This window comes from Ensifer sp. GW101-20A05 (assembly GCF_059424735.1).
This window is the reverse complement of record NZ_JBWKZT010000019.1, coordinates 1-57,047: the sequence shown is the minus strand read 5'-3', so window position 1 is coordinate 57,047 and position 57,047 is coordinate 1. Positions and strand designations below refer to the sequence as shown.

Annotated in this window: 54 protein-coding genes and 1 pseudogene (1 of these 55 running past the window's edge); 36 read left to right on the top strand and 19 right to left on the bottom strand. The window is 60.7% G+C overall.

Going from position 1 to position 57,047, the window contains the following annotated elements; translation table 11 throughout:
* The 6 genes from argE to AC070A_RS30080 all read left to right on the top strand — a co-directional run.
* Positions 1-1,104: the 3' portion of an acetylornithine deacetylase gene (argE, locus tag AC070A_RS30105; protein WP_057249996.1), read on the top strand. The gene continues 21 nt to the left of window position 1, outside the view; the window shows 1,104 of its 1,125 coding nt (coding positions 22-1,125); its start codon lies beyond the left edge, outside the window; its stop codon occupies positions 1,102-1,104.
* A 22-nt stretch (positions 1,105-1,126) separates the two neighbouring features.
* Entirely contained in the window at positions 1,127-2,050 is a 924-nt protein-coding gene (locus AC070A_RS30100) for a 2-hydroxyacid dehydrogenase (protein WP_113737895.1), read from the top strand.
* A 26-nt stretch (positions 2,051-2,076) separates the two neighbouring features.
* Positions 2,077-2,430: a cupin domain-containing protein gene (locus AC070A_RS30095; protein ID WP_057249992.1), complete on the top strand. Its 354-nt coding sequence runs from the start codon at positions 2,077-2,079 to the stop codon at positions 2,428-2,430.
* Positions 2,431-2,741: 311 nt separating this feature from the next.
* On the top strand, positions 2,742-4,205 hold the full coding sequence (locus tag AC070A_RS30090) for an aldehyde dehydrogenase family protein (RefSeq protein ID WP_113737894.1): 1,464 nt from the start codon (positions 2,742-2,744) through the stop codon (positions 4,203-4,205).
* A 10-nt stretch (positions 4,206-4,215) separates the two neighbouring features.
* The gene (locus AC070A_RS30085) at positions 4,216-5,259 is read left to right on the top strand and encodes a tartrate dehydrogenase (RefSeq protein WP_113737893.1); all 1,044 of its coding nucleotides are present in this window, start codon (positions 4,216-4,218) and stop codon (positions 5,257-5,259) included.
* Between the two features lie 19 nt (positions 5,260-5,278).
* Positions 5,279-6,733 (top strand): NAD-dependent succinate-semialdehyde dehydrogenase, encoded by a 1,455-nt coding sequence (locus AC070A_RS30080; RefSeq protein ID WP_057249986.1) that lies wholly within the window; start codon positions 5,279-5,281, stop codon positions 6,731-6,733.
* A 339-nt stretch (positions 6,734-7,072) separates the two neighbouring features.
* Here AC070A_RS30080 and AC070A_RS30075 read toward each other — a convergent pair whose 3' ends face one another.
* Both AC070A_RS30075 and AC070A_RS30070 read right to left on the bottom strand, forming a co-directional pair.
* Positions 7,073-8,347, bottom strand: coding sequence for an NAD(P)/FAD-dependent oxidoreductase (locus AC070A_RS30075; RefSeq protein WP_113737892.1), 1,275 nt, complete (start codon positions 8,345-8,347; stop codon positions 7,073-7,075).
* 15 nt (positions 8,348-8,362) lie between these two features.
* A complete protein-coding gene (locus tag AC070A_RS30070) occupies positions 8,363-9,031 on the bottom strand; it encodes a haloacid dehalogenase type II (protein WP_057249982.1) in 669 nt (222 codons plus the stop codon).
* 317 nt (positions 9,032-9,348) lie between these two features.
* Between AC070A_RS30070 and AC070A_RS30065 the strand changes: the two genes are divergently transcribed.
* The 7 genes from AC070A_RS30065 to AC070A_RS30035 all read left to right on the top strand — a co-directional run bounded on the left by AC070A_RS30065 (position 9,349) and on the right by AC070A_RS30035 (position 17,762).
* Positions 9,349-10,185: a GNAT family N-acetyltransferase gene (locus AC070A_RS30065; protein ID WP_113737891.1), complete on the top strand. Its 837-nt coding sequence runs from the start codon at positions 9,349-9,351 to the stop codon at positions 10,183-10,185.
* A 13-nt stretch (positions 10,186-10,198) separates the two neighbouring features.
* Complete coding sequence (locus AC070A_RS30060; protein ID WP_113737890.1) at positions 10,199-11,575, top strand: aspartate aminotransferase family protein; 1,377 nt, start codon at positions 10,199-10,201, stop codon at positions 11,573-11,575.
* Between the two features lie 242 nt (positions 11,576-11,817).
* Positions 11,818-12,531, top strand: a complete 714-nt coding sequence (locus AC070A_RS30055; RefSeq protein WP_112995788.1) for an HAD-IA family hydrolase — start codon at positions 11,818-11,820, stop codon at positions 12,529-12,531.
* A gap of 69 nt (positions 12,532-12,600) precedes the next feature.
* Positions 12,601-14,211 (top strand): ABC transporter substrate-binding protein, encoded by a 1,611-nt coding sequence (locus tag AC070A_RS30050; protein ID WP_057249976.1) that lies wholly within the window; start codon positions 12,601-12,603, stop codon positions 14,209-14,211.
* A gap of 85 nt (positions 14,212-14,296) precedes the next feature.
* Complete coding sequence (locus AC070A_RS30045; RefSeq protein WP_057249974.1) at positions 14,297-15,247, top strand: ABC transporter permease; 951 nt, start codon at positions 14,297-14,299, stop codon at positions 15,245-15,247.
* Complete coding sequence (locus tag AC070A_RS30040; RefSeq protein WP_057249972.1) at positions 15,244-16,107, top strand: ABC transporter permease; 864 nt, start codon at positions 15,244-15,246, stop codon at positions 16,105-16,107. Before AC070A_RS30045 ends, AC070A_RS30040 begins: the two co-directional genes overlap by 4 nt.
* Positions 16,107-17,762: an ABC transporter ATP-binding protein gene (locus AC070A_RS30035; RefSeq protein ID WP_218374221.1), complete on the top strand. Its 1,656-nt coding sequence runs from the start codon at positions 16,107-16,109 to the stop codon at positions 17,760-17,762. The genes AC070A_RS30040 and AC070A_RS30035 overlap by 1 nt, the downstream gene beginning before the upstream one ends.
* Positions 17,763-17,918: 156 nt before the next feature.
* On the opposite strand, the gene AC070A_RS30030 is transcribed toward AC070A_RS30035, so the two are convergent.
* A complete protein-coding gene (locus tag AC070A_RS30030) occupies positions 17,919-18,395 on the bottom strand; it encodes an Lrp/AsnC family transcriptional regulator (RefSeq protein ID WP_057249969.1) in 477 nt (158 codons plus the stop codon).
* A 233-nt stretch (positions 18,396-18,628) separates the two neighbouring features.
* Between AC070A_RS30030 and AC070A_RS30025 the strand changes: the two genes are divergently transcribed.
* A complete protein-coding gene (locus tag AC070A_RS30025) occupies positions 18,629-19,954 on the top strand; it encodes an NAD(P)/FAD-dependent oxidoreductase (RefSeq protein ID WP_113737888.1) in 1,326 nt (441 codons plus the stop codon).
* Positions 19,955-20,747: 793 nt separating this feature from the next.
* Here AC070A_RS30025 and AC070A_RS30020 read toward each other — a convergent pair.
* On the bottom strand, positions 20,748-21,476 hold the full coding sequence (locus AC070A_RS30020; protein ID WP_494773619.1) for a GSU2403 family nucleotidyltransferase fold protein: 729 nt from the start codon (positions 21,474-21,476) through the stop codon (positions 20,748-20,750).
* A 352-nt stretch (positions 21,477-21,828) separates the two neighbouring features.
* Here AC070A_RS30020 and rpsU point away from each other — a divergent pair, with 352 nt between their 5' ends.
* Positions 21,829-22,059: a 30S ribosomal protein S21 gene (gene rpsU / locus AC070A_RS30015; protein WP_057249963.1), complete on the top strand. Its 231-nt coding sequence runs from the start codon at positions 21,829-21,831 to the stop codon at positions 22,057-22,059.
* A gap of 169 nt (positions 22,060-22,228) precedes the next feature.
* On the opposite strand, the pseudogene AC070A_RS30010 reads toward rpsU, so the two are convergent.
* Positions 22,229-22,556: pseudogene (locus AC070A_RS30010) on the bottom strand (LysR substrate-binding domain-containing protein); the annotation flags it as partial.
* Between the two features lie 368 nt (positions 22,557-22,924).
* Between AC070A_RS30010 and AC070A_RS30005 the strand changes: the two are divergent.
* Complete coding sequence (locus AC070A_RS30005; RefSeq protein WP_113738003.1) at positions 22,925-23,398, top strand: YbhB/YbcL family Raf kinase inhibitor-like protein; 474 nt, start codon at positions 22,925-22,927, stop codon at positions 23,396-23,398.
* A 364-nt stretch (positions 23,399-23,762) separates the two neighbouring features.
* Here the strand turns inward: AC070A_RS30005 and AC070A_RS30000 are convergent, their stop codons facing one another.
* A complete protein-coding gene (locus AC070A_RS30000) occupies positions 23,763-25,469 on the bottom strand; it encodes an adenylate/guanylate cyclase domain-containing protein (protein ID WP_057249959.1) in 1,707 nt (568 codons plus the stop codon).
* Between the two features lie 61 nt (positions 25,470-25,530).
* Between AC070A_RS30000 and AC070A_RS29995 the strand changes: the two genes are divergently transcribed.
* Positions 25,531-25,752, top strand: coding sequence for a hypothetical protein (locus tag AC070A_RS29995; protein ID WP_057249957.1), 222 nt, complete (start codon positions 25,531-25,533; stop codon positions 25,750-25,752).
* A gap of 230 nt (positions 25,753-25,982) precedes the next feature.
* Here AC070A_RS29995 and AC070A_RS29990 read toward each other — a convergent pair whose 3' ends face one another.
* Positions 25,983-26,921 carry a LysR family transcriptional regulator gene (locus AC070A_RS29990; RefSeq protein ID WP_057250148.1) on the bottom strand — a complete coding sequence of 313 codons (939 nt, stop codon included), beginning with the start codon at positions 26,919-26,921 and terminating at the stop codon, positions 25,983-25,985.
* A 124-nt stretch (positions 26,922-27,045) separates the two neighbouring features.
* Here AC070A_RS29990 and AC070A_RS29985 point away from each other — a divergent pair, with 124 nt between their 5' ends.
* From AC070A_RS29985 to AC070A_RS29940, 10 genes are all read left to right on the top strand, one after another.
* The gene (locus tag AC070A_RS29985; protein WP_057249954.1) at positions 27,046-28,092 is read left to right on the top strand and encodes an aromatic ring-hydroxylating dioxygenase subunit alpha; all 1,047 of its coding nucleotides are present in this window, start codon (positions 27,046-27,048) and stop codon (positions 28,090-28,092) included.
* Positions 28,093-28,104: 12 nt separating this feature from the next.
* The gene (locus AC070A_RS29980; protein WP_113738002.1) at positions 28,105-29,205 is read left to right on the top strand and encodes an FAD-binding oxidoreductase; all 1,101 of its coding nucleotides are present in this window, start codon (positions 28,105-28,107) and stop codon (positions 29,203-29,205) included.
* A gap of 58 nt (positions 29,206-29,263) precedes the next feature.
* Entirely contained in the window at positions 29,264-30,373 is a 1,110-nt protein-coding gene (gene hisC / locus AC070A_RS29975; RefSeq protein WP_309140550.1) for a histidinol-phosphate transaminase, read from the top strand.
* 117 nt (positions 30,374-30,490) lie between these two features.
* Positions 30,491-32,455, top strand: coding sequence for a DUF2817 domain-containing protein (locus tag AC070A_RS29970; protein ID WP_113738001.1), 1,965 nt, complete (start codon positions 30,491-30,493; stop codon positions 32,453-32,455).
* Positions 32,456-32,534: 79 nt separating this feature from the next.
* Entirely contained in the window at positions 32,535-33,332 is a 798-nt protein-coding gene (locus AC070A_RS29965) for a transporter substrate-binding domain-containing protein (RefSeq protein ID WP_057250142.1), read from the top strand.
* A 98-nt stretch (positions 33,333-33,430) separates the two neighbouring features.
* A complete protein-coding gene (locus AC070A_RS29960; protein ID WP_057249949.1) occupies positions 33,431-34,138 on the top strand; it encodes an ABC transporter permease in 708 nt (235 codons plus the stop codon).
* Positions 34,139-34,141: 3 nt separating this feature from the next.
* Complete coding sequence (locus AC070A_RS29955; protein ID WP_113738000.1) at positions 34,142-34,828, top strand: ABC transporter permease subunit; 687 nt, start codon at positions 34,142-34,144, stop codon at positions 34,826-34,828.
* Positions 34,829-34,877: 49 nt separating this feature from the next.
* Complete coding sequence (locus AC070A_RS29950; protein ID WP_492383678.1) at positions 34,878-36,005, top strand: S-(hydroxymethyl)glutathione dehydrogenase/class III alcohol dehydrogenase; 1,128 nt, start codon at positions 34,878-34,880, stop codon at positions 36,003-36,005.
* 110 nt (positions 36,006-36,115) lie between these two features.
* Complete coding sequence (gfa, locus tag AC070A_RS29945; protein WP_057252223.1) at positions 36,116-36,691, top strand: S-(hydroxymethyl)glutathione synthase; 576 nt, start codon at positions 36,116-36,118, stop codon at positions 36,689-36,691.
* Between the two features lie 56 nt (positions 36,692-36,747).
* Positions 36,748-38,196 carry an FAD-binding oxidoreductase gene (locus AC070A_RS29940; protein ID WP_057252222.1) on the top strand — a complete coding sequence of 483 codons (1,449 nt, stop codon included), beginning with the start codon at positions 36,748-36,750 and terminating at the stop codon, positions 38,194-38,196.
* Between the two features lie 32 nt (positions 38,197-38,228).
* On the opposite strand, the gene AC070A_RS29935 is transcribed toward AC070A_RS29940, so the two are convergent.
* On the bottom strand, positions 38,229-39,122 hold the full coding sequence (locus AC070A_RS29935) for a LysR substrate-binding domain-containing protein (RefSeq protein WP_112997285.1): 894 nt from the start codon (positions 39,120-39,122) through the stop codon (positions 38,229-38,231).
* Positions 39,123-39,264: 142 nt separating this feature from the next.
* On the opposite strand from AC070A_RS29935, the gene AC070A_RS29930 reads away from it, so the two are divergent.
* Complete coding sequence (locus AC070A_RS29930) at positions 39,265-40,608, top strand: NAD(P)/FAD-dependent oxidoreductase (RefSeq protein ID WP_112997286.1); 1,344 nt, start codon at positions 39,265-39,267, stop codon at positions 40,606-40,608.
* A gap of 240 nt (positions 40,609-40,848) precedes the next feature.
* Positions 40,849-41,151: a type 2 periplasmic-binding domain-containing protein gene (locus AC070A_RS29925; protein WP_200964192.1), complete on the top strand. Its 303-nt coding sequence runs from the start codon at positions 40,849-40,851 to the stop codon at positions 41,149-41,151.
* A 306-nt stretch (positions 41,152-41,457) separates the two neighbouring features.
* On the opposite strand, the gene AC070A_RS29920 is transcribed toward AC070A_RS29925, so the two are convergent.
* From AC070A_RS29920 to AC070A_RS29910, 3 genes are all read right to left on the bottom strand, one after another.
* Positions 41,458-41,967: an Hsp20/alpha crystallin family protein gene (locus tag AC070A_RS29920; RefSeq protein WP_057252218.1), complete on the bottom strand. Its 510-nt coding sequence runs from the start codon at positions 41,965-41,967 to the stop codon at positions 41,458-41,460.
* Between the two features lie 99 nt (positions 41,968-42,066).
* Positions 42,067-42,528 (bottom strand): Hsp20 family protein, encoded by a 462-nt coding sequence (locus AC070A_RS29915; protein ID WP_057252217.1) that lies wholly within the window; start codon positions 42,526-42,528, stop codon positions 42,067-42,069.
* Between the two features lie 198 nt (positions 42,529-42,726).
* Positions 42,727-42,909, bottom strand: a complete 183-nt coding sequence (locus tag AC070A_RS29910; protein ID WP_162770959.1) for a hypothetical protein — start codon at positions 42,907-42,909, stop codon at positions 42,727-42,729.
* Between AC070A_RS29910 and AC070A_RS29905 the strand changes: the two genes are divergently transcribed.
* The 5 genes from AC070A_RS29905 to AC070A_RS29885 all read left to right on the top strand — a co-directional run bounded on the left by AC070A_RS29905 (position 42,889) and on the right by AC070A_RS29885 (position 46,788).
* Positions 42,889-43,203 (top strand): co-chaperone GroES, encoded by a 315-nt coding sequence (locus tag AC070A_RS29905; RefSeq protein WP_057252225.1) that lies wholly within the window; start codon positions 42,889-42,891, stop codon positions 43,201-43,203. The two genes, AC070A_RS29910 and AC070A_RS29905, sit on opposite strands and share 21 nt — an antisense overlap.
* A gap of 55 nt (positions 43,204-43,258) precedes the next feature.
* Positions 43,259-44,887: a chaperonin GroEL gene (groL, locus tag AC070A_RS29900; RefSeq protein WP_113737300.1), complete on the top strand. Its 1,629-nt coding sequence runs from the start codon at positions 43,259-43,261 to the stop codon at positions 44,885-44,887.
* A 328-nt stretch (positions 44,888-45,215) separates the two neighbouring features.
* Entirely contained in the window at positions 45,216-45,422 is a 207-nt protein-coding gene (locus AC070A_RS29895; RefSeq protein ID WP_375374156.1) for a hypothetical protein, read from the top strand.
* 165 nt (positions 45,423-45,587) lie between these two features.
* On the top strand, positions 45,588-46,151 hold the full coding sequence (gene petA, locus AC070A_RS29890; RefSeq protein ID WP_162770960.1) for a ubiquinol-cytochrome c reductase iron-sulfur subunit: 564 nt from the start codon (positions 45,588-45,590) through the stop codon (positions 46,149-46,151).
* A gap of 391 nt (positions 46,152-46,542) precedes the next feature.
* Entirely contained in the window at positions 46,543-46,788 is a 246-nt protein-coding gene (locus tag AC070A_RS29885) for a hypothetical protein (RefSeq protein WP_113737298.1), read from the top strand.
* Positions 46,789-47,190: 402 nt separating this feature from the next.
* Here the strand turns inward: AC070A_RS29885 and AC070A_RS29880 are convergent, their stop codons facing one another.
* Positions 47,191-47,349: a hypothetical protein gene (locus tag AC070A_RS29880; protein ID WP_492383584.1), complete on the bottom strand. Its 159-nt coding sequence runs from the start codon at positions 47,347-47,349 to the stop codon at positions 47,191-47,193.
* A 515-nt stretch (positions 47,350-47,864) separates the two neighbouring features.
* On the opposite strand from AC070A_RS29880, the gene AC070A_RS29875 reads away from it, so the two are divergent.
* On the top strand, positions 47,865-48,086 hold the full coding sequence (locus AC070A_RS29875; RefSeq protein ID WP_057252211.1) for a hypothetical protein: 222 nt from the start codon (positions 47,865-47,867) through the stop codon (positions 48,084-48,086).
* A gap of 508 nt (positions 48,087-48,594) precedes the next feature.
* Here AC070A_RS29875 and AC070A_RS29870 read toward each other — a convergent pair.
* The 7 genes from AC070A_RS29870 to AC070A_RS29840 form a co-directional block, all read right to left on the bottom strand.
* Entirely contained in the window at positions 48,595-48,834 is a 240-nt protein-coding gene (locus tag AC070A_RS29870) for a hypothetical protein (RefSeq protein ID WP_309239089.1), read from the bottom strand.
* Between the two features lie 422 nt (positions 48,835-49,256).
* Positions 49,257-50,483 (bottom strand): hypothetical protein, encoded by a 1,227-nt coding sequence (locus tag AC070A_RS29865; protein ID WP_492383585.1) that lies wholly within the window; start codon positions 50,481-50,483, stop codon positions 49,257-49,259.
* 398 nt (positions 50,484-50,881) lie between these two features.
* The gene (locus AC070A_RS29860) at positions 50,882-51,943 is read right to left on the bottom strand and encodes a DUF1254 domain-containing protein (RefSeq protein ID WP_255571592.1); all 1,062 of its coding nucleotides are present in this window, start codon (positions 51,941-51,943) and stop codon (positions 50,882-50,884) included.
* 420 nt (positions 51,944-52,363) lie between these two features.
* Positions 52,364-53,155, bottom strand: coding sequence for a transporter (locus tag AC070A_RS29855; protein ID WP_113737301.1), 792 nt, complete (start codon positions 53,153-53,155; stop codon positions 52,364-52,366).
* 193 nt (positions 53,156-53,348) lie between these two features.
* Positions 53,349-54,140 carry a hypothetical protein gene (locus AC070A_RS29850; protein ID WP_113737295.1) on the bottom strand — a complete coding sequence of 264 codons (792 nt, stop codon included), beginning with the start codon at positions 54,138-54,140 and terminating at the stop codon, positions 53,349-53,351.
* Positions 54,141-54,182: 42 nt separating this feature from the next.
* Complete coding sequence (locus AC070A_RS29845) at positions 54,183-54,539, bottom strand: YcgJ family protein (RefSeq protein WP_492383586.1); 357 nt, start codon at positions 54,537-54,539, stop codon at positions 54,183-54,185.
* Positions 54,540-54,586: 47 nt separating this feature from the next.
* Positions 54,587-55,405, bottom strand: a complete 819-nt coding sequence (locus AC070A_RS29840) for an acid phosphatase (protein WP_113737293.1) — start codon at positions 55,403-55,405, stop codon at positions 54,587-54,589.
* A 328-nt stretch (positions 55,406-55,733) separates the two neighbouring features.
* Here AC070A_RS29840 and AC070A_RS29835 point away from each other — a divergent pair, with 328 nt between their 5' ends.
* A complete protein-coding gene (locus AC070A_RS29835; protein WP_255571594.1) occupies positions 55,734-56,360 on the top strand; it encodes a Crp/Fnr family transcriptional regulator in 627 nt (208 codons plus the stop codon).
* Positions 56,361-57,047 lie beyond the last annotated feature (687 nt).

Below are 57,047 nucleotides of genomic sequence, written 5' to 3'. Positions count from 1 at the left end.
GAAAAGCTCGTCGGCTTCCCCTCCGTCGTCAGCACCCCCAATAGTGACATCGTTGCCTGGATCCGCGGCTATCTGCAAAACCACGGCATCGCCGTCACCCTGCTTCCCGGCCCGGAGGGCGATCGGTCTAACCTGTTCGCCACGATCGGTCCGAAAGAGGTGCCGGGCTATATACTTTCGGGTCACATGGACGTCGTTCCGGCGGCCGAAAGCGGCTGGACGGGCGATCCCTTCCGTCTGCGTCAAGAGGCGGGCCGACTCTATGGGCGGGGCGCCACCGACATGAAGGGTTTCTTGGCCGCCGCCCTCGCCGTCGCGCCAAAGCTCGCCGAGATGCACCTGCGCCGGCCGCTGCACCTCGCCTTCTCCTATGACGAGGAGGCGGGCTGCCGCGGCGTGCCACACATGATCGCGCGCCTGCCGGAACTCTGCGCGGCGCCGCTAGGCGCAATCATCGGCGAGCCGAGCAGCTTACACGCGATCCGCGCCCACAAGGGCAAGGCCGCCGCCAGACTTACGGTCAAGGGTCGTTCCGGCCATTCGTCGAGGCCCGACATGGGACTGAATGCTATCCATGCCATTGCGAGCGTCTTAGCCCGGGCGGTCGCCGAAGCCGACCGACTGGCCCGGGGTCCTTTCGAGTATGTTTTCGAGCCGCCCTACTCCTCTCTGCAGATCGGCACGGTGAAGGGCGGCCAGGCGGTCAACATCATCCCGGACACCTGCGAGGCCGAGTTCGAGGCACGGGCGATTTCCGGCGTCGATCCGGCGGAACTGCTCGCGCCGATGCGAGACGCGGCCGAGGCGCTGTCGGAACGCGGCTTCGAAGTGGAATGGCAGGAACTGAGCTCCTATCCGGCACTTTCGCTCGGCCCCGATGCGCCGCTTGCGCGGCTGCTGGAAGAATTGACCGGTCTCGAGTCTCTCCCGGCCGTCAGCTACGGCACCGAGGCGGGACTTTTCCAACGGGCTGGCATCGACGCGATCATCTGCGGCCCCGGCGAGATCGGCCGCGCCCACAAGCCCGACGAATTCATCCTCGTCGATGAGCTCCTGGCCTGCCAGGCGATGATCGAGCGGCTCGGCGAATGTTGCCGCGCCTGAGGCATGAAGAAGGAGACGCGTGATGACCTTCCTCTTCAATTCCGACGCAAAACGCGGTGCGATTTTCGCCGAAGCCTTTTCGCGTGAGCTTGCGGACGTTCCTTTCGCCAAGGATGCGGCGGCGGTCGATCCGGATGCGGTGCGCTACCTGATCACCTGGACGGTTCCCGAAGATCTCTCGCGCTATCGCAACCTTGAAATCCTCTTCTCGATTGGCGCCGGCGTCGACCAGTTCCGCATCGAGGCCGTGCCGCCGCATGTGAAGGTCGTGCGCATGATCGAGGACGGCATCGTCCGGATGATGCAGGAATATGTGACACTTGCCGTGCTCGCGCTTCATCGCAACCTGCCGGCCTATCTGGACCAGCAGCGCAGCGAACATTGGCGGGCCATTTCACCGGTTCAAGCGTCGGAACGCCGCATCGGCGTACTCGGCCTCGGCATGCTCGGCACCGCGGTGCTCGAACGATTGCAGCCCTTCGGCTTTCCGCTATCCGGCTGGAGCCGCAGCGCGCGCCAACTCGAGGGTGTCAGATGCCTGCACGGTACTGACGGTCTCAACCATCTGTTGGGCTATACCGACATCCTCATCTGTCTACTGCCTTTAACCGACGAGACGCGCGGCTTTCTCAATGCCGCCCTCTTCACCAAGCTCCCGACCGGTGCGGCGCTCGTTCATGTCGGCCGCGGTCCGCAGCTCGATCACCAGGCACTTCTCGAGGCAATCGACACCGGCCATCTCTCCGCCGCCGTCATCGACGTCACCGACCCCGAACCGCTGCCAACGGGTCATCCCCTCTGGAGCCACCCGAAAATCCTGCTGACGCCGCACATAGCAAGCGTCACCCAACCAGAAACAGCCGCCGAGGCCGTGATCGAGAACATCAAGCGTCATCGGGCCGGACTTGATCCCATCGGGCTCATCGATCGCCGCCGCGGCTATTAAGCTCTCAATCCTAGGAAAGGAAACCCATGTCCCTCTTGAAGAACATCGACACCAATCCCTCTTTCCCGCCGCGCGAGTCCGGTCCACTTCCGGAACGCCTGATCTCCGGCAGTCCCTCCTTCAAGACCTGGGCTCAAGACGTGGCACGGGGAGAGATGATCCATACAGGCGTCTGGGAGGCAACCCCCGGAGAGACGCGCTCGATTAAGGGCGAGACATTCGAATTCTGCCATATCCTCTCCGGTGTCGTCGAACTCACGCCGGAAGGCGGCAGGCCGGTCGTCTACAAAGCCGGTGACAGCTTCGTCATGAAGCCGGGGTTTGTCGGTGTCTGGAAGACGATCGAGACCGTACGTAAGATCTACGTAACGGTCATGTAGTGCCCGCAGCGCGATCCGATCGAGGGCCCCTTGATACAGGCCTATCTCCCTCAACCGGCATCCTCGCCCACCACGGCACGCTCGCGGCTTTCTGGCGTGTCGTCGCTGCTCGAGCCCGGCAATCGCTTTCTCGTGCCCCTCGGATTGCTCCAGCGCATCGCCGATACGTCACCGACCGGCCATCTCATCCTCCGAAGATTTCGCTGTCTCGTCACCGAAAACGTAATTTTCCGCCGTCGCCGCATCGCCACTCGATGCATGCTGCTCGCGTTCTTCCGGTAGCCTCGCATGAGCTTATCCGAGGACCCGCTATGACTCTCAGCTTTGACCCCGACACTCTTCCCCTGCCCGTAGGGCACTTCATCGGCGACCGGCTGATCCCTGCCGAGGGCGCTATCGACATGCATCGCCCGTCCGACGGCAGGGCCTATGCGGGCTGCCCGCTCGCGGGTGAGGCACTCGTCGACCGCGCCGTCGAAACCGCCAAGAATGCGCTGAAGACGAGCAACTGGGGCGGCGTGCGTCCGCGCGAACGCACAGTCGTGCTGCAGCGCTGGGCCGACCTGATCGAAAGCGAGGCGCAAACCCTCGCCAAGCTCGAGGCGCTTTCCTCGACCCGACCGGTCCGACACCTGATCGCCGGCGATATCGCCGTCAGCGCCGAGCAGATCCGCTTTTTCGCGGAATTCGCCGACAAGGAAGGCAGCGACCTCGTGCCGACTGATGACAACAATCTCGGCATGGTGATGACCGAGCCCTATGGTGTCGTAGGCGCCATCACTCCGTGGAATTTCCCCGTTTCGATGGCCGCCTGGAAGCTCGGCCCCGCGCTTGCCGCGGGCAATGCCGTCGTCTTGAAGCCCTCCGAAATGACGCCATTTTCGACCGTCTATCTTGCCGAGCTTGCAATCCGCTCCGGCCTGCCGGCCGGTCTCGTTAATATCGTGCTGGGCGACGGTCCGGTGACCGGCACTGCCCTCACCGGCCATCCGGACATCGCCAAGGTCAGCTTCACCGGCTCGACCGGCGCCGGCTCGGCCATCATGGCCAATATCGCCCGCACCGGGGTCAAGCCCATGACGCTTGAACTCGGCGGGAAGAGTCCTCAACTCGTATTCGCCGACGCGGACCTCGACAAGGCTGCCGCCGCGATCGCCCAGAGCATGCTTTCGAATGCCGGCCAGGCCTGTGTTGCCGGCTCCCGTCTGATCGTGGAGGAAAGCGTTGCTGCGCCGCTCGCCGAGGCGATCGTCACGCACATGAAGGCGGCGAAGCCGGGTCCGACCTGGGATGAGGCGAGCGAGTACTCGCCGATCATCTCGAAGCGCCAGTTGAACCGCATCCACGGCATCGTTGAGGCTGCCGTTGCGGCGGGCGGCGAATGCCTGTTCGGGGGCGCCCCAATGGATGCGCCAGGCTATTTCTATCAGCCGACGTTGATGGCCGTGCGCGACAGCTCCTCGCCAGCGATTACCGAAGAAATCTTCGGTCCTGTCCTGACCATGCAGACCTTCGCCGACGAAGAGGAGGCACTGGCACTCGCCGATCACCCGACCTACGGCCTGGCCGCCGGCCTCTTCACACGCGACCTGTCGCGCGCGCTGCGGCTGACGCGGCGACTCCAGGCAGGCACCGTCTGGATCAACCGTTACAATCGTTCACGCGACCACATCCTGCCGACCGGCGGCTATAAGCGCTCCGGCATCGGCAAAGATCTCGGACGCGAGGCCTATCACGCCAACCGCAAGAGCAAGAGCGTGCTCATCAGCCTATAGGGAGGCCTCCATGAAATCCTATTCGATCGCACTCATCCCCGGCGACGGCATTGGCCAGGACGTAACGGATGCGGCCTGGCAGGTCCTTTCGACCGTCGCCAGGCACTCCGGCTTCTCGCTCACCGGCACGCCCTTTCCCTGGTCCTGCGCCTTTTACAAGGAAACCGGCGCGATGATCCCGACGGACGGCATAGAGATCTTGCGCCGCTTCGATGCGATCCTGCTCGGCGCCGTCGGTTGGCCCGCGGAAGTGCCAGATTCCGTCTCACTGCACGGCTTGCTCCTGCCGATCCGCAAGGCCTTCGTGCAATATGCCAATATCCGCCCGCACCGGCTGCTGCCGGGCGTCCAAGGTCCGTTAAAGGCGGACAATTTCGACATCCTCTGCATCCGCGAGAACACCGAAGGCGAATATTCCGGCGCCGGCGGCCGCGTGCATCAGGGAACGGGCGATGAGGTCGCGGTCGAGACCTCGATTTTCACGCGCACGGGCGTCGAACGGATCCTGCGCTTCGGCTTCGAGCAGGCGCGACAACGCCGGGGCAAGCTCGCTTCGGTGACCAAATCCAACGCCCAGAAATACTCCATGGTGTTCTGGGACGAGATTACGCGAGAGCTCGCCGCCGAATACGCGGATGTCGAGGTGACGAGTTACCACATCGATGCGATGGCCGCCCGCATGGTCATGGCGCCCGAGAGCCTCGATGTCGTGGTCGCCTCGAACCTCTTCGGCGACATCCTGACTGATCTCGGTGCCGCCATACAGGGCGGGCTCGGCTTTGCGGCTTCCGCCAACATCAACCCCGATCGAAGCGCCCCGTCGATGTTCGAGCCGGTACACGGCTCCGCACCCGATATCGTCCATCTCGGGATCGCCAACCCCATCGCCGCCATATGGTCCGGCGCGATGATGCTGGACCACCTCGGAGAAAGTGAAGCCGCGCGCATTGTCATGACCGCGCTCGAAAGAACGACCGCCGGCGGGATCGGCACCGTGCCGGGCAAAGACAAAACCGAAACGATTAAGGCGGCGGTGCTTGCCGCGCTCAACTGATCTTTAGAGGAGAGAAATCATGAAGTTGAACGACAGGGAACTTTTCCGGCAAGAGGGCCTCATCGACGGAGCCTGGCTGGCCGCAGCCTCGGGTAAGATCGTCGACGTTTTCGACCCCGCTAGCCGGACGCGCCTCGGCACCATTCCGGACATGAGCGAAGAGGAAACGCGCTCCGCCATCGAAGCCGCCAATGCCGCCTTCGGACCGTGGAAGAAGAAGACGCATGCCGAACGGGCCGCATTACTTGAGCGCTGGTATGCGCTGATGATCGAAAACCTCGAGGATTTGGCTCTGCTCTTGACGATGGAACAGGGCAAGCCGCTCGACGAGGCGCGCGTCGAGATCCGTTACGGCGCTTCGTTCGTCAAATGGTTCGCCGAGGAGGCTCGTCGCATCGGCGGCCACACCATTCCCTCTCCGACGGCCGATCGGCGCATCGTCGTTCTGAAAGAGGCGGTCGGCGTCTGCGCGATCGTGACGCCGTGGAATTTCCCGAACGCAATGATTACCCGCAAAGTGGCACCTGCCTTGGCGGCCGGCTGCACGGTGGTGATCAAGCCCTCGGAGTTCACGCCCTTTTCAGCGCTCGCCCTCGGAGTTCTGGCAGAGCGCGCCGGCATTCCCGCAGGCGTGATCAACATCGTCACCGGCATGCCGACCGCAATCGGCAACGAGTTCATGGCGAACGAAACAGTACGCAAGATCTCCTTTACGGGCTCGACGCGCGTCGGCTCTCTCTTGATGAGAGGCGCGGCCGACAGCGTCAAGCGCCTCTCGCTCGAACTCGGCGGGAATGCCCCCTTCATCGTCTTCGACGACGCCGACCTTGATCTGGCGGTCGAAGGCGCGATCGCGTCCAAGTTCCGCAATGGCGGCCAGACCTGCGTCTGTGCAAACCGCATCCTGGTGCAGGCCGGCGTCTATGACGCCTTTGCAGAGAAGCTCGGCGCACGCGTTAACGCAATGAAGGTCGGCCCCGGTACGGAACCCGGCATCGCGATCGGACCGATGATCAATGACGCGGCGATCGACAAGATCGACCGCCACGTCGAGGACGCGCTTGCCAAGGGCGCGAAGCTTGCGGCGCGCGGCAGGTCGGTGCCGGAGGGGAGACAATATAAGGCCCCGATCGTGCTCACGGGCGCCACCACCGAGATGCTGCTTGCCAGCGAAGAGACCTTCGGTCCAGTCGCACCGCTCTTCCGCTTCGAGACAGAGGAGGAGGCAATCGCCATCGCCAACGGCACGCCCTTCGGCTTGGCTGCCTATTTCTACACTGAGAGCCTGAAACGCTCGTGGCGTGTGGCGGAAGCACTCGAATTCGGCATGGTCGGCCTCAACACCGGCGCCATCTCCACCGAAGTCGCCCCCTTCGGCGGCGTCAAGCAATCCGGCCTGGGCCGCGAGGGCGCCCAGGTCGGCATCGAGGAATATCTCGAGATGAAGAGCTTCCACATCGGCGGACTGGATTAATGCATGTTGCCCAAAAGTGTGCCGCGGCTTTTGGGACAACGGCAGGCACAAACAAGGGATCTACGGCGCGTCGCGTGATTCGATTGAACGCGACGCGCCGTAGGTCACGACGATCTTGGGTCGAATCGAAGCCTAAAACGTGATCGGCTCTGGGAGTAGAGCGCGATGCGCGCGAAAAGCCGCCCGTGTTTCTTCATCCCGCTCTCAAGCGCGCGCGAGGCGCTTCAGCTCTATTGCAAGACCGTTGCACACTTGACGCGGCACGCCAGGCTAGATCATCCAAACAAAGAAGGGCGCGGACCTGTCCGGTCCGCGCCCTTCTTCCTACCCCCGCGTTGTCTACTGGATCCTGTCCAGCATCTTGTAATACATGCCGACGAGCGGCAGGAACCAAGGCTTGCCGAAATGCCCGGGCACGGCCGGCCATTCGAGACCCTTCAGCGGGTTGCGGTCCGGCCGGTCGAGGATCGCATCCGCGATAATCATGCCGAGATGCGTCGAAAGCTGCGCCCCGTGGCCGGAATAGCCCATGGCGTACCAAACGCCGTCTTGATAACCGGCGCGGGGGAATCGGTCCTTGGTCATATCGACGAGGCCGCCCCAGCAGTAGTCGATCTCGACATTGGCGAGTTGCGGAAAGATCGCGGTAAGGCTCGCCTTGAGGATCGCGCCGCTTTTTTCGTCCGAACGCTGGTCGGATGTCGCCGAGAAGCGCGCGCGGCCGCCGAAGATCAGACGGTTGTCGGGCGAGAGCCTGAAATAGTTACCGATGTTCATCGACGTGACACAGGTGCGGCTACCCGGCATTGTCGCCCCGATCTCCGCCGCTGTCAGCGGTCGGGTGGCGATGATGAAGCTGCCGACGGCGATGATGCGGCGGCGGAAATAACCGAAGATCGAAGGCGTGTAGGCGCCGGTGGCGACAAGAACCGCATCCGCGGTGACGCTGCCGCGGGGGGTCTTCAATGTGTGCCGGCCGCCCGCCTGCCGATGCTCGGTGACGGCCGCGCTCTCGAAAACCATGGCGCCATGGCGCGTAGCCGCTTCGGCGAGGCCGACGACATACCGCCCCATATGCATCATCGCGCTCTTCTTCGAGAGCATTGCCCCGAAGAAGGGCGAGCCGACCTCCTGCTTCAGATCCTCGGCGCTGAGAAGCGCCGTATCGGGATCGACCTCCGCGTTGACCGCCTCGAAGTTGCGGGCGATCGCCTCGAAATGCTGGGGCTTCGAGGCAAGCTTCACTTTGCCGGCGCGGCGGAAGTTGCAGTCGATACCTTCTTCGGTGATCAGTGCCTCGATCGTGTCTACTGAATCGTCGAACGCCTTGTAGAGCGCAATCGCCCGCTCCCTGCCGAGTTCCGCCTTGGCCGCAAGATAGCTATGGGCGAGCCCGTTATTCAAGTGTCCGCCATTGCGGCCGGAGGCGCCCCAGCCGATCTTCTCGGCCTCCAGCACGACGACCTTCGCCCCGGCCCTGGCAAGCTGCCGGGCCGCACTGAGGCCGGTGAAGCCGCCGCCAACCACGGCGACGTCGTAATGGCCATCGACCGGGCCTTGCGCAGCTCCGGCAAAGGCCGGGGCCGTATCATGCCAGTAGGACAGGAACTTCATGGCGCACCGCCTTTTCTAAAGACCGACGACGCCCGGCAGGCCGGAGATGTCGGCTATCTCGACATAGCCGTAGTAGGGATTGGCGGGCTCATGACCGCGATTGACCCAGACTTTGTTCTTGATGCCGAGGTCGTGCGCCGACATTAGGTCGTAGCGGAAGGAGGACGAGCAGTGAAGAATGTCCTGCGGATCACAGCCGAGCATATCCAGCATGTATTCGAAGCCCTTAAAGCGCGGTTTGTAGGACTGCGCCTGCTCGGCGGTGTAGACCGCATGGAAGGGTGCGCCAAGCTTTTCGACATTCGACATGATCTGCGAATTCATTGCATTCGACAGGATCACCAGTGGGATCTCCTTGGCGACCTTGGCAAGCCCCGCCGGCACGTCCGCATGCGGCCCCCATGTCGGCACGCGCTCATAGACCATCTTCGCAGCTTCATCGCGGAATTTAATGCCGTTGCGCTTGCAGGTCCGTTCCAGCGAATTGTGCACCACCTCGGCATAGGGCTTCCAGGCGCCCAGGACCTCGTCCAAGCGGTAGGCCGCGAAATTCTTGATGAATTCAGCCATGCGCGCCTCGTCGAGCTGCTCCTGATAGAGGTCGCGGGCCGCTTCCGCCATCTGGAAGTTCGTCAGCGTGCCGTAGCAGTCGAAGGTGATGTATTTCGGACGGAACGTCGTCATGTGCGTATCCTTGAAAGAACGTGACCAGGTATTCTGTGAGGATCATAGGCGCTGCGACTCCCATCGCCTCGCCTGATTTGGCGGCGTTCGAAGCAGAATCTATCGTATCGAGCGCCGGCTTTGGCAGAAGGTTGTGTGGCCTGCCGGTGGTCAACGGCGTCTTCCGCCCCGGCGCCCTCCCAGCGCTCTTCCCCGCCAGCATAAGATGCGGCGACCGGCAGGTGCAAAGCTATAAGATACCGCGCAAGCCAAAGCCTTCAGACGATCTGCCGGCCGGCACTCCTTCAGACTTGCGGGCAGAAATTGAAGGAAATGCCATGCAGACAAGTCAGATCGATATTGCCGCCTTCGGACCTGAGCATCTGGAAGCCGCCGTCAAGCTATCCCGGCAGGCCGGCTGGCCACATCGCCTTGAAGATTGGCAGATGGCGCTGACCCTGAGCCAAGGCGTCGTCGCGATTGAGGGCGACCGGGTCGTCGGCACTGTACTCGTCACCCCTTACAAGTCCGACTGTGCAACGATCAACATGGTCATCGTCGACGAGGCCATGCGCGGCCGCGGCCTCGGTCGCAAGCTAATGGACGCCGCGTTGCGGCTAGCGGCCGATCGTCCGCTCAGACTCGTGGCAACGACTGAGGGCCTGCCGCTATACGAAAGGCTCGGCTTCCGCGAGACGGGTCGCGTGTTGCAGCATCAGGGCATCGTCGGAGCAATCGCCGAGCCTGGGCAAGCGGAACAGGCGGCCGCGGCCGACATCGAAGCGATCGTCGCGCTCGACCGCCTCGCCTTCGGCGCCGACCGTGAAGGGATGATTGCCTATCTCGGGAAGGTCGGCAACTTTGCGGTGATCCGCCGGGACGGGCGCGTTTGCGGGTTCGGCGGCATCCGCCCCTTCGGCCGCGGCGAGGCCATTGGGCCCGTCGTCGCTAAAGGTCTCGAAGACGCCAAGGCGCTCGTGGCCCACTTCATGTCCACGCGAACCGGCCGGTTCATCAGGCTCGATACCACTGCCGAGACCGGCCTTTCTCTCTGGCTTGCCGAGCAAGGACTCGCCCATGTCGGCGGGGGTATCGCCATGATGAAGCCCCCGATCCACCGCGCCGCCGACCCGGCCGCTACCACCTTCGCCCTCGCCAATCAGGCGCTCGGCTGATCCGGAGATCATCATGTACAGCAATTCCCTCATCGAACTCGATCGCGCCCACCTCATCCATCCGGTCGCCTCCTATCGCGGCCATGAAAAACTCGGCGTGCGCGTACTCGCCTCGGCAAAAGGCGCGACGGTCACCGACGCTTCGGGCAAGCAACTGATCGACGGCTTTGCCGGCCTTTGGTGCGTCAATGCCGGCTATGGCCACGAAGCGATCGTCGAAGCGGCCGCCCGGCAGATGCGCGAGCTTCCCTATGCGACGGCCTATTTCGGGCTCGGCTCCGAGCCCGCGATCCGCCTCGCCTCGGAACTCGCCGAGCGCGCGCCGGGCGATCTCAACCACGTCTATTTCACGCTCGGCGGCTCCGACGCCGTCGACAGCACGATCCGCTTCATCCGCTATTATTGGATTGCCCGCGGCCAGCCGCAACGCGATCAGTTCATTTCGGTCGAGCAAGGCTATCACGGCTCATCGACGGTCGGCGCCGGGCTGACGGCGCTGCCGGCCTTCCACGCCGGCTTCGGCATTCCCTTCGACTGGCAACACAAAATTCCGTCTCACTATGCCTACCGCAATCCGGTGGGAGAGAGCCCGCAGGCGATCATCGAGGCGTCGCTGGCCGCTCTCCGGCGCAAGGTCGGGGAAATTGGCCCCGAGCGTGTCGCTGCCTTCTATGCAGAGCCGATCCAGGGCTCGGGCGGCGTGCTGGTGCCACCCAAGGGCTGGATGAAGGCGATGCGCGAACTCTGCCGCGAGCTCGGCATCCTCTTCGTTGCAGACGAGGTGATCACCGGCTTCGGTCGCACCGGACCGCTCTTTGCCTCTACCGAGGACGAGATCGTGCCGGACTTCATAACCACGGCCAAAGGTCTCACGTCCGGCTATGTGCCGATGGGGGCCGTGTTCATGGCCGACCACGTCTATCAGACGATTGCCGACGGCGCCGGCGCTTCCGCCGTCGGCCACGGTTACACCTATTCGGCACATCCGGTCAGCGCCGCTGTCGGCCTCGAGGTGCTGAGGCTCTACGAGAACGGCCTTTTGGAAAACGGCGTCACGGCCGGTGCACGGCTGATGGAAGGTCTCGAAAGCCTGAGGGACCATCCCCTTGTCGGCGATGTGCGCGGCCGCGGCATGCTGGCCGCCGTCGAGCTCGTCGTCGACAAGTCGAGGAGGACCCCTTTGCCGGCGGCCGCGGAGCCGGCGCGCCGCATCTTCGACCGGGCCTGGGAAAACGGCCTCGTCATCCGCGCCTTCGCCAATGGCGTGCTCGGCTATGCGCCGCCGCTCTGCTGCACCGCCGCGGAGATCGACGCGATTGTCGAGCGCACCCGCCAAACATTGGACGAGACCTTGGAAGACCCGGATGTTCGCCAGGCTTTGAGGGCCTGATGGACGACTGACGCGATATATCGCGGAATCGCCATATTCGAAATTTTGTGCCGCGCCACGGCGCCCTTTCGGAGACTCCGGCGCGGCGCAACTGCCAAACTCAAATCAAGGAAGCGGCCGGATCCCAGCATATGCGGCCTTTCCAGCAAGAGCGGGGAAAACATCCCGCCGACGGGAACAGAATATTCTTCTTCATGAAGTCGGCGTTCCGACCTGGGACGCGAAAAAACTGGGGAATCGATGTGCACAAGAGCCTGCCCGAATTCAAATACATGACCTTCGACGTCGTCGGCACGCTGATCGACTTCGAGGGCGGCCTCAAGGATTGCCTCGCCGGCATCGCCGCCGAGGCCAGTGTCGCCATCGATGGTGAAAGGGCGCTCAGCCTCTATCGCGCGGCGCGCTACTCCAAGGACGCCGACCTCTTCCCGGACGATCTGGTGCGCGTCTATCTCGAAATCGCGCCGAAGCTCGGCCTTCCGACTGAGCGGAAATATGGCGAGCGTCTCAGGGACTCCGCCGGGAACTGGAGGGCCTTCGAAGACAGCGCCGAAGCGCTGGAGCGCCTTGCGAAGAATTACCGGCTTGTCGCTATGACCAATGCGCGCCGCTGGGCATTCGATTTCTTCGCCAAGGAACTGGGCGATCCCTTCTACGCCGCCTTCACCGCCGACGATACCGGTACCGAAAAACCTGACCCCGCCTTCTTTCAGAAGGTTTTCGACTTCGTCGGCTCGGAAGGCAATTCGAAGGACGACGTCCTGCATGTCGCCCAGAGCCAGTACCACGACATCGGCATTTCGCGGAAGCTTGGGCTGACCAACTGCTGGATCGAGCGGCGCCACGGGCAGAAAGGTTACGGCGGCACCATAGAGCCGGCCGAGTTCACCGAACCCGACTACCACTTCACCTCCATGACCGGCCTTGCCGATGCCGCGGCCGTCGCACGTAGCTGACCAGTTCACCGGATGGGTCTAAGCCCACGGAAGACGGGCAGCCCACCAACAGACGAAAAGGGGAATGACATGAACGACAAAATCATTAATTGGACCAGATCCGACGACGCCATGGTCGAAAACGCCATCCGCCGCGGAGCAACGCGCCGTGAACTGCTGCAGATGATGCTCGCCGGTGGCGTTGCCCTCTCCGCCGGCAGTCTAGTGCTCGGCCGCGCCTCCAACGCGGTTGCCGCAACGCCGGTCTCCGGCGGCGCGCTCAAAGCGGCCGGCTGGTCGTCCTCGACCGCCGACACGCTCGACCCGGCCAAGGCATCGCTCTCCACCGACTATGTCCGGTGCTGCTCCTTCTACAACCGTCTCACCTTCCTCGATAAGAGCGGCACCCCGCAGATGGAGCTCGCCGAAGCGATCGAGTCCAAGGATGCGAAGACCTGGACGGTCAAACTGAGGAGCGGCGTCGCTTTCCACGACGGCAAGCCGTTGACCGCCGAGGACGTGGTCTTCTCGTTGAAACGCCATCTCGATCCATCCGTCGGTTCGAAGGTCGCGAAGATCGCCGCGCAGATGACGGGCTTCAAGGCTGTGGACAAGCAGACGGTCGAGATCACGCTCGCAAATCCGAACGCCGACCTGCCGACCATCCTGTCGATGCACCACTTCATGATCGTCGCCGATGGCACGACGGATTTTTCCAAGGGCAACGGCACCGGCGCATTCGTGAGAGAAGTCTTCGAGCCCGGCGTGCGCTCGGTCGGCATCAAGAACAAGAACTATTGGAAGTCCGGCCCGAACGTCGACTCCTTCGAGTACTTCGCGATCAGCGACGATAGCTCGCGCGTCAACGCACTGCTCTCGGGCGATATCCATCTCGCCGCTACGATCAATCCGCGCTCGATGCGCCTGGTCGAGGCCCAAGGCGACGGCTTCGTACTCTCGAAAACCACCTCCGGCAACTACACCAATCTCAACATACGCATGGACTTGGAGCCCGGCAGCAAACGGGACTTCGTCGAGGGAATGAAGTACCTCGTCAACCGCGAGCAGATCGTCAAGTCGGCGCTCCGCGGCCTCGGAGAAGTCGGCAACGACCAGCCGGTTTCCCCGGCAAACTTCTACCACAATGCCGACCTGAAGCCGCGGGCGTTCGATCCGGAAAAGGCGAAATTCCATTTCGAGAAGGCCGGCATTCTCGGTCAGTCGATCCCGGTGATCGCATCCGAGGCGGCGAACTCGTCGATCGATATGGCCATGATCATCCAGGCTTCCGCTGCCGAGATCGGACTGAAGCTCGACGTTCAGCGCGTACCGGCCGACGGCTATTGGGACAACTATTGGCTCAAGGCGCCGATCCATTTCGGCAACATCAACCCGCGCCCGACACCGGACATCCTGTTCTCGCTGCTTTACACTACGGAAGCGCCTTGGAACGAAAGCCAGTACAAGTCGGAGAAATTCGATAAGATGCTGATCGAGGCGCGCGGCTCGCTCGACCAGGAGAAGCGCAAGGCGATCTACAACGAGATGCAGGTGATGGTCGCAAGCGAAGCCGGCACCATCATTCCGGCCTATATCTCCAACGTCGACGCGATCACCGCCAAGCTCAAGGGCTTGGAAGCCAACCCGCTTGGCGGCCAGATGGGTTATGCTTTCGCGGAATATGTCTGGCTCGAAGCCTGATGAGGCGAACGGTCGGGGCTGCAGCCCCTCGGTTGCAGCTCTGACCCTTTTGGTTTGAAATCTCGAATGCCGAAAGGGAACGCGCGTGAACAACCGTGTCCTATCACTCGTGCTGAGCAGATTGCTCATCGCCTTGATCACGCTGGTGATCGTCTCCTTCGCCGTGTTCTTCGCCACGACGCTCCTGCCGGGAGACACAGCGACGATCCTGCTTGGCCAGGCCGCCACGCCGGAGGCAGTCGAAGGTCTGCGCAAGGCCATGCATCTCGACGACCCGGCGATCTTCCGTTTCCTGCGCTGGATCGTTGGTTTGCTGCAGGGCGACCTCGGCACCTCCTATGCCAATGAGATGCCGGTCGCGGATCTGATCGGGGGGCGTTTCATCAATACGCTACAGCTCGCGGGCGTCACCGCGCTCTTTTCGGTGCCGATCGCGCTGACGCTCGGCATCACCGCGGCGATGCTACGTGGCTCGCTGTACGACCGTGCCGTCACCGTGTTGACGATCGGCGTCATCTCAGTGCCGGAATTCATGATAGCGACCTCCGCGGTGTTAATCTTCGCCGTCTACCTGAAATGGCTACCGGCGCTCTCCTTCGCGAACGAAGTCACCTCGCTGACAGACCTCCTGCGCATCTATGCCATGCCGGTGATCACCCTTACCTTCGTCATCTCGGCGCAAATGATCCGCATGACCCGGGCAGCGGTGATCGAGACGCTCAACACGCCCTATGTGGAGATGGCGTTGCTCAAGGGCGCCTCGCGGCCGCGCATCGTGTTTCGGCATGCGCTGCCGAACGCTCTGGGCCCGATTGTCAACGCGGTCGCGCTTTCGCTCTCATACCTGCTCGGCGGCGTCATCATTGTCGAGACCATCTTCAACTATCCAGGTATTGCCAAGCTGATGGTCGACGCCGTCGCCACTCGCGACCTGCCGCTGATCCAGAGTTGCGCGATGATCTTCTGCCTCGGCTACCTGCTCCTGATCACGGCCGCCGATATCATAGCCATTCTTTCCAATCCGAGGCTCCGATGACAATGACCAGTTCTGAGACCAAGTCTGACCGGATTTCCGGAACCCGGCTCGGCTATCGCTTCAACATCATCGGCATGGTCGGTCTCTCGGTCATCCTTTTATGGGTGTTGATCGCGATCTTCGCGCCGCTGATCATCCCCTACCCTGTCGGCGAAATTGTCGACCTCGATTACTTCGGCCCGATGAGCCGCGACTTCTGGCTCGGCTCCGATTATCTCGGCCGCGACATGCTCTCGCGAATCCTGATGGGCGCCCGCTACACGGTCGGCATCTCGCTTGCGGCAGTTACGATCGCCTGCTTCAGCGGCGTGATGCTCGGCATGATCGCAGCGGTCGCCGGCGGCTGGCTCGACACGGTCCTGAGCCGCTTCCTCGACGCCCTCAGCTCGATCCCGAGCAAGCTGTTCGGCCTTGTGATCGTCGCTGCCGTCGGCTCCTCCATTCCCGTGCTGATCCTGACGCTGTCGGTGATCTATATCCCCGGCGCGTACCGTTTCGCCCGCGCGCTTGCCGTCAACATCAACGCGATGGATTTCATCACCGTCGCCCGCATCCGAGGCGAAAGTACCCTTTATCTGATCCGCTCGGAAATCCTGCCGAACATCGTCGGACCGGTACTTGCCGACCTCGGCATCCGCTTCGTCTTCATCGTTCTCCTGCTCTCCGGCCTCTCCTTCCTCGGCCTTGGCGTCCAGCCGCCCTATGCCGACTGGGGGGCTCTTGTGCGCGAAAACATCGGCGGCCTGCCCTTTGGCGCACCGGCGGTGATGGCTCCCTCCTTTGCGATCGCCAGCCTCACCATCAGCGTCAACCTGCTGATCGACAACCTGCCAAAGAAGATCCGCGATCGGAGCGAATGATGGTCAATCTCGTAGAAATCCGTGACCTGAAGGTCGAAGCCACCACCGATTCCGGCCGACGCGTCGAGATCATCAACGGCGTCAGCTTCGACATTGCCGAGGGCGAGATCGTGGCGCTGATCGGCGAAAGCGGCTCCGGCAAGACGACGATCGCGCTCACGCTGATGGGCCACGCCCGCCCCGGCTGTCGCATCTCCGGCGGCAGCGTCTCCGTCGCCGGAAAGGACATGGTGACGCTGAGCGAAAAGCAGCGCGCCAGGGTGCGCGGCACCGAGGTCACCTATGTTCCGCAATCAGCCGCCGCCGCATTCAACCCGGCCGCCACGATCATGGACCAGGTAATCGAGGTCACCCGAATTCATGGGCTTATGTCCGCCGACGAGGCCCGCCTCCGTGCCGTCGAGCTTTTCAGGGCGTTGTCGCTGCCTGAGCCCGAAACGATTGGCACCCGCTATCCGCACCAGGTCTCCGGCGGCCAGTTGCAGCGGCTTTCTGCGGCCATGGCGCTGATCGGCGACCCGAAGCTCGTCATCTTCGACGAGCCGACGACGGCGCTCGACGTGACGACGCAGATCGAGGTGCTGCGCGCCTTCAAGTCGGTCATGAAGAAAGGCGGCATCGCCGGCGTTTACGTCTCGCACGACCTCGCCGTGGTCGCCCAGATCGCCGACCGCATCGTCGTCTTGAAAGGCGGAGAGACTAAGGAGATCGGCACCACCAAAGAGATCCTCGACGGCGCGAAGCACCCCTACACGCGGGAGCTGCTCGCCGCCTTCGAGCCGAAACCCCGTGGCGCTGCGGGCGCGGCAGAAAGTGGTCCGGCCCCGCTGCTCGAAATCGAAAATCTGGTCGCAGGCTACGGCCAGGCCCAGGCCGACGGCCTGCCCCTCGTGCGCGCCGTCGAGCATGTCAGTCTCAAGGTGGAGAAGGGGCGCAACCTCGGTATCATCGGCGAGTCCGGCTGCGGCAAGTCGACGCTCGCGCGCACCATCGCCGGCATATTGCCGGCCGCTGTCGGCACGATCGTCTTCGACGGCAAGGAACTCGGCCGCAGCGCCCACGCGCGCTCGCGCGATGAACTGCGCGAAATGCAGATCGTCTTCCAATATGCCGATACGGCGCTTAATCCGGCGAAATCCGTCGAGGAAATCTTAGCCCGGCCGCTTGCCTTCTATCACGGCATGAATGCCAAGGCGCGCAGCGCACGCATCGACGAGCTGCTCGACATGGTGCGCCTGCCGCGCAACCTGCGTCATCGCCGCCCGGGGGAGCTCTCGGGCGGCCAGAAGCAGCGTGTCAACTTCGCCCGCGCCCTCGCCGCCGAGCCGAAGCTGATCCTGTGCGACGAGATCACCTCTGCACTGGACACCGTGGTCGCGGCCGCCGTCATCGATCTCCTCAAGGAATTGCAGCGCGAGCTCGGTCTTTCCTACATCTTCATCAGCCATGACCTCTCCGTGGTGGAGGCGATCTGCGACGAGATCGTCGTGATGTATGGTGGCAGAAAGGTAGAGGAAATCACGCCGGCGAAAGTCAAGACACCGCAACACCCCTATTCGCAACTGCTCTTCTCGTCGGTGCCGAGGCTCGATCCCACGTGGCTCGATGGGCTCGAACAGGATCCGGAGCTCGTGCGAGCCTATTGCCGGCGCTGAGGCGCCGGCTCATCCCAACCTGCTGTCATCGCCTCAGCCCGAAGGCGGACAGAAGGAGACGCGGACGACATCATGCTTTGTCGGGTGAGGCACCGGAGGAGCGGGCCAAATCGCAAGCGTCGGCCGCGCAAGCCGGCGCAAACCGATCCCAAGATCCTACATCCGAAACAGGCTGGTCAGAGGCATGTGCACCTTGACTATCGGCGACTTCAAGACGACGAAACTGAAATACTTGTCGATGCCGACGTCCATGTCGGTGAGGCGCTCCATGATCGTCTGGTATTCGCCGATCCCGGCCGTGACGAATTTTAGAAGGTAGTCGTAGCCTCCTGACACTAGATGGCATTCCATAACGTTGTCGACCTTGTCTATCGCCGCCAGGAACCGGGCAAAGTCGATCTGCCGGTGGTTCTTCAGCGTGATTTCGGTGAATACTGTCAGGGTCTGCCCGAGCTTGCTGACGTTGATCTGCGCCGAATAGCCCTCAATGTAACCCTCCGACTGCAGCTTCTTGACTCGCATCAGACAGGGGCTCGGCGACAGGTTGACCAATTCGGCGAGTTCCACATTGGTGATGCGGCCATTCTTCTGCAGTTCGTACAGAATCTTGATGTCGATCCGGTCGAGTTTCATGGCGCGCCTTCCCCCTTGCTAAGTGGCCAACGGAACAGCAGATTGTGCTGCGACGTTCCCAGCTATGACCTTAACACACTGGAGAGTCGTGTCGATTTCGTTTGGCATTATAGGCCAAAGCAGAAAGGGCGGCATTGCTCCCGCAATACGGAATCTTGTGCTGCGCGCAGTCGTAGTCCGGCAACGCCGTTGCGCCAAAGCCGCTAGACTGTGGTCGTAACGGAGGTCACGCCATGCCCGCACCGCTGAAACTCATCGACACAACGCCGCAGTTGCCCGAAGACGCCGATGCCGTGGTAATCGGCGGCGGCATTGTCGGTGTGTTTGCGGCCTACTATCTTGCACGCCGCGGATTAAAGGTAGCCGTCGTGGAGAAGGGCCGGATCGGCGCGGAGCAGTCGAGCCGCAACTGGGGCTGGTGCCGCCAGCAGAACCGGGACGCCCGCGAATTGCCGATGGCGACGAAGAGCCTCGATCTTTGGGAGCGTTTCGCCGCCGAGAGCGGCGAGGATACCGGCTTCCGACGCTGCGGGTTGTTCTACCTCAGCAACAGCGAAGAGGAACTGGCCGGCTGGGCCCGCTGGCGCGACTTTGCCCGTTCGCTCGGCGTCACAACGTATATGCTCGACAGAGCCGAGGCGACCGAACGCGGCCGCGCCACCGGAAAGCCGTGGAAGGGGGGCGTCTTTTCGCCGACCGACGGCACCGCCGATCCGGCAAGTGCGGCACCCGCGGTCGCACGTGCGATCCTCAAGCTCGGCGGCACCGTGCATCAGTCCTGCGCCGCCCGCGGCATAGAGACAGAAGGCGGTCGCCTTTCTGGTGTCGTTACCGAGCATGGCACCATCCGCACGAAGACGGCGATCCTTGCCGGCGGCGCCTGGGCCTCCTCCTTCTGCCGTCAGCTCGGCATCCGCTTTCCCCAAGCCGCGATCCGATCATCAATCCTGGCCGTCTCGCCAGGCGCCATCCGCCTTCCGGATGCGCTGCATACGGCCGCCGTTTCGGTGACGCGCCGCGGGGACGGCGGCTACACGCTCGCCATCAGTGGCCGCGGCCGTGTCGATCCGACGCCGCAGCAATTGCGTTTCGCGCCGCAGTTTCTGCCGATGTTCGCCCGGCGCTGGCGCAGCCTTGCACCCGGCGGCACCGAAGGCTTCCGTTCCGGTCACGAGAGCCTGACTCGCTGGCGCCTCGATGCCCCGACGCCAATGGAGCGCATGCGTATCCTTGATCCTGCAGTCGATAAAGACACTATTCGCCTCACCCATTCGCGCGCGCTCGACCTCCTGCCCGACCTTAAGAACACCAGCATCACCGCCGCATGGGCGGGTTATATCGACAGCACGCCGGACGGTGTGCCTGGCATCGGCGAAATCGCCGCCATACCGGGGTTCATCCTCGCCGCCGGCTTCAGCGGGCACGGCTTCGGCATTGGTCCCGGCGCCGGTCACCTGATCGCCGACATCGTCACTGGTGACGAGCCAATCGTCGACCCACGCGCGTACCATCCGGACCGCTTCCGAAAATCTGCCTGGGGTAAGGTCGCCGATTTCTAGGGAGGCGGGACCCGAGGTGCTGTGGCGAATTCGCTGAAGTCGGTTCCGACTGCGACGATCCAGTCCTGGCGGCAGGCAACACCGTCGCCAGCGCAGCCGTTTATGATCCTAGCCAGACCGATCAAGGTCGCCGCAAATCTGTCGTTTCGGATTTCCTGCGGCTTCTCGGCGGTCGCCACAAGCCCACTCGCGACTGACGTTATCAAATCCGAGCGTTCGCGCAGCGTCATCGCGTCTGGGATCTTTGCTAGTGGGAATTGGTCGCGCGCGACCAGTCCGCCGGGCGGACGTCTACCATCTTGGTTATTGATTATTGACTCCGGGTAGCAACTTCCGACCTCCCAGAGCGGGATTCGGCACGGCTAGCGCAACGAATGGCTACTACGCGGTTAGTGCATGAGTCATAACCGCAACGGCGACGGTCCATTGTCCGGTTTTTGTCGCAGTGCCGCTGTCAGGCACCGTGGTAACTAGTGCCCGCTCTCCACGAGAGGCGCTTGCCCAAGCGACACGGCGGCAAGCCGACTGCGAGTCCCTCGCCTTGATGGGAATCGAACCCGCGATCCCACCCCGATGTGTACGGAGACATAGGAGAACTCTTCGGCGCCATCACCTACGGAGGGTGCCGATGGTAGGCTTGGCAACGATCACGTTGAGATCAAACCGATCACGCCATTCAAATCCAAGGACGAGGTTTCCGTGAAGGTATCAGGCAACTCGGCAAAGTACTCGTCGTGAAGATCAACGCCGACTTTGAAGTCTCTTCCCGGATAAATCTGTGAAATAGCCGCCCCTACCTATCTTCCTTGAATGGATCGACGGCGAGCTCCTTGAACAACGCTTCCGTCTTCGCCCGATCAGCGCGGCTCATGTAGCCGATCCCGGTCTTGATCGCGTAGCGCCAGGCCTCTCCCTTCTCCCATGCCTCATGCAGTGGGTCCGACAGCTCATTGAGCCGATTGGCGACATCGAGTGCTTCGAACAGGAGAACGGCCTGCCTCAAGTCCTTGTCTCGTTCCGCGGAACCAAGCGTGTCAACGACGCGGCGGCTGGCGACGATCAGCTTGTGGATCGCGTAGCGCTCCGGAGCTGGTACGATCACGCTGATGCCTGACTTGTGCAGCATGACGGCTCTGATCGGCTCATAGATCAGGAAGTCCAGGAATCTCAGCGGTTCGGCCGAGGCTCCATCAAGGGCGGGCATGTCGGCCGGTTTGTCCATGTGGTCATCCGATCCCCTGTTTCCGGTCAAGAACTCGACCTTGTAGCCGCTGCGATTGATGAAGCTGGTCACACGCAGTGACCCCGAGCGATGCATGATCGGCCGGAATGTCGGATCGAGGCTCTTCAGGATTTCGAGAATAGGTGGAAGGCTGTCCTCTACTTCGGCCGAGTTCGCATAGTCCTGGGCGAAGTCGGCATCTCCGGTCTGGAATGACGCAGCAGGCAGACGGACGCCAAGATGTCCCGCATAGGTCGAGAAGGCGACCGATCCGACGAGAAAAGCCTCGCGGGGGCTCAGTCTGAGGGCGTAGTCGATGCAAGGAATGGCGTCCGCCGCGCGGGGGTCGGTTTTCGGGACATCGAACCCACTGGCGCGCTGAGCAGCTCCTCGATCCGGGCATCGATCTCACCCAGTTTCGCTTTCAATTCGTCTACGACTTCGACCATACGCAACACTCTCGAGGCACCCTCAGGAGATAGCATCGGCCTTCATCGGAATCTTGTGGCACTTGCTCCATAATTTCGCACCTGACCCGGTTTCAGCGTCGCCTCGCTTTACATCTTAGAAAGCTCGAATTCCTGCGAACTGTGATAGGAATCAGCTCGAAAACTTGTAAGTTGAGCGACCTTTTCCAACCTACGAGCGGCCAATGCAGGTTCTAGTACGTGATAACAATGTCGATCAGGCGCTCCGCGTTCTGAAGAAGAAACTCCAGCGCGAGGGCATTTTTCGTGAAATGCGGATGCGCGAGGCTTTTGAAAAGCCCTCGGTTAAGAGAGCGCGCGAGAAAGCCGAGGCGGTGAGCCGCCAGCGCAAGAATGCCCGCAAGCAAATGCAACGCGAAGGCCTGCTCCCGTCGAAGCCGAAAAAGAGCAGATAGCTTGATGAACGCTCAAGGCCGCCGCTGTGACGGTGGGGTAGAGCGCGCCCCTCAATTTACGAACGCGCACCTTGGTTGAGTCTCCACCCCCTGCGGAGGCTCAACCATTTTAAGCCGCACGATGATAGTGTTTTGGCTTCCACCAGCGCTCGAATATCAGGCGCCGCCCTCACCTGCCCGGGCGCGTCAGCGACCGGGCAATGTCGATGATGTCGTCCGGTCTTCCTTGTTCCAGGCAACCCCAAGCCCGATCTTCAGATCGACGCCACGCACGGGCCCGAGCTCGAAGTTGCGGTTCGGAAGATCCTTCGTCCATTCCGGTGCAAAGCCGATGCCAAGGCCTGCCGAGACGAGCGACACCAGCGAGAAGGTGTCGTCGCAGAGGCGATGTTGCCGGTCAGACCATGGGTCTCGAACATCTCGGAGAAATAGCGTTCGCTGTAGGAGAGGTTCTGACGGGAAAAGGCGATGATCTTTTCCGAGCGTAGATCCTCGATGTCATCTGAATGAACCATTGACAAAAATCCTGATGTGAAGGGATTCGAACCGTAAACCCGCAACTGCAAGGAGCTATTTGCGCTCCCACCATATGTGGGGCGTTGGCATCATCGTCCATCCGATATCCTATGATAACGTCCTTTATCATCGACAGACGTTCGCGCTAATTTTGCTGACACTCGCAGGCAGCGTGTAGATATGGGTCGCTATAGAATTATGCTGAAACTGGTTGCGGGTCGACATCCTGGACATCGTGCGCCAATAGGCCGATGCTGTCGTTGGTCTGGAGGCGCCCACAGATTGCGTGGGTACGGGTATATCGTGCGTGCGGCAACGAAACGGTTTCTTGAACTCGCCGAGGCTCCATATGGCGTTCACTATCGCATCGCCCGCCTTTAACAATGGCGGAACCATTCCCAGGCTTTACACCTGCGAAGGGCAAGGTATTTCCCCGCCTCTCGAATGGACAGACATCCCGACCGGAACCAAAAGCCTTGTATTGATCGTCGACGACCCGGACGCGCCGGATCCGGCCCATCCGAAAATGACCTGGATACACTGGATTGTTTTCAATCTGCCCCCCGATCTGAAGGGGCTTGTGGAAGGGATTTCGCAACTGCCATCAGGCGCTCAGACAGCGAGGAATGGGTGGAACAGCAATGCGTATGGCGGCCCTTGTCCTCCGATCGGTGTGCACCGCTACTTCTTCAAGCTCTATGCACTCGATGACCGGCTCACCCTATCGGCGGCGGCTAGCAAGGACCAAATCGAAGCGCAAATGCGCGATCACATCATTGCCGGAACCGAGCTAGTCGGCACCTATGGCAAAACAGGGAAGTGACCGATATGCGGACCGATGTACTCGAACAAACCTTGTCGCCGATTGATCAAGATGGAGTGGGGTAGTGCGGACTACGATCTGACCGACGTCAGAACTGCGAACCTCAGCGATAACGTTGATGCTTTGATGCGGGGCCCTCCGCGAATGCTTACATTGCTGTCGTTCAAGATCGCATAGCCAAGATTGAGCAGTCAATTTTGGGATTTTGGCTCGTGAGCTGGCACCCGCCTTGCATCATGGTGGAGATGACCCCGTAGCAATGAAGACAGGATGCTTTGCGAAACTGCGATCCAGACCGCCGTTCTCGCGCAGCGCATATCCGTTGATCAAGTCCTCGAACGCGTCGGGATTGCCCCCACCGCTATCACATCTCCGGCAGGCCAGCCTTTCGGAAGCCGTCGACAAAGTGGTCTCGTACAGATGCATCGCGCAGCGGCTGGGAGCTGAGCCAATGGCTGATCGTGAAATGAGGGTGGGTGATCAGGAACAATTCTGCTTCTCGCCGCGCCTCCTCACGGTGGCCCAACTGCGCAAGCGAAGCAGCCAGGAATTTGCGTGAGTTGGTACGATACGTGTCTTTCCTGCGGAGTGTAGCGGTTGCCGCCTCATAGTCACGCGCGGCGTATTGCGCCTGCCCAAGATGACAAAGATACCAGCAGGTTGGATAGGGATTGAGCCGCAGAGCTTTTTCGATCTGCGCTAGTCCGTCGGCAACCCTGCCGTCCAGCACGGACATGTCCGACATGGCGGCCCAGGTGTCGGCGTGGTTGGGGTCCAGCTCCAGGGCCTTGGCGAAGGCGGCCTCCGATTCCTCCCATCGCCGCTCATAAGCCAAAATGGTCCCCAGAACGTAACGGCAGCCGGCATCGTTGGGATCTAGGTCGACCGCCTTCTGCGCGAACATCGCCGCCATCCGACGGTTCGGATCTTCGGGCTCGCCGAAATGAGTCCAGGCAAGCCAACGGTTATAGGCGAGCAGACCGAGCGCCTCGGCATATGATGGCTCGAGCTCAACCGCGCGTTGGAGCAGCATATAGGCCTCACGCTCAGTTTGCGGCGACTCTTCCGTCAGGAGGCGGGCGCGCACGCACAGATCGTACGCCTCAAAGTTCTTCGGCCGATTGCGCTGCGTCGGGATGCTCAGCCGGCCGACGAGGGCTTCAACGATCTTCGCGTTAACTTCATCCTGTAATTCGAAAACATCTTCCACCGTCCTGTCAAACCGGTCGGCCCACAAGTGCTGGCCGCCAAGCGCGTCGATCAATTGGGCATTGATGCGGACACGGCCCATTGCGCGTCTGGCGCTCCCCTCGAGGACGTAGCGGACGCCGAGCTCCTGGGCGACCAGCCGTACGTCGACCGGCTTGCCCTTGTAGCCGTACACGGAATTGCGCGCGATGACGAACAGGCCAGCCGTACGGGAAAGGTCGGTGATCAGGTCTTCGGTCAAGCCGTCGACGAAAGGCGCGTCCGCTTCATCCCCACTCATATTCGTGAACGGCAATACAGCGATCGAGGGACATTCGGGCAGCGGCAATATGCTCTGCAGCGCATCCGGCCAATGCCACACGTGGACCGGGCGAGTCAGGTTCTTTAGGTAGCGTTCGCCTGCATCAAAGAACCGCTCGCCGATCTTGCCGACGATCTCGCCGTGAACTTTGGCTGAAATGCAGATACCTCCCGGTGCGGCCTGCGTCTCCAGGCGCGCCGCGACATTGACGCCGTCGCCGAGGACGTCTGAACCGTCGTCAATGACATCTCCCAGATTGACGCCTACACGCAAAAGCAGGCGCCGGTCTCCGGAAGCCTCAACAGCAGTGGTGGCGCGTTGCATTTCCAACGCTGCTGTGACCGCGTCCACCGCGCTAACGAATTCGATTAAGAATCCGTCGCCCATGAGCTTGAAGATGCGACCGTTGTGGCGCATCACAGCCGGCTCGATAACGCCAGAACGGAGTTCCCTGAGGTTCGCCAGCGTTGCGACTTCATCAGCCTCCATCAGGCGTGAATATCCCACCACATCGGCAACGACGATGGCGGCAAGGCGACGCTGAAGAGACTGATCCGTCATGTGAGGACAAGCCTAACGACCGAGTTCGTAAGTTATTGTTCGACCGCGGGTGAGTCAACAAATGGTCAGAGGTAATGTCCAGGCGATCTCCACCTCCATCGAGCCGTCATCCTTCTTTGTGACCGACGGCGTCGAAGTGGACAACACGGAAATGAGTATCCACGGAAAGCGGACGGTTCTTGAACGCCTGGTGACGGGCGGAGAGCGGGGGCTTTCGGCGGAAGTGCCCAGTTCTGTTCGCGAAATTGCGTTCCGGGGGAGACCCGAACTGCAACTGCGCTAAGTCGGCATTTCTGACCAACTCTCCAGATGCGGCCAGTCTCCTTCCGGCCCAATTGAGACGCTCGGGTCGCACTGACCAAGTATCAGCTCCTGACGCTCCTCGGGCGTTCAGATCACTCGACGAGCGGAAGCCGGCAGCACGGATGTCTCCTATCCCTCTCCTTGAACGCAATCGAACCGCCCACCACGCCCCAGCCGAGGGCAGACAAGACTCTTATTGAGACTAAATTCTCATGTTAGCCGGTTCGAACGAGGGCCTGGATCTGACATTTGGTCTTGCTGTCTAGCAACCCCAAGCAACCATTTGTGAAACTTCTGTCCAAACGGCTTTTCGAGGGCGGCCCGATCCCAGGCGAGATAATAGCTTTCGGGCAGTTTCATACGAATGTCGAAGGGCACAACCAGAGATCCAGAGGCGATCTCATCCTTGATCATGGAGACTTGCGCAAGAACGAACCCCCTGCCGTTCACGGCCGCGTCGATCGCACTGCTCGACAAGGTGAAGGAGAGGCCGGAGAACTTCTTGGCCCCATCGGCGTGCACCAGGGTTGCCCAGTCGTTCCATTGCGGAGAAGCCTTGTAGTCCGCCTCCCATTCCACATGTAGGAGCGGAAACGTCAGGATGTCGCGCGGCGTTTCAAGGCTGCGTCCGGCGAGCAGCGTCGGCGAGCAGGCAGGGACCATCCAGTCCGTGAACAACGTGGCTACGTGCTCATGCACATAGGAGCGCCGGCCGTAGGTAATACGGAAATCCACTTGATCGGCACCGATGCGAGGCTCCTGTTCCTGCCCGAGAATGCGGACGCTCGATTCCGGACAGAGCGTTTGCCAGTCGAAGATCTTGCGATTGACCCACTTGTTGGCGACCGACGTCAGCGCGCTCAGAACGATCCCGGTCTCGTTGCGCGCGCGGGTGAGAACATTGGCAGCATGGGAGAGCTGCTGGAAGCCTTTGGCGACTTCCCGATAGTACAACCGGCCCCAGGAAGAAAGCTCAACGCGGCGTCCGCGCCTTTCCAATAGCGTCAGGCCAAGACAGTGCTCCAGGTTTCGCACCAACTGGCTCACGGCGCCCGGCGAGACGCCGAGGTCCTCCGCCGCAGCTGTGACAGTGCCACATCGTCCGATCGCCTCAAAGGCCTGCAAGCCGCGCAAGGACGGGTTCGGCATCGTAAAGCACTCCTTCAGCCATTCGCTCCAATTTAGAAAATCTAAAAAAGAACGCAGGCGCTGGCAACTTGTTGGCACGTAAAAAACGTCGAACATTCGCTTAACAAAACGCAAGGAGAGCGAAATGTTTCTCAAGAACGCCTGGTATGTCGCAGCCTGGGATCACGAGGTCGACCGCGAGTTGAAGCCCGTCACGATGCTCGGCGAAAACATCGTCCTCTACCGAAAGCAGGACGGTAAGGCCGCCGCGCTCGAGGATGCCTGTCCCCATCGCAAGCTGCCGCTCTCCATGGGGCGCATCAAGGGCGACGACGTCGAATGCGGCTACCATGGCCTCACCTTCGACTGTTCGGGCATCTGCACACGCGTGCCGGGGGCCGAGCGGATCCCGCATGTCGCCAAGGTGCGTTCCTACCCGATCCATGAGCGATACGGCCTGCTTTGGGTCTGGATGGGAGATGCCGACAAGGCGGATCCGAAGGATATCTTTGAGGTCGAGCATTTCGGCGACCCCGCCTGGGGCATCAATCGCGGCGAGTCGATGACGCTGAACTGCAATTATCTCTACATGACGGACAACCTACTCGATCCGTCCCATGTCGCCTGGGTCCACCAGTCGTCCTTCGCCAGCTCCGCCTGCGAGGAAACGCCGCTTGAGACGACCGTGAAAGATGACGGCGTCACCGTCTGGCGCTGGATGATCGATTCCGAACCGGCCCCGTTCTATGCGCCCTTCCTGCTGTTCAAGGGCAACACTGACCGCAAGCAGCACTATGAGGTGCGCTATCCGAGCAACGCGATCATCAAGGCTATCTTCGCCCCCGCCCACACCGGCGGCGAAGGCCGCGCGCTGCCGGAAAATACATTCCTGATGGACAGCTACAACTTCATGACGCCGGTCGATCAAAACCGGACCAAGTACTACTGGTTCCAGATGCGCAACTTTGCGCCTGATGACGTCAAGGTTTCCGAGAGTTTTGCTAAGTCCGTGCGCGGCGCTTTCGAAGAGGACCGCGTCGTTCTGGAAGCGGTTCATCACGGAATGGCGAACCAGCAGACACCGAATCTCGACCTGAAAATCGACGTCGGCCCGATGCGCTTCCGGCGCAAGCTGGCTCAGTTGATCGCCGCCGAGACGAAAACCGATCCCTCCAGCGTCGCAGCCGAGTAGGGAGCGGTCCGGATGCTCGATGCAGCCGCCTCGCGCTTCCGTCCCTTCGAAGTCATCTCGAAGGTACGCGAAAGCGCCACCATCACCTCTTTCCGCCTTGCCCCACTCGAACACCAGCACTGGCGGTCGTTCGAGGCGGGACAGTTCCTGACGATGCGTGTTCCCGATCGCAAGGGCGGGCATGTCCTGCGCAACTACACCGTCTCGTCTTCCCCACGCGAGGAGGGAACCTACCGGATCACCGTGAAGCGTGAGGCCGCACCGGCACAGGATTTGCCTGATGGTCTGAGCTCCTGCTGGCTGCACGACCAGATCGAGCCGGGTGCGGTCGTCGAGATCGACCCGCCGCGCGGCGCCTTCAAGCTCGACAGCGCGAGCGCCCGGCCCGTCGTCCTTCTCTCTGGTGGCGTCGGGCTGACGCCGACAGTTTCGATGCTCGATGTGCTGGCGAGGGACACCAACCGCCCGGTCTGGTTCATCCATGCCTGCGACAGTGCAGCCGTCCACGCACTGCGGGACGAGGTCGAACATCTCGCCGCTCTCAGGCCCGGTATCACCGTGCACTACTGCTACCGTTTCGCCGAAGGCGCCGATCTCACGGTTGCCCGCTGCCATTCAACGGGCTTCCTGACGCGCGGCACGCTTCAGAGCCTTTTGCCGCTCGACGACTACGACATCTACATGTGCGGGCCGCCACCTTTCATGCAGGCGCTCTACAGCATTCTGACCGGCCTCGGGGTGCCTAAGGAGCGCATCGCCTACGAGTTCTTCGGGCCGGCGAGCCTGTTGACGGAGACCGCTCAGACCGCGCAGCGATCGAAAATGGCTTCCACCCCCAAGCCAGTGATCGACGGTGAAGCCCCCTGCGTCGTCCTTCACAAATTGGGCCTCAGCCTTACCTGGGACAGCGCAAGCGACTCCATCCTCGCGTTCCTGGAAGCGCAGGGGATCGAGCCGGAATTCTCCTGCCGGGCGGGCGTCTGCGGCACCTGCGAGCAGGGCCTCGTCTCAGGTGAAGTCGACTACTTCGAGGAGCCTCTCGATCAGGTGCCGGACGGCCGGGTGCTGCTCTGCTGCACCAGGCCAAAGTCCTCGATCGTGCTCGATCTCTGACTGCACTGTCCGAATGGCCGTGGCGCCATCCAGATGTCCAAGCTTTGAAGGAAGATCCGTGACGAAACCGCTTCATACCGAGCTCCCGCTCAATCCGCATGTGGCCGGCCTTCCGCCCTACAACGCGGGCATGAACATCGCTGCGGCGCGGCGGCAGAGCGGTCGGCAAGACATCGCAGCACTTGCCAGCAACGAGAACCCGGACGGCTGTTCACCGCGTGTCACAGCCGCGCTCGCAAACCTTGAGCCCTCCCGCTACTCCGACCCCGCCTGTACGGCGCTGCGGGCGGTGCTCAGCCAAAAGCTCGGCGTTTCCCCCGACCGGATCGTCGCCGGGAACGGCTCGGAGGAGATGATCGCCGCAATCTGTCGCGCCGTGCTGCGTCCCGGTGCATTCGTGGCAACGGTCTGTCCCGGCTTTGGGCTGCACGAGATCGAGGCGCTTGCCAATGGCGCAAGCGTCGAGAAGGTCGGTATACGGCCGGATCTCGATTTCGACATACCGGCGATCATCGCCATGCTCGAGCGCGGGCCGGCGATTTTCTTCCTCTCGTCCCCGTCCAATCCGGTCGGTCCGGCGCTCGATCACGAGGGGCTGACGCGCATTCTCGCGGCAGTCAGGCATGAAACGCTTCTCGTGCTCGACGAGGCGTATTTCGAGTTCACGGACGAAGACACGCCCGACGGCCTTGCCGCGCTCTCGGCGACGAACCTCTCCTGGGTGGTGCTCAGGACTTTTTCCAAGGCCTATGGGCTTGCAGGCCTGCGGGTCGGTTATGCCGTGACATCCGATGTCCGGCTCGCCCGGGCGGTGAGCGCCGCCAAGACGCCGTTCAACGTCAATGCCGCCGCGCAGGTCGCAGCCGTCGCAGCGCTTGCCGACGAAGCATGGATGCGGTCTTCGGTCGCGAGGTTGAAACACGAGAGGGCGCGCGTCGCCGACGCTGTGGCCGCCATGGGGCTTTCGACGGCCAGGTCGCAGACGAACTTCCTGTTCATCGATGTCGGGCGGGAAAGCCCGATCGCGTTCGATCACTTCCTGTCAAAGGGGATCATCGTCAAGCCATGGAAGGAGGAAGGTTACGACACCTTCATCCGTGTGACGATCGGCACTCCCTTGGAAAACGACCGCTTTCTGGATGCGCTTCGCAGCCTCGCCAGGCCGTGACGGCTGCCGCGCGCGCTTCAAGCCAAAACACAAAAAGGGGGTCTGGCACGGCCTCAAGGGAACGAACAAATGAGCGGAAACGCAAGCCTGTCCAGAGCAAACCGGGAGCCCCATCGCATGTCCCCTTCAGCGCCATCCGGCCTTTTCACCGGTGACTTTTCCGCCTTGCGCGCTCGATTTCTCGCCGCCGCGCGCACCGCTGGCGCTAGCCTGGTCGAATATTTACACCCGTTGCACGGTCCGAAGGGAGAGCGCCTAGCGACTGACGTTGCCTATCTCGGGCGCAACGATGCTGAAAAGCTGATGGTACTGATCTCCGGGACGCATGGCGTTGAAGGTCCCTTCGGCTCGGCCTGCCAGAGCGCGTGGCTTTCGCAGAACTCTCCCTGGAAACTTCCTGACGATACCGCCGTTCTGGCGATCCACCTCATCAACCCCTGGGGCACGGCATGGGCGCGCCGTGTCAACGAAGACAATGTCGATCTCAATCGCAACTTCATCGACTGGCGAAAGGCGCCGCCGAAGAACGAACGCTACGCCGCATTGCACAGGGCCCTGGTCTGTCGCGCCTGGGACGGCCCGGAGCGTGACGCAGCAATCGAAGCATACGAAGACGCCAAGCGGAGGCTCGGTGGCTACGCCGGCATCGCTCCGATTGTGGAAGCGGGACAATACGACTTTCCGGACGGCCTGTTCTATGGCGGCGACGGTCCGGTCTGGTCGAACCGAACCCTGATCGAGATCCTGTCGACATTCGCACAGAAGGCGGCCGAGGTTGTCATCTTCGACCTGCACACAGGCGCAGGGCCTTACGGCTACCCCGCCCTCCTCTCGGTCGCCGAGAGCGAGCACGCCGGTCTGGAATGGGGCCGACGCATCTTCGGTCCCGCGCTCTCGGTCGTCGTTACCGGGGAGGATGCGACGACCGATACCGGCATCGCCGCGACAGCCACAGGCTACGTCTCGGCCGCCGTGTGCGGTGCGCTGCCGAAGGCGCGCGTCCTGCCGCTGGTCGTCGAATGCGGCACCCTCGACGGCGCCACAGTCTCGGATGCGGTCCAGGCGGACAATTGGCTCCACCTATTCGGCAAGATCGACACGCCGCTCGGCGACCGGATCAAGAAGGACCTGTGCGCCGCCTTCATTCCCGAAGACGCCGACTGGCAGCGCGCCTGTCTTGAGGCATCCTTGCGCCACTTCGACCGAGCCTTTGCCGATCTCAAGGCATTAGGCGGTGCGCGACCGGAAAAATCCGTGCCCACCACAGCCGCAGTCATCGTCGTCGCCCATCCGGAGTCCGGCGGCCCAAGGCTTGGCGAAAGACCGGCGATCGAGGTGCACGACATCCACAAACGCTTCGGCCCCCTCTCCGTGCTCAACGGCGTCAGCGTCTCTGCACAGCCGGGTGAGGTCGTGTCGATGATCGGCTCTTCCGGCTCGGGGAAAAGCACCTTCCTGCGCTGCATCAATCTGCTCGAGCAACCGAACGACGGGCGCATCGTCATCGACGGCGAAGAAATCCGCATGAAGAAGACGCCGGACGGCGGTGCTGCGCCAGCCGACATCCGCCAGGTCGAGCGCATCCGCTCGCGCGTCGGCATGGTATTCCAGAACTTCAATCTCTGGCCGCACATGACGGTCCTCGAAAACATCGTCGAGGCGCCGATGCACGTCCTGAAGGAGGGACGACAAGCGGCCGTCGATCACGCCCACGCCCTGCTGAAGAAAGTCGGCCTTTCCGACAAACATGCCCAATACCCCGGGCAGCTATCCGGTGGCCAGCAGCAGCGTGCCGCCATCGCCCGCACGCTCGCCATGCGCCCGAAGCTCATTCTCCTCGACGAGCCGACCTCAGCACTTGATCCCGAGCTGGTCGGCGAAGTCCTGCGCGTCATCCGGCAACTGGCCGAAGAAGGAAATACGATGATCCTCGTCACGCACGAAATGCAGTTCGCGCGCGAGGTCTCGCACAAGATCCTCTTCCTCCACCAGGGAAAGGTGGAGGAGGAGGGTGCCCCGGCGGATGTCTTCACCAACCCGCGCTCCGAACGCATGCGCCAGTTCCTGGCCCGTACGCTCTGACAGCCCGCCGTCATCACCCGTCCGGGGCCCTCCCCCGGAACGGGGGCCAACAAGAATGCTCAGCAAGGGGAACCAAAACATGAAGCTGAAAAGTCTATTGCTCGCCACGATCTTCTCCACCGGCCTCGCCGCGGCCCACGCAGCCGAAGGAGAATTGTCGATCGGCACGGAAGGCGAGTATCCGCCGTGGAGCATGGCCGACGCCGCCGGCAACGTCACCGGTTTCGATGCCGACGTAGGAAACCTGCTCTGCGCAAAACTGGAAATGAAGTGTCACTTCGTTGTGCAGGCCTTCGACGGCCTCATTCCGGCGCTGAAGGCCAAGCGTTTCGACATCATCATTTCCGGCATGTCGATCACCGCCGAACGCAAGAAGCAGATCAACTTCTCGGTCGGTTATGCGGAACTCGCCAACATGTTCGTGGTCAAGAAGGATTCCGATCTTGCCGGCGTCAAGGACATCGAGACGCTGCTGACATCGCTCGACGGCCGTACGGTCGGTGTCCAGGCTGGCACGACCCATGCGCACTTCATGGAAAAGCGGGCCTCGTCCGCGGTCCTGAAGACCTATGACACGCTCGACCAGATGCAGATCGATCTCGCCAGTGGCCGCGTCGAGGCCGCATTTGCCGATTCATCCGCCCTTCAGGACTTCCTCGGCCGCCCCGACGGCAAGGACTTCCAGTTCGTCGACGTCAAGGTGCTGAGCACCTTCGACCCGACACTCGGCGAGGGCATCGGCGTCGGTATCTCGCAGGAGAACACCGACCTGAAGGCCCGTATCGACAAGGCGCTGTGCGAACTGGTCGCCGACGGCTCGATCGGCAAGGCAAGCCAGACCTGGTTCAAGACGGACATCTCCCGTCCCTGCCAGTAACGGCAACAGCACCCTCCCGGGAGAACGAAAGGCCGGAAGGTCGATCCTTTCTCGGGAGGCTTCATCCGACAGGACAAGGCATAGGTTGGGCGGGCTCGATGGAACTTGGACTTTGGCAGGTATGGGAAGGCGGCTGGATATCGGCAATCCTGCGCGGCGCGGCAATCACCATCGCCCTCGGCATGGCGAGCATGGCCTTTGGCGCCGTCATCGGTGTTGGTTGTGGCCTGATTAAATGGGCCCGGATTTTCCCGCTGACACTGGCAGTGGATTTCTACACGTCGGTCGTGCGCGGCGTGCCGGAACTTCTGATCATCTATCTCCTCTTTTTTTCCTCCGTCGAGTTCGTGGCCCGAGTGGCTGCGGCGTTCGGCTACGAGGGACTGGCCGGCAACGGTTACGCCTTCACCATCGCGGTCGTCGCAATCGCCGCCATATCGGGGGCCTATTCGACAGAAGTCGTGCGAGGGGCGCTGGCAGCCATTCCGAGCGGGCATATCGAGGCGGCGCGCGCACTCGGGATTCCCGGCAGGCGGATCTTTCGCCGCATTATCGCGCCGCAGATGCTGCGGATCGCCGTTCCCGGCATGAACAATGTCTGGCAGACCACGATCAAGGACACCGCGCTCGTCTCCGTGGTCGGCCTGCAGGAATTGATGAGAGCCGCGTTTGTCGGCGCGGGCTCCACTCGCCATCCCTTCATCTTCTATTTCATCGCCGCTCTCGTCTACCTCGCAATCACCTTGGTCAGCCAGGGTGGTTTCGACTGGATCGAACGCATTCTGCGCCCCCGTACGAGGAAATAGGTCATGGATTTCGAACTCGTTTTCCTCGCAGTTCCGACCCTCGCCAAGGGACTGTGGCTCACCGCGATCCTGACGATCACCTCGGTCGCCATTGGCTTTAACCTCGGCCTGGCGCTTGCGGTCATGCGCTTGTCGAAAAACAGGGCCATGAGCAGTTTTGCCAAAAGCTACAGCACCGTTTTTCGCGGCACGCCCCTGCTGGTACAGCTCTTCCTCTTCTACTACGGCCTCGGCCAGCTTTCGTTCGTTCGGGACAATCCTGTGCTCTGGTGGGTCGTCGGTGATGGCGCCCATTGCGCGGTCATGGCACTCGCGCTCAACACCGCTGCCTATACATCCGAGATCTTGCGGGGCGGCCTCATGTCCATTCCGGCAGGGCTCGTCGAAGCTGCGCAGGCCTGCGGCATGTCGCAGCTCCTCCGCTTTCGCCGGATCACGTTTCCCCTGGCCATCCGGCAAGCCTTGCCAGCCTATGGCAACGAGCTTGTCCTCGTCGTCAAGGGAACGAGCCTCGCCTCCACCATTACCGTTCTGGAGATCACCGGCCATGCAAAGCGGTTGATGAGCCAGACCTACGCAATCCTCGAAATATTCGCCATCGCTGGCGTGCTTTATCTCCTGATCAACCTGTTGCTGATCACGCTCGTGCGGCTTCTGGAAGCCCGTCTTACACGCTACCTGCCCCGATAGGCCTGACCGCCTGAAATAACTGAAAACCTTGAACAGGAAGAGGAATATGATGGATGTACGTGCCGCCATTGCCGTTCAGGCAGGCAAGCCGCTCGAGGTCATGACGGTTCAACTCGAAGGCCCAAAGGCCGGCGAAGTGCTGATCGAGGTCAAGGCCACCGGCATCTGCCACACGGACGACTTCACGCTGTCGGGTGCCGATCCGGAAGGCCTGTTCCCGGCCATCCTCGGCCATGAGGGCGCCGGCATCGTCGTCGACGTCGGCCCGGGCGTCACCTCGGTGAAGAAGGGCGATCACGTCATTCCGCTCTACACGCCCGAGTGCCGCTCCTGCCCGTCGTGCCTGTCGCGCAAGACCAACCTGTGCACCGCGATCCGCTCGACGCAAGGGCAAGGCCTGATGCCCGACGGCACCTCGCGCTTCTCGATCGGCAAGGACAAGATCCACCACTACATGGGCTGCTCGACCTTCGCCAACTACACGGTTCTGCCCGAGATCGCCGTTGCCAAGGTCAACCCGGACGCGCCCTTCGACAAGATCTGCTATATCGGCTGCGGCGTCACCACCGGCATCGGTGCGGTCATCAACACAGCCAAGGTCGAGATGGGCGCGACCGCGATCGTCTTCGGTCTCGGCGGCATCGGCCTCAACGTCATCCAGGGGCTGCGTCTTGCCGGCGCCGACATGATCATCGGCGTCGACCTCAACAACGACAAGAAGGCCTGGGGCGAGCGCTTCGGCATGACCCACTTCGTCAACCCGAAAGAGGTCGGCGACGACATCGTGCCCTATCTCGTCAACATGACCAAGCGTGGGGCCGACCAGATCGGCGGCGCCGACTACACCTTCGACTGCACCGGCAACACCAAGGTGATGCGCCAGGCGCTCGAGGCCTCGCATCGCGGCTGGGGCAAGTCGGTTGTCATCGGCGTCGCCGGCGCCGGCCAGGAGATCTCCACCCGGCCGTTCCAGCTCGTTACCGGCCGCAGCTGGATGGGCACCGCCTTCGGCGGCGCGCGCGGCCGCACCGACGTGCCGAAGATTGTCGACTGGTACATGGAGGGCAAGATCGAGATCGATCCGATGATCACCCACAACTTGGCCCTCGAAGACATCAACAAGGGCTTCGAGCTGATGCATTCCGGCGAAAGCATCCGCAGCGTGGTGGTATACTGAGCGCGAGTTCAATACCGCTTTCAGACGGCAGTGCATTGATCGCACCGCGAGATTGACGGTGTTTGAGATCGGCCGGGCATCTCGCACCGGCTATGAAGGAGGAGAAGCCCATGCCGAGTATTGCAATACATCCATCGGTGGACAGCGGGTTCAAGGCGACGGACGCGGCCTTTGCCGGGGGTACGCTCGTCTGCAACTGCGCAAACAATCCGGTGAAAGTCCGTGTCAGGGGTGACATCGCCCACAACCACGCCTGCGGCTGCACCAAATGCTGGAAGCCCGACGGAGCTGTCTTCTCAGTCGTTGCCGTGGCGCCGACGGACAACGTTGAGGTGCTCGAAAACGGCGACAAGCTCTCGGTCATAGACCCGGCGGCACTCATTCAACGGCATGCCTGCAAGGATTGCGGCGTGCACATGTACGGTCCCGTCGAACGCGATCATGCCTTCAAGGGCCTGTCTTTCGTGCACCCTGAGCGTTTCCAGGAAGCGGGCTGGGCGAAGCCCGGCTTTGCCGCCTTCGTCTCCTCGATCATCGAGAGTGGCTATGATCCTGCTGGAATGGACGGCATGCGCGCCCGGTTACGCGAACTGGGCATTGAACCCTATGACTGTCTCAATCCGGTTCTGATGGATCTCATCGCCACCTGGACGGCGAAGAAAAGCGGTGCGCTCAAGTCAGCCTGAACGCTCTGCCGCAAGCATCTCAACATCTTCCGACATCCACCAGCAGGTCGCATCGTATGGATTGCCTAAAGCCCGAGTTCAAAGCCGAAATTCGCAGGATTGTCGGTGACGGAAATCTCAAGGACGGAGAGGCTCTTTCCTCGGTCGATCACGGCGTTGCACCGGAAAATCTCGGGGCCGGCGCCGTGGTCTTTCCAAGAACGACCGCGGAGGTTGCTGCAGTCGTTGAATGTTGCCTTGCCAACGGGGTCCCACTCGTCACCCATGGGGGACGAACAGGCCTCGTGGGCGGGGCGGTGTCCAAACCGGGGGAACTCGTGCTTTCGACTGCCCGTCTCAATCGCATCCTGCATATATCGCCAGTCGAGCGCGTTGCCGTGGTGGAAGCCGGCGTGACGCTGCAGGCGCTGCAGGAAACGGCCAGCGAGTACCGGCTTGAAACGGGGATCGATTTGCCGTCGCGCGGCTCGGCAACGATCGGGGGTATGGCGTCGACGAATGCCGGAGGTATTGCCGCCTTTCGCTACGGGGTCATGCGCCATCGCATTCTCGGCCTGGAGGCCGTGCTTGCGGATGGCTCGGTCTACTCAGACCTCACACGGGTCGTGAAAAACGCCGCCGGCTACGATCTGAAGCATCTTTTCGTGGGGGCTGAAGGCACACTCGGCATCATCACGCGCATCGCCGTCAAGCTTGAACCCCAACCGCTTGCCACCGCTACCGTGCTCTTCGGTCTACCGTCTGTGGACGCCGCGTTCGAGACGGTCCGCCGAGGGCTCGACGCGCAGTACGGTCATCTCCGCGCGGCAGAAGCGATCTGGAACGCCTATTTCCGCCTGACATCGGGCCATCATCGCTGGTCGGTCCCGGACTACAGCGCCGACCATCCAATAAACCTTCTGGTCTCGCTGGGCGGGCCCGAGGAAGGCGTGTTGCAAGCGGAACTGGGGCGCATTTACGAAGGTGTCATCGAGGATCATCCCGACGCTTCGGCCGTGATTGCCTCTTCGGTCGCACAGGAGGCGGATCTCTGGCGGCTGCGCGAAGACACCGACCTCATCTACCGAAAGCATCCGGGCGCGCCATCCTATGACGTCTCGGTCCCTCTTTCGGAAGTCGAAACCTATGTCGCTCGCTCCGTTGCCAGCCTGAAGCAGCTGGATTCGGCGTTTGACCCATATGTGTTTGGCCATCTTGCCGACGGAAATCTACACATCGTCCTCAACGCGGCGGGCAGTGAAGTGTCAGGTGAAAAGGCAAGAGCTGTCGAAGAGGTGCTCTACAGGGACATTGCCGCGATCGGTGGGTCATTCTCCGCCGAACATGGGATCGGCCTAAAGAGGATGGGCTCCCTATTGGTCAATTCAGACCCGGTGAAGATTTGCCTGATGCGACGGATCAAGAACACGCTCGACGCTGCGACGCTGCTGAATCCGGGAAAGGTGGTTCGCGCGGGCGCCGGTTTCGCGGGATGCTCCGAAGTGGGCGCCGCAGACCCGATCTAAGACAGCTCTACAGCATCAGCTTTACTTGCCCGTCATCGCGACAGATCGCGACGTGTAATGTCCGCCTGCTGCCTCAGCCATTCGCGCAGCAGAGAGAACCCCTTGAGACCGCTTGAGGTCTTGGGTGCAATGAGACTGTAGCCCATGCCGACGTCGAGTTGGACGGGGTGAGCCTGCAGCAGCAATCCGTCGTGAACCGCGGCATCGACAAGCGCGAGGTCGGCAAGCGCGAGGCCCTGCCCCTGTTGGGCGGCCGTCACTGCGAGATCCAGCGTGTCGAAGGTCAGATGGCGCGCACCTGTCAGGGATATCTGCGCCTTTTCAGCCCAGCGCTCCCAGGTCTCGTAGGTCCGGTCCATGTGCAGAAGCACAAGGCCATCGAAACTCTTCCGATCTTTGAGGTCGCCGAACAGCCCGGGCCGGCAGACCGGCGTCAATTGCTCTTCCCACAGGCGGTCTTCGGTAAGACCGGGCCATGGCCCGACCCCGTATTCGATCATTCCGTCGATCCCTTCGAGCTCGAAGTCGGGCCTTCGAACCCAGGCGGTATCGATATCGACGCGAACATGCGGATGCGCGTGGTAGAGGTCTGGAAGACGCGGCAGTAGCCAACGAATGGCAAGCGAAGGGTGGACGCGCAACGTCACGGTCTGTGGCTGCTGTGTCATCGCCTGATCCGCCTCGATCAGCAAGGCGATGAGCTGCTCGACGTAGGGCAGCAGCCGCCGCCCGGCATCGGTCAGGACAACAAGCCGCGTGCTGCGCAGGAAAAGCGCGCTGCGAAAGTGATTTTCCAGTTGCAGGATCTGCCGGCTGATCGAGCTCTGGCTGATGTGGAGGATCTCGGAGGCCTGACTGAACGACGAGGTTCGCGCCACTGCCAGGAACGCCTGCAAGCCGCCAAGAGGGGGAAATCGTCTGGACATCTGCCGATCTCATTTATTCGTTTTCCAAATAAATCCGTCGCACAATGAGCATTGGATTGTCCAGCGACCGCTTGCGATAGTTGCTTCGTCGGTTGGCCACCAACCTCCCTTCAGCAGCGATAATCAGAACAAAAGGCTTGCCATGCGCATCATCCCTGAAACCGGCAATCGGCCGGAACCCTCTCCCTTTGCCTTGCCGCAGCGCGCCGATGTCGTGATCATCGGCGCAGGCATCATGGGCTGCGCCACGGCCTATTATCTTGCCAAGCAGGGCATCAAGGCGGTCGTTCTCGACAAATCGCGGATCGCCGGACAGCAATCGACCCGTGCATGGGGCTTCGTGCGCCAGCAGGGGCGCGATCCATCGGAGATGCCACTTGCGATTGCGAGCAACCGCTTGTGGCTGGACTTGCAGGGAGAATTGCAAACGGATCTGGGGTGGAGGCAGGGCGGATGCCTTTATGTCGGCCACGACGCCAGGCAAATGGCGCATTATGAAGCCTGCCTGGAAACGTCCCGGCAACATGGAGTCGACACACGCCTCCTGTCGGCGAACGACGTGCGCGCGCTGTTACCGGGCTTCGAGGCAGTTCAAGTCGGTGGTCTTTACACGCCGAGCGACGGCCAGGCCGAGCCGCGTCTGGTGGCGCCGGCCTTTGCCCGCAAAGCCGCCGACCTCGGAGCAAGGTTCGTGGAGGGTTGCGGCCTGACCGGCATCGAGGTGGCTAGTGGCAAGGTCGTCGCCGCGCGAACCGAACGGGGTGAGATCCGAAGCGACCACATCATCTGCACCGCAGGTGCCGCAAGCTGGCGTGTCCTGCGTTCGCTCGGGATAGCTCTGCCGCAGCATCAGGTGCGCGGAACGGTCGCTCGGACCTCGTCGGGACCGGCTGTCAGCGCTGTTGCCTGCATCGGTGGGGGTATCGGCTGGCGCCAGCGCAGTGACGGCAGCTTCAACCTGGCCAACGACGCCCGTGTGGACGTCGATGTCACCCTTGGGCATCTGCGCGCGCTCGAGTGGTACATGGGGCCGCTGTTGCAGCATTACCGGTCTTTCAATTTCAAGCTCAACGGCGCTTTCCTCGACGATATCCGTCAACGCCTGCCGAAGTCGGAGACGCGAAAGAACGGCCACCCTGTCGGCGTTCGTGACCCCCTGCTTCCGGCCAATGATGCCGATATGCGTGCTTGTCTAGCCCGGCTGAAGAGGGCCCTCCCCTCTCAGCGAAACATTCAGATTGTCGAGCGGTGGGCTGGCGGCATAGACGTCCTGCCGGATGGCATACCGGTGCTGGACGCGCCGACCACCCCGAGCGGCCTGATGATCGCGACCGGCTTTTGCGGTCATGGTTTCGCATTGGGGCCGATCGTCGGCAAGACCTTGGCGGACTGGCTCACCACTGGCCAGCCGGGGATCAACCTGCATGACCTCCGCCTGTCGCGCTACGCCGAACGCGACGTCAAACCACCGCATTCGCTTTTCTGAAAAGTGATGTCATCAAAGGCATTTGCGCAATGAGCGATGCGGATCGTCAACAGCCAGATCGGGCCAGAACAGAAAGGTCACGGAAGCCTGAACTGAGCACGCCGATAAGCACCGCTCATGCCGGCATGATACCTACTTATTTGCGCCGCAGCATGTCGCAACATAGGCTTTCCTCATAGCCGGCAAGCAAGACGGGCACTGCGACGGGTACGTCAAATCTGTCTCCAGAGAGGAATTTCCATGTTCAGACAACGCATGTTTCTGGCAGCGACGACGCTTGCCTATGGTTCGGCGGCCGGCGCGGCGATCGCCACCGAACCGCTTTCGGTGATGAGTTTCGGCGGGGCTTATCAGGAAGCGCAGCGCAAGGCGGTGTTCAACGCCTATGCGGAAGAAACCGGTCGTCCGGTCTCCGAGCAGGAGTACGGTGGCGAGATCGCCAAGATCAAGGCGATGATCGACAGCGGCAACACGACGATCGACGTGGTCGATGTCGACGCGCCGACCCTGCTTCAAGCCTGCGACGATGAACCCCTACCCTAAAACCGGCGGGATGCACTTCAGTTAGGATCTCCCGGTTGTGCATCAATCGCTCGTGCGCTTAATCCCTCGCCGAGTGCTTGCTTCTGTCCGCCGCCTGCCGGAGTGTGCTTCGCCGCAATCGCGTTGAATGGCGGCATCGGATGACAACCATCTCGAAGGGGCCGAAACGCAACCTCCGTTTCACTGACCGCGAAGGCCCAGATGTGGCGCAAAGTAGACCTCTGGCTGGCTGGGTGCTCACTTGCTCCACGACGCGAATAACCAGCCGGGCACGTCCGCACCCGGCTGGCTTTATAGCGGTCGAGATTATTTGGTGCTGTCGATGGTGATCCGCTTGACGTTGGCTCGCGCCTTTTCTGTCTTCGGTAGTGTCACGGTGAGCAGACCGTTCTTGAAGTTTGCGGCGACCCTGCCCTCCTCGACCTGGCCGCCGAGGGACAGTCGCCGTTCGAAGCGCCCGTAGTAGCGTTCGCTGAACCGGCGATCCTTGTCCTCGGTTTCTGATTTGCTTTCGCCGCGAAGTGTCAGCATGCCGTCGTCCAACAGCACTTCGATGTCGTCTGGATCGATGCCCGGAACCTCCGCTAGCACACGGATCTCGTTGTCATTCTCCTCGATCTCCACGTGCGGCCACGAACCACGGAAGGGCGATGGCCCACCGAACGACGATGGCGGGGCGAAGCCGCGGAAGACTTCGTCGAACAGACGGTTGACATTGCGATGCAGCGACAGAAATGGATCCATCTCATCACCGCGATAGCTGCTCGGGAGCTGGCTGCTGCCACGGCTCCACGGGATCAGGTCACGTACATTCATGACTTCATCCTTTCTTCGGTTTCTTTGCCTCCTTTTGGGCGCAACTTCTTTCCTTCGGCGTTTCGGCAACTGGCGAGGGTCGAACAGCGAGCGCCCGTGCTAGGCTGCTTCGTCGCCTTCGATCTGCTTCGAAGCTGGCTTCGCCATCTCGGTGTGGATGGCGATCCGACGCGGTTTCATCTCCTCGGGTATTTCCTTCTTGAGATCGATGACGAGCAGGCCATTTTCGAGCTTTGCGCCCTCGACGATCACGTGATCGGCGAGCTCAAATTTGCGCGCAAACGGCCTTAGAGCGAGGCCGTGGTGGAGGTACTGTACCTCCTCATCCTCGGACTTCGCGCCGTTGACTACTAGCATGTTCGATTCATGGGTGATCGTCAGTTCGTGCTCTGCAAAACCCGCCACCGCGATGGCAATGCGGTATGCATCTTCGCCAAGTTTGGCGATGTTATAGGGTGGCCAGTTGTCAGCGTTGAGGCTGGCGTTTTCCAGCAGGTCGAAGAGGCGATCGAAGCCGACGCTCGACCTGTAGAAGGGGGAAAAGTCGGGGTTTGTTCTCATAGCTATATCCTCCGTAGAGCAACATAGGTACGAGGGAGCGCCAAGAAGCTTGGGCTCCCTGACTAGTGTCAACCCACTTGGGCGTCGACAAGAATAAGGTGGGGATCATGATGCCTTGCGTCAAGAGGCAGCCATACCCTCCAAACCGCCAGCGACGTGAAATACTCTCCTGAATTCAGGCTGTTAGCACTCAACAGGCTAGAGTGCTAAAAAATTTTTGGTCCTCTCTTGAAACTCAAAAAACAGGAACCAGATCGAAATGCGCGCGATGCCGAAAGGCTCGGCGTCCCGCGTCGGCTTCGCTCCGAATGCGGCGCGGAACACTTGTTGAAAAATCTGGTTGTCGATGAGGAGAGCGAAATGACGTTCCGTCCCTTGCATGACCGTATCCTGGTTCGCCGCATCGGGGCCGAGGAAAAAACGGCCGGCGGTATCATCATCCCAGATACGGCAAAAGAAAAGCCACAGGAAGGTGAGGTCGTTGCCGCTGGCCCTGGTGCGCGCGATGAAAGCGGGCAGCTGCGACCGCTCGAAGTGAAAGTGGGTGATCGCGTCCTGTTCGGCAAATGGTCGGGCACCGAGATCAAGCTCAATGGCGAGGATGTCCTGATCATGAAGGAATCTGACGTGATGGGCGTAATGGAGGTCGACGCCGCAGCGAGAAATGCGGCGTAGCGCCGATTCGGACCTATGTCAGACAAGGAATGCTGACTGAGGAAGGAGTAGAAAAATGGCTGCCAAGGAAGTGAAATTTCATTCCGACGCCCGCGAAAGGATGCTGCGCGGCGTCGACATCCTCGCCAATGCCGTCAAGGTTACGCTCGGTCCGAAGGGCCGTAACGTGGTGATCGACAACTCATACGGCGCGCCCCGCATCACCAAGGACGGCGTCACTGTCGCCAAGGAGATCGAGCTTGAGGACAAGTTCGAGAATATGGGCGCGCAAATGGTGCGGGAGGTTGCCTCGAAGACAAGCGACATCGCTGGTGACGGCACCACCACCGCAACCGTTCTCGCCCAGGCGATCGTCAAGGAAGGGGCGAAGGCCGTGGCGTCGGGCATGAACCCGATGGATCTCAAGCGCGGTATCGACAAAGCTGTCGAAGCTGTGGTCGAGGAACTGCGGCGGAACGCCCGCAAAGTCACCAGGAACGACGAGATCGCCCAGGTTGGCACCATCTCGGCCAATGGCGACACCGAGATTGGCCGCTTCCTCGCAGAAGCGATGGAAAAGGTCGGCAACGAAGGGGTGATCACCGTCGAGGAAGCCAAGACCGCGGTGACGGAGCTGGAAGTCGTCGAAGGCATGCAGTTCGATCGCGGTTATCTCTCGCCGTATTTCGTCACCAACCCGGATAAGATGCGGGTTGAGTTCGAGGAACCCTACATCCTGATCCACGAAAAGAAGCTATCGAACCTGCAGACATTGCTGCCGGTTCTCGAAGCGGTCGTTCAATCTGGAAAGCCGCTGTTGATTATCGCCGAGGATGTCGAAGGCGAGGCGCTGGCGACGCTTGTTGTCAACAAGCTGCGCGGCGGCCTGAAGGTGGCTGCCGTCAAAGCGCCGGGCTTCGGCGACCGCCGCAAAGCGATGCTGGAGGACATCGCGATCCTCACTGGCGGAACTGCGATCTCTGAAGATCTGGGCATCAAGCTCGAGAACGTGACCCTCAATATGCTTGGCCGCGCCAAGAAGGTCGTCGTCGAGAAGGAAAACACGACGATCGTCGATGGCGCTGGCTCGAAGACAGAGATTGAGGGCCGCGTTTCGCAGATCAAGGCGCAGATCGAGGAAACCACGTCGGACTACGATCGCGAGAAGTTGCAGGAGCGGCTGGCCAAGCTTGCCGGCGGCGTCGCCGTCATCCGCGTCGGCGGCTCAACCGAGGTTGAGGTGAAGGAACGCAAGGACCGCGTCGACGACGCCATGCATGCCACGCGGGCGGCCGTCGAGGAGGGCGTGTTGCCCGGCGGAGGCGTCGCTTTGCTGAGGGCCGTCAAGGCACTGGACAACACGCAGACCGAGAATGCCGACCAGAGGCACGGCATCGACCTTGTTCGCCGCGCGATCGAGGCGCCGGTGCGCCAGATCGCCGAGAACGCGGGTGCCGAAGGCTCGATCATTGTCGGCAAGCTGCGCGAGAAGACCGAATTTGGCTATGGCTGGAACGCGCAAACGAACGAGTTCGGTGATCTTTACGATCAGGGCGTGATCGACCCGGTCAAGGTCGTTCGCACCGCGCTGCAGGACGCCGCCTCGGTCGCCGGCCTGCTGATCACCACCGAGGCCATGGTCGCCGAGAAGCCGAAGACGGATGTACCGCTCCCGCCGATGCCGGCAGCCGGCATGGACTTCTGACTGCAATGATAGGTCCGCGCCCCCCAACGGGGCGTGGGCTTTGGATAGACTTGTGAAGTAAGAGATGCATTGCGCTTGAATCGGCGCGACGTTTGTCGAACTGGTGCTGGTTTGGCAGGAGCCAAAATCGTGGCTCCGATGAGACTGGCCCCGAGGGCCCGCCCCCTGCACCGAAGGAGGAACTTAAGAGTTCGGGCCCAAAAATGACCACGCGTTCGTCGAAATACGTTGGCGTATTCGCCTCACTCGTCCTCATACCTGCGCCGCTTCCCGCGGCGCGGCCGCAGTCGGCGATGTCGGCGGCACTCAACCCTCGCCCGCTGATGTCTTGGAGGACGTCACGCCGGCGATCGTCAACATTCGCGCTTCCGCCGAAACCAATCCTCTTTACAACGATCCCTTCTTCCGTCGCTATTTCAACCTGCCTGAGCAGCAACAGCGGCTGAGCGCAGGCTCCAGCGTCATTGTTGACGCCGGCAGAGGCTATATCCTCACCAATCATCACGTCGTCGCGGACGCCGACGAGATTGGGTAACTTTGAAGGACCGCCTGGGGTCACAAGTTCCGACGTTCCAATACTCACGATGGCGATGTAAAATTGTGAGCCATTCTTACATCTGGGCACCTCGGAGGTTGCCGGGAGAACTGCTTGTCTCCCCTATCCCCCAGGGCGAGCAAGGCTTGGCAGGGCCGCAGCATGATGGCTATGGATGAGACGCGAGAACCCACCCGACGCGATTTTCTCTATCTGGTGACAGCCATGGCAGGGGTAGTGGGTGTTGGGGCCGCCTCCTGGCCATTCATCGATCAGATGCGTCCTGACGCGTCGACGCGCGCGATGGCCTCTATCGAGGTGGACGTATCTACGCTCGTCGAGGGTATGTCACTGACCGTCAAATGGCGCGGTCGCCCGGTTTTCATTCGCAACCGCACCCAGAGGGAGATCAGGGCGGCAAGGGCGACCGCGCTTGACGATCTCAAGGACCCCTTGGCTCGGAATGCCAACCTTGCCGATGATCAGCACGCGACCGATGTTGCCCGCTCTGCCGGGGAGGGGAAGGAGAAGTGGATCGTGATGATCGGGGTTTGCACGCATCTCGGCTGCGTGCCTCTAGGGCAGGCGGGTGATTTCGGAGGCTGGTTCTGCCCGTGCCACGGATCGCACTATGATACTGCCGGTCGCGTCCGCAAGGGGCCCGCACCGGAGAACCTCGCGATCCCCCGCTTCGAGTTCATCTCCGAATCTGTTGTCCGGATCGGATAAGCCGCGCAAGGGCAACAATCGCGACCATCACGTTTGCCGAGTCGCAGATCCGGTTATTCCGCGGGACGCCGCGACGGTTCTGTTGCCCCAAATCGCTGCACATCAGGGACAGGCTCGGGAAGGTCACTCAGGCGGCTAATACGTGATCGAACCACCAAGGGCAACGCTATTTTCACGACGGCTGGTTGGCTGCCCTTTGCGACGGGCCTCATGTCGGTATTCCTTCCTTATTCACTCGACTTTTTGTTGTGACCGCCCTTGCCGTCGTTATCGGCATGGTTGCGCCTTCGTTCTGGACTCTGACTATCTTTGTTCCCGGCGGCGCTCAGGGCCGGACAGCACTTCTATCTTCGGGTTGTGACTACTCATAATGGGGCCATTACAGGTACCGATGGGAGAAACGAAGCTTCGCGAGACCGAAACCATCTCCGAAACGATCAAGGAACTGGCAGTCCTGAGTATGAAGCCAAAGGCCCTGATTGAGGCCGTCAAGGCCAGGCACCCAAGTGCTTCGAAAAAGGACATTGCCCGAGCTGCGTTTCTCACCATCATTCTGTCTGCGGAGTATGCCTCAAAGGAGGCCCAAGCCCTCCACGATCTTGCGAGCGAGACCTCGGATGGAGAAAGCTTTGGATGAGCGGGCGTCACCGGAAGCAAGAGAGCAACTTCCCTGGCTGGTGACTTGACTTGCGTGATCGGCAACATACCCATTGACCGAAGGGCGCAACCTCGCATCAGGCGATGGTGAAATATCCCTTTTGGACGGCGGTTGTCGCATCCATGCTTGCGCCGCGTTCATCTCCGATGAAACCGCGGACCGCTCTAAGGTCGCGGGCGTTCAGATGGAGTTCATACGTGGTCTCCGGCGCTTTCTTCCACTGCTGACAGGAACGAGATGTTCTCACCGTCGCCGAGTAGAACCCCGGGGGTATACTCAGTCCGTCGATGTGAACGTCACTTTCCGCTATGAGACCTATAATCCTTCCTCGGCTCGGCAATATTTTAGACCCCTGGCGGTTCAGAACGGAGCGATGCTGCATTATTCGACGGCGCACCAGTCGCGGATATGTGAGATTGCGAACCGCATCTGAAGCCCGCGGTAGTCTACGACCAACTTATCCGCTTCCCGACGCATGAACTTGGCGACGTAGTTGCGAACCACACCCGCTTTGTCGACCACTTCAAACACGTATGTCATCGCCTGGCCCCCTAAAGATTGAGGGGTTATATTCCATTCTGCTTGAGTGAGACTTACGCCTACTGATTTCGCCGCCCATCTGGGCAGTTTCGCTCCGACGACCGCCATTGCCTCGGATCTCACCACCTTCTCGAGCTCTTCCCGGTGGCCTCTAAACGGCGTTTCGGCGGACGCCGATCCACGCGGCTGTCCAGAGTAGCCCTAATTGATTAGTTACTGTCCATAAAATCTTATTGATTTCGTGACGAGCAATTGCAATCATATACTTGAAATTGCGCACCAGAAAAGCACAAGTTAAAGATGAGATCGTGCTGGTTTTATTGCCGCGCAATTCCTCCATTTTCATTCGCGCGCATGGCTTGAACCTCCGTACAGGTGCGGAGGTTCAAGCGCATTGAGGGGCGGTGAATAGCAGTATCTTCGGGCCGTGACCCAGCCTTAGAAAGCTCTTGATTTCACAGCTTGTGAGTCCGGCCAGAGTCCGCATAGGGTTCTTGTTCAGAGGGGCGGTGGCAATGTGGAAGACGGATTGGCCAAAATCGGCGGTGACCTCAGAAACGATTGTCGTGCTTCGCCGGATCTTGCGAGACTGGTGCGACGAGCGCGGTCATCGCGCCGATAGTCAGGAAGGTGGTCGAACTGCCAAATCTCTGATCGACTGGTATGAATTCGGCGTGACCGACGAAGACGAGCTGGCGAGGCTGATCCGCGACGACATCATTATTGCTGAAGCCTAAATCGTGGCTGCCACGCGGAGCACTGTTCAGGACCTTTTGATGGGAGTACTTGGCTGGACCGCATGGCATCAAGCCAGCAGGGACGGGAAGTTCCACTGGCGACGCTGGCGCAAAGGTGACTGGGAAATCCGCGAAATGACATCGGACGAGCAGGACGACGCCCTACGCGGCATCCAGCTGACGATCCGTTGTCCACCATACGCTCATATAGACCCTAGACAAGGATCAGCGCGAGCGACTAAAGTCCCTCATCGGGAATTGAAGCCACTGGGCGATAAAAGAAAAGGCCCCAGATCCGAAACGGGTAGAATCCAGGGCCTTCCATCTGAGCGTTCGACTTCACAGACGGCGCCATCTACGGCTGGACCGTCGCCGGTTTTCAAGCTCTAACACGTCAGAATTTTGCCGCTGCGCGCCCCGGGCCCTCGATCCGAGTCCGATCTCGGATCTTTGGGCGGTCATTGCCAGCGCTTCGCGGCTACATCGGGGTGGCGGCCGTTTTTTAGGATCACTTGCCGGCCCCGGACTCGTCTATGTCAATTTCGCTACCAATTCCGCATACTCGGAAAATGGAAAGTTTACGTCCGCTTTGACTTGCCTGGTTCGCAAGCAGCAAGACGCGAATGGGGAAAATCGTAGCCGCTCGGTTCGCATCGGAAAGCTTACGGTCATCACTTTTCTCGATCCTGTTTTCGGCTTCGCCGAGTGCCGCTGAAAGGTCGCTATGCGATAAAATACCCTTCTGCATCAGCGTATCGGCAAGACATGCGACCCCCATGATCAAACCTTGAAGCTGTAAACGGCAACAAGCCGTGCAGGGCTCGTGGGAGCACGAATCTGTCCGCCCCTAAGGCGAGTTCCACGCATAAGTTTGCGAACGGCAGCATTGCGCCGCCATCTCTGCCGTAGAGACTTGCTTGGCCGCTTCCAGAAAGCAGACGTCGCTAGCGGCAAGGTCAGGCGACTGGATTGCGCCGCCAGAAGCGGACGCAGGAAACTGGTGAATCTAGCGCCGACTTGAAGACGAACATATGGTCCCCGAGCCGCCATAGGCGCTATCGTCGCCGACGATGATCGCATTCCCCGAAGCGCAATTCCGTCGTGTGCTTGCTGCTCAGTTGCGGGGAAATCCCTATCCGGTCCGCTGTGCTCATAGGATAGCATAGCGATTCATAGAAGCAGCAGTTTCTTCAGGACGGACAGGACGTCCTTGTATGGCAGTTTCGATGCGCCCACTACAGCGAACGGAATAAGCGCTGCCGCGGCGACGGGGACCACGGCGGCCCGGTTGACGAGGAACGTCGAGAGCTTGCGCGTCGCCTCGTAGAGCTTCCCCGGATCCGACAGTTCCGTGTCCGGCTCGGGTGTGGGATCCGAAAAGACGTTCCGGCCCACGGCTTTCCGCTCGGCCGAGCGATAATATTGCGTGGCCTGCGCGCCCAGCAAGGACAGACCTTGCTCCTTTAAACGAAGCAGCGGGACGGTGAAGGCGGACAATGGATAGGCGAAGAAGCTGATGACGATCGCGAGCCAACCGCTCATGACCATACTTAACGTGGTCATGGAGAGGTCGTCGTGATGGCTGTACTTCGCGGCTGCCGCGGCGATCGCGCAGCTCATCCCGAAGACGAAAATGGCATAGGCGTTCGGATACTCACCCAGGAACGCCAATCCGCCCTTGCCGTCGGGATGGGTTGCAACCAGGCGGAGATCGAGTTTCGCGAGCTTGCGGAGCATGCGCGCCCACACCAAATGTCGCCATGCGCCCCGTAGAAAGAGGAAGACGAACAATGGCAGGCTAAAGCAGATCGACCACCAGCCGGCAAGCGTAACTCTGTTGCCATCAAGCGAATGCTCTACCGCCCAGGAGGATACCTCGACTGTATGAAAATTGAGATAGGAAAGGGTCGTGGCGAAAACCGCCATGGTCAGGCAAGCAAGTTCCGCTCCCCGAGAATCGCGCTGACGAAGCGCCGAGGCCACTATAGCTGCGGCGACCGGAATTGACGTCGGGGCAATGACTGATGCACGCGTGAGCTGGGACAGCGTCGCTTTCAAGCCTTTTTCGACATGGTACTCGGCCAGGACAAAAGCACCGATCCCGATGAAAAACTTCGCCCACACTCCAAAGTCGGTAAGATAGGCTCCTTGCCCGTGTTCCACGGAGAAACTGCGCGGCAAGCCGAGCAGGAAAGGAACACCCCAAGCCAAGGCAACGAACAAGGCCGCGCGAGATTCGACGCGAAGCGCGTTCTGCCGGAGCAATTTCAGATGCCCCTGCAACTCGAAGAAAGGTCCGCCGTGATAGGCTAGAAACTCACTTGGAGCGGGATCGGGGCGTGGTGAAGGCGCTTCCTCATTCACTTTCGCTGGAGCCGGAGCAGCAATCTCGTTCATCTACCAAGCCACTTCTTGAATATGATCTGAGAACCTATTTGGATCCAAACTGTACTTGTCTCGGCTTGCGGAGATCTCGTCTCCCGGCCTGGAAAAGAGGCGTCCATCGCGCGCTCAAATCTACCTACCCGTCCCGTTAATGGAGCGCACTCCTACGGCTACGCCCGATGTGCCGCGACGGCAGGCCGACTGGCCGGCCTTGCCGTTCGCTAATCCAGTTCCTCCGCCCAGATAGCGTCAACTCGTCGATAGAGACTCCAGACTGAGCTGGGTGCGGCTAAGCGTGAAAGCTCACCCGCACTCAAAACAGTCGATCGAACCTCCAACGCATTAGCAAGCCACGTGACGAGAAGGAATAGAGGGAAAACATCGCGCGACGTGGCGTTTACCGATGAGGCTCAGTTTAAGGGCTTGGCCTCTGGGAGCTTCCACTGACCACTGAGGATGGATTGCTCTGGACGATAAAGCCGTACGGTGTAATTCCAACCCTCAACGATCGGCAGGCAGTTTGGGATTTTGCCGTCACAGCCGCCAAACTGGACTTTCACCGAACCGTCCGCACTCTTCTCCGCGGTGATGTCGTTGATTGAATAGGCGTTATAGGCGTTTTTCTCGAAGAAGCCTTTTTCGTTGTAGACGCTGATCGACCAGAAAGCCTTCACCGGCACGGTCTTCGGCAATTCGAGAGTGTAGACCGTCTTGCCATCGTTTTCCGTGGGAGTGAAACTTGGGTACATGGCGTCCTTTTCCGGAATTCCACCCCATCCGGAGGCTGTGCCAATCAAGTGCTGGATCGGTTCGACCTGGCCGCGGGCTCCAAAGGAACCGTGATACGACGTCTGATGTTTTGCGAGCGTGAGCAGCCCATCGCGGATGTCTGTGAGGTCGCCTTCATCCCAGTTTGGAAGGTCGAGCTCCCCTGTCTCCTTCTGACTGACCTTGATGGCGTCCTGAAGCCTGTGGACCTCGTCGAGGTCCTTCGGATCGTTGGGATCGACCAGCGTACGCACAGCGACGAAGGCATATCTGGTGCCAACCGATTTCTGACTCAACTCAACCGGCTCCGTCCCGTAGGCGACGATCGGCAGGTAGTGATCCTGATCGACGACCATCATCGACATATAGCGCTTGCCCGCGTCAGGCAGCGAGAGTGTTACCGGCCCGCTGGCAAGATCAAATACAGCAAACGAATAAAGCGTATCCCGGTTCATACGGATGACCGTTTGCTTATCGATCGGTACGGGCTCCCGAGAATGCTTGAACTTGCCCAGTCCGCCTATGTCCTTTGCATTGACTGCGAGGTACCGGTCGGTCTCGGCGCGGACGAAAGTGTCAACGGTGACCGGCATTTTGCTGTCTGTCGACTCGGCAAATGCCACACCGGCACCGGTCATGCCAATGCCATGACCAACCAATACGACGGCCGAGAACACAGCCAGGCGGTAGAATTTCTGCGGCATACAATAGCTCCTCGATATGCAATCCTGGAAGGCCACCTGCGGATGGCCGAGCAATTCAATGGCGATGAAAGGAAAACAAGAGATGACCCGCCGCAATGACGGCCGGCTGCAAGGTGCAAACCACGCGAGCAACATTCTTGGATCCAGATGACTTTATCACTTTGAGATTTTCGCTGAGCGACCGATACCTCCGTGTCTCGTGGTCTCTTTGTTTCAGCGTGAAAGTTGATACATAGCCTTCAAGCAATGAACTGGGTCAAATAGGACAATTGAGGATAGAAAAATAACTCGTATGTCATGGGCGGACGCCGAACGCATCGTTTGGGATGCTTGGTTTCTTCAGTAGTCTTGGTCAGCAATCGCCCCACGGCTTTCGTATTGCGACGGCTTTGAACGGTCCCATCGAGAACGGATGGCGTACTATTTGGGGAAGAGAAAAGTGATGCCGGCACGAATGCCCCAACCGTCCGGACCGTTATCGGGTGCAGCAGCCCAGTAGCGTGCGCCGACCGAGAAACTTACCGGTTGCTTACCGATCACCGCGAGCTTCGATACCGTAAAGTTGACAGGCACGCTCCACTGGTCGCCTTTCCAGTCATAAGTGCTCTCCGTATCGAGCCCGATCGTCCAGGCGTTCTGCGTTGTATAGGAGATAAAAGGTTGCAGGAATGTGGAGCTGATGTCCGACCGCTTGCTGTCACCGGCGACAGACCAGATGTGATTGCCCAGCGCGCCATAGGTCCAGGGCCCCTCCTGTTTCAACACGACCCCTGTCGGGCCGAGCCCCCATTTCTCTGCGCTCAGAAGCGGATCGGTTCCCGTAGGCAGCAGAAAGGCGGGCCCGGCGCCCCAGATTATCCCACCGGCGGTCGGCTGTTTGGGTGAAAAGAAGAAGCTCTGCACAATATCGCCGAGACCGAACTGGCTGCCCGATCTCCCCGCTATATCGTGCTGTGAGATGACCGGAACAACCGTGCGGGAAATAACATTCCAGTCTTCGTTGATCGAGAACGGAATGACCGGCTGGATGTTCAGAAGCAATTTGCCGCCGTCGGCGGGACTATAGCCTTTGTCATAGTTGAACTGGAACGGAACGCTGATCAGCGAGGCCACCGGATTCGACAACTGCTTGGCAAGATCGGCGTCCTCTGCGGCAGCCGTACCGGGCAGGCCGGCCGCCGCGATAAGAAGCAGGAGCGATTTCGGTTTCATGAAACCCTTTATTGAAATCGTCCGGCTGCTGCTTGATGTTCTCATCTCAACTTTTCTCATAAATTTGAAATCAATCGCATTAATTGGATTTAACGCGCACAAAACATCCGGCCGTTAGAGTGAACGTACGGCCAATACGTCAGATAAGCTGCAACGCCAGGCGTTCGCGCACGGAGACGCCGTTGCATTGTGTCTAAAAATGGAAAACCAACCCCAGTATCGGGCCTTTCTGCACGACGTCATAGTCAAAGCCGTCGGAGCTGTAATCGACGCCCATCGCGCGATATCCGGCCACCGCCGAAATGCTATCCTTAATTTGGTAGCCGATGGCACCTGCGACGTCCCAATCAAGATCGGCCTGCCCGGCGCCTACATTTCCCCAGCCCGTGAGGTAGAATTGATCCGTGATGAAATACGTTCCACGGAAACCTGCGACCACGTCGACCCAGGTGGCGTTGTCTTCGCGGCTTACGCCATCGAGGACGCCGCCGCTGAAAGATACCTTGGTGCTCGCGTACCACAGGCGCCCTCCGGCAATCACGTCCAGATGGCTCCGGCCATTGGTCAGCAGGCTGTAGCCGCCTCCAACCAGGCCCGAAAACGTCTGGGACGTCACACCGATCTTGTTCGTCAAAACCCCGGCGGGGCTGTGGTCACCCGCAGAGAGTTTCGTGTAGATCACGTCGCTGAAAACGCTGAAGCGATCATATCTACCCTCTGCCACGCCCATAAAGGCGAAATCCAGATCCTTGAGTATATCGCCGAAGTCGGACGTCACGCTCGCCGGCGGAAGGCCAAACTGCCCGACGGTGCCGTCGATACCGGCAGCCCAGAAATACGGGCTGGCATTGAACTGCCAGCCGGACGCGGTCTCGCTGTCGGCTTCGGGTTGGAATGGCAGGAACTGCTTATCCGCAGCCTTCGCCGAAGGCGAAAGCGTCAAACCCGATGCGAATACAATTGAGCATACTGAAAAGAGCTTCATTTTCTCCTCATTGACGGCTGACGCCCGCCGGCGAAGGAATGTTCACCGGCAAAACAGGAGACGCCTGTACGACTTGCTGATTGCACCACTTCGCTTGCCGTCCGCATCAAAGTATCTGCCTTCGCGGCATAGCCGCTCTTTGACGTCGCAGAAGATGCCATTGGCAAACGTGAACTCCGTCCGGTCGAAATCACCTTGTGAAAACAGCTTGATTGCAGCCTGCTTGCCAACGTGCTTTTGCGTCAACCGGCTCGAAACGCCCCTATTGTCGGCGCACATGTAGTGGTCACAGAGCACGCCCTTCTCCGGTGAGAGTAGCGCGTCCGCCGCCGAAACGGATGACGCATACGCTGCAGCCAGTAGTCCCGCGACAGGCAGGAGGCTTTTTCTTGCTTGCATGGGGATCACCGTATTGCGGTTGTTTGCCGAGAACAGGACCTATCGTCTTATCGCGGGGACAGAGCGGCTTCTTCCGCAACGCAGCTTGATGCCTCGACGGCCCCGGCAGTCTTCAATTCTTCGCGTGCCGCCGCGACATCCGAGATGAACTCTGCATTGTTATGGAGTTTTGCGACTGTCGCCGCACCCATGATGCGTCCCGCATCGACGTCGCTCTGCCAATGTGCATCGCAAATGACGCGACTCTGGCCGAATTCCATGCCGCGTTTCATCAGGATGTCGGCGCGTTCCGGGTTGATTTCGCTCAACACCAGCGCCCAGGCCCAGCCAGCCGCCGTATGGCCCGAGGGATACGAGCCGTCGGTACGCAGCAGCGGCTCCTGATCGGGATAGCAGGTGCCTTCGTTGTGGACCACGAATGGACGAGTGCGATTGTAGGTATTCTTCACCCCATACGTCGACAGGCCTGCATCGGTCAGCACCTTCTGCATCAAGCGATGCAGATGAGGGGTCTTTTCCTCATCGATATCGACACCCATCGCGCAGGAGAAGTTTTTCGCCGGCTGCGGAAATTGCAGATCAGCGTCTGCGCGGGCCAGATCCCAGCGCGGCGTACCACGCAGCGGTAGGGTTGCGGCTCTGAACTCCTCGTCACGCGCAAGCGCCGCGCTGCCGACCGCCGGCGGCGGGCCGAGCAGCGCAAGGCTGTCGGGCAAGTCCTTTTTCGCGAGATAACCCGGCGCCAACTGAAAATGAGGATCGGTAATTTCCGGCTGGGATGCACTTTCCGCACCAGCTAGGCCTATGCCACATCCGACAAAAACAATCACCGATAACAGGGCAGATTTATGGATACTTTTCAGCATATGAGGTCTCCATAATAATCTATTAAAAACTAGCGAAAGCATATCGTCGAATACCTTGAAAATTCTAAGGCTAATTATCAGGCAATAAACTGCCGAAATCACAAGGTTAAGAGAGTTCTTAGTCAAGTAAGCAAGAGCTAATTATCAACCGAAATGATCAATAGTTTCATTTTCCATTTTCGCCACATTGCTTTGCCAAATCTGAAAGTTTCGTACATAGGTTTTCCTTGAAACACTGTGTCAAACCGGACAGTTGAGGGAAAAAATGGTACGCATGTCTCGAGATGCAGCAGAGCGCATCATATGCGGCGACGGCTGGCTGGCTCACATGTCCGAAGCCTTCAGGGCGCGTTTGCTGCAGAATGCATTGCTTCTCAAGTTCGCTCCGGGCCAGATCATATTTCGGCCAGGCGATCCGCCGGGAGGCGTCTACGGGCTGGTATCGGGGACGGTGACCGTGGACACGGCGCCGCTCGATTCGATGCCGCGTCTGATCCATATCGCTTTGCCCGGCGGATGGACGGGCGAAGACAGTTTCATGACCGGTGAGCCAAGGCGAATCGAACTGTGTGCCCGAACCGAAACCTGGGTCATGCACGTTCCACTGGATGTAATGGAGAAGATGGCAGCGGCCGACCCGAAAATCATTCGGGCTTTCGGGGTCATGTCGATCCTGTCGTCGGACGTCCTGCTGCGTGTCGTGCACGATCTGCAAAGAAAGAACGCGAACTCCAGAGTGGCCTCGGTCCTGCATCGCATGTCGTGGAAATCAGGTGCGTCAGTCTCCGTTTCACAGGAAAATCTCGGTATCATGGCGAACGCCTCGCGCAAGCAGGTCAACAGCGCGATCAAGCTCTTTGCGCAAGCCGGATGGGTCGATATCGGTTATCGAATCATAACGATCACGAACGCTCCGGCGTTGCGACGATGCGCCGATGAGGATCTCGTCGACTGACCTCCAATGGTAGTTGACGCTCAATGTTTGATTGTAAGGCCCGCCCCTCCAAGGACATCGAGTATGATGTCCGCCTTCGCAGGAAGATCAGTGGGTCCTGTCAGGCCTCGGGCCTAATACCGGACCTTGCAGCAAGGGTTCCGATGTCCGCTTTTTGTGTTGTTGTTCTAGTAGCGGACAGTCGGCCGTCGGCCCCAATTAGGACGCTCGGTTCCTGGGCATTCAGATCATGGGCAGTAACTCGAACTCTCCAGCCGACTGAGACGACGGAAGCCGGCACCATGCCGCCCAGTCAGGATATCCTCCTATTCCTCGCCTTGAGTAGAATCAAACCCGCGGCCAGTCTTGTCGAGAGGCATGCGAACTCCGTCCTTACCACTCTCAACACGAGGCGGCGGGCGCACCCGGGGATAAGCTCCCCAACGTGCTTGCCGCCAGCGCTGGCCGGATACCGCGCATTGAGAACGACGGGTTTGTCTTCGACCCCGTCCAGCAGGGCCCGATCATAGGGGGGCCTTCCACTTCTAAGGGGCGCGAGCGTCTTGAGCTGTTCGGCGATCATCACAACTGACGGTCGTCGTGTTCACCTTGCGACAGCCGGATGTCCTGCAGGAATCGGAAGAGCGACCCCGCCAGGAAGCAGAGTGCCGCAACGAATAGCACGGCGGCGCCCGGTTCGTGACGGTA

Coding starts and splice junctions, on each gene's coding strand:
- AC070A_RS30090 (WP_113737894.1), top strand. CDS start 2,742: ATGACTCTCAGCTTTGACCCCGACACTCTTCCCCTGCCCGTAGGGCAC.
- AC070A_RS30100 (WP_113737895.1), top strand. CDS start 1,127: ATGACCTTCCTCTTCAATTCCGACGCAAAACGCGGTGCGATTTTCGCC.
- AC070A_RS29995 (WP_057249957.1), top strand. CDS start 25,531: ATGGTCAGAGGTAATGTCCAGGCGATCTCCACCTCCATCGAGCCGTCA.
- AC070A_RS30005 (WP_113738003.1), top strand. CDS start 22,925: ATGGCGTTCACTATCGCATCGCCCGCCTTTAACAATGGCGGAACCATT.
- AC070A_RS30095 (WP_057249992.1), top strand. CDS start 2,077: ATGTCCCTCTTGAAGAACATCGACACCAATCCCTCTTTCCCGCCGCGC.
- AC070A_RS29850 (WP_113737295.1), bottom strand. CDS start 54,140: ATGAAGCTCTTTTCAGTATGCTCAATTGTATTCGCATCGGGTTTGACG.
- AC070A_RS29865 (WP_492383585.1), bottom strand. CDS start 50,483: ATGAACGAGATTGCTGCTCCGGCTCCAGCGAAAGTGAATGAGGAAGCG.
- AC070A_RS29950 (WP_492383678.1), top strand. CDS start 34,878: ATGGATGTACGTGCCGCCATTGCCGTTCAGGCAGGCAAGCCGCTCGAG.
- AC070A_RS29910 (WP_162770959.1), bottom strand. CDS start 42,909: ATGCAAGGGACGGAACGTCATTTCGCTCTCCTCATCGACAACCAGATT.
- AC070A_RS30025 (WP_113737888.1), top strand. CDS start 18,629: ATGCCCGCACCGCTGAAACTCATCGACACAACGCCGCAGTTGCCCGAA.
- AC070A_RS29875 (WP_057252211.1), top strand. CDS start 47,865: ATGTGGAAGACGGATTGGCCAAAATCGGCGGTGACCTCAGAAACGATT.
- AC070A_RS30040 (WP_057249972.1), top strand. CDS start 15,244: ATGACAATGACCAGTTCTGAGACCAAGTCTGACCGGATTTCCGGAACC.
- AC070A_RS29935 (WP_112997285.1), bottom strand. CDS start 39,122: ATGTCCAGACGATTTCCCCCTCTTGGCGGCTTGCAGGCGTTCCTGGCA.
- AC070A_RS29940 (WP_057252222.1), top strand. CDS start 36,748: ATGGATTGCCTAAAGCCCGAGTTCAAAGCCGAAATTCGCAGGATTGTC.
- AC070A_RS30065 (WP_113737891.1), top strand. CDS start 9,349: ATGCAGACAAGTCAGATCGATATTGCCGCCTTCGGACCTGAGCATCTG.
- AC070A_RS30060 (WP_113737890.1), top strand. CDS start 10,199: ATGTACAGCAATTCCCTCATCGAACTCGATCGCGCCCACCTCATCCAT.
- gfa (WP_057252223.1), top strand. CDS start 36,116: ATGCCGAGTATTGCAATACATCCATCGGTGGACAGCGGGTTCAAGGCG.
- AC070A_RS29840 (WP_113737293.1), bottom strand. CDS start 55,405: ATGCTGAAAAGTATCCATAAATCTGCCCTGTTATCGGTGATTGTTTTT.
- petA (WP_162770960.1), top strand. CDS start 45,588: ATGGCTATGGATGAGACGCGAGAACCCACCCGACGCGATTTTCTCTAT.
- AC070A_RS29960 (WP_057249949.1), top strand. CDS start 33,431: ATGGAACTTGGACTTTGGCAGGTATGGGAAGGCGGCTGGATATCGGCA.
- AC070A_RS29985 (WP_057249954.1), top strand. CDS start 27,046: ATGTTTCTCAAGAACGCCTGGTATGTCGCAGCCTGGGATCACGAGGTC.
- AC070A_RS29845 (WP_492383586.1), bottom strand. CDS start 54,539: ATGCAAGCAAGAAAAAGCCTCCTGCCTGTCGCGGGACTACTGGCTGCA.
- AC070A_RS29930 (WP_112997286.1), top strand. CDS start 39,265: ATGCGCATCATCCCTGAAACCGGCAATCGGCCGGAACCCTCTCCCTTT.
- rpsU (WP_057249963.1), top strand. CDS start 21,829: ATGCAGGTTCTAGTACGTGATAACAATGTCGATCAGGCGCTCCGCGTT.
- AC070A_RS29885 (WP_113737298.1), top strand. CDS start 46,543: ATGGGAGAAACGAAGCTTCGCGAGACCGAAACCATCTCCGAAACGATC.
- AC070A_RS29860 (WP_255571592.1), bottom strand. CDS start 51,943: ATGCCGCAGAAATTCTACCGCCTGGCTGTGTTCTCGGCCGTCGTATTG.
- AC070A_RS30070 (WP_057249982.1), bottom strand. CDS start 9,031: ATGACGACGTTCCGTCCGAAATACATCACCTTCGACTGCTACGGCACG.
- AC070A_RS29925 (WP_200964192.1), top strand. CDS start 40,849: ATGTTCAGACAACGCATGTTTCTGGCAGCGACGACGCTTGCCTATGGT.
- AC070A_RS29835 (WP_255571594.1), top strand. CDS start 55,734: ATGTCCGAAGCCTTCAGGGCGCGTTTGCTGCAGAATGCATTGCTTCTC.
- AC070A_RS29880 (WP_492383584.1), bottom strand. CDS start 47,349: ATGACATACGTGTTTGAAGTGGTCGACAAAGCGGGTGTGGTTCGCAAC.
- AC070A_RS30075 (WP_113737892.1), bottom strand. CDS start 8,347: ATGAAGTTCCTGTCCTACTGGCATGATACGGCCCCGGCCTTTGCCGGA.
- AC070A_RS29980 (WP_113738002.1), top strand. CDS start 28,105: ATGCTCGATGCAGCCGCCTCGCGCTTCCGTCCCTTCGAAGTCATCTCG.
- AC070A_RS30050 (WP_057249976.1), top strand. CDS start 12,601: ATGAACGACAAAATCATTAATTGGACCAGATCCGACGACGCCATGGTC.
- AC070A_RS29855 (WP_113737301.1), bottom strand. CDS start 53,155: ATGAAACCGAAATCGCTCCTGCTTCTTATCGCGGCGGCCGGCCTGCCC.
- AC070A_RS30000 (WP_057249959.1), bottom strand. CDS start 25,469: ATGACGGATCAGTCTCTTCAGCGTCGCCTTGCCGCCATCGTCGTTGCC.
- AC070A_RS30085 (WP_113737893.1), top strand. CDS start 4,216: ATGAAATCCTATTCGATCGCACTCATCCCCGGCGACGGCATTGGCCAG.
- AC070A_RS29990 (WP_057250148.1), bottom strand. CDS start 26,921: ATGCCGAACCCGTCCTTGCGCGGCTTGCAGGCCTTTGAGGCGATCGGA.
- AC070A_RS30035 (WP_218374221.1), top strand. CDS start 16,107: ATGGTCAATCTCGTAGAAATCCGTGACCTGAAGGTCGAAGCCACCACC.
- AC070A_RS29920 (WP_057252218.1), bottom strand. CDS start 41,967: ATGAATGTACGTGACCTGATCCCGTGGAGCCGTGGCAGCAGCCAGCTC.
- AC070A_RS29870 (WP_309239089.1), bottom strand. CDS start 48,834: ATGCAGAAGGGTATTTTATCGCATAGCGACCTTTCAGCGGCACTCGGC.
- AC070A_RS30030 (WP_057249969.1), bottom strand. CDS start 18,395: ATGAAACTCGACCGGATCGACATCAAGATTCTGTACGAACTGCAGAAG.
- groL (WP_113737300.1), top strand. CDS start 43,259: ATGGCTGCCAAGGAAGTGAAATTTCATTCCGACGCCCGCGAAAGGATG.
- AC070A_RS29915 (WP_057252217.1), bottom strand. CDS start 42,528: ATGAGAACAAACCCCGACTTTTCCCCCTTCTACAGGTCGAGCGTCGGC.
- AC070A_RS29970 (WP_113738001.1), top strand. CDS start 30,491: ATGTCCCCTTCAGCGCCATCCGGCCTTTTCACCGGTGACTTTTCCGCC.
- AC070A_RS29965 (WP_057250142.1), top strand. CDS start 32,535: ATGAAGCTGAAAAGTCTATTGCTCGCCACGATCTTCTCCACCGGCCTC.
- AC070A_RS29905 (WP_057252225.1), top strand. CDS start 42,889: ATGACGTTCCGTCCCTTGCATGACCGTATCCTGGTTCGCCGCATCGGG.
- AC070A_RS30080 (WP_057249986.1), top strand. CDS start 5,279: ATGAAGTTGAACGACAGGGAACTTTTCCGGCAAGAGGGCCTCATCGAC.
- AC070A_RS29955 (WP_113738000.1), top strand. CDS start 34,142: ATGGATTTCGAACTCGTTTTCCTCGCAGTTCCGACCCTCGCCAAGGGA.